This window comes from Salinibacter sp. 10B (genome assembly GCF_002954405.1).
GTDB lineage: Bacteria > Bacteroidota > Rhodothermia > Rhodothermales > Salinibacteraceae > Salinibacter.
Genome location: NZ_MQWC01000005.1, coordinates 115,344 through 170,824 on the forward strand (window position 1 = coordinate 115,344; position 55,481 = coordinate 170,824).

Consider the following 55,481-nt stretch of genomic DNA (forward strand, 5'->3'; position numbering starts at 1 on the left):
TGTATCCCTTGAGGAACGCGTACGCCACGTCGGGGTCGTCGTAAAGGTCTTCGACGGGACCGATATCCTCGTCGGTGTGGGCTGCTTCGGCGCCCTCGGTCCAGGCAGTGTAGAGTTCGGGCTCGTCGTCCTCATCGTACGGGTTATCCGGCTGTACTTCGGACATTGGGACTCGCGGATTGGGAGGGGAGCGGATGTCAGCGGTTCTGGGCCATGTCTGTAGTGCGGCTGGCCGCTAGGAGAAAAGTCCTCTTGCATTCAGGACGGACGTCCGAGACGGTCAGATTCAGGAGTGTCTGCCGACAGGGGATGAGTCGAAGGGAAGCCGAGTCCGACGGTTCCGGCTTCGAGACACCCGGGGTGCGAGACGGCAGGGGATGCAACTCGACAGGTAAAGAGAACTCTACAAAAACCCGACGGCGGGACAGACCACTGGAACCGTTCGGCGAGCACAATCTCTCTGAATCCTGTTCTCTGTTGGGTGACCCAATTTTCTGAAAACCTCTTCTGAAAACAGATCAAGCAAAAATACAAGCTCCAGAAATCGGAAAAATAAGCGGAGCTGCCCACTGCGGTGTGCCAGCCAGAGCCTCCGCTATTCCGACTTGAAATTAGCACCGATAACACGCACTTACTCAAGGAGTTTAGGTCTTGACTCTCCCGTGTCGTATCTTGATGCGTTGATGAGATGAGAGCCCCCTATCGCAAACTAGACAATGAAGGGACGCCGAATGCCGACAGGGACAAACCCTGCGGATCATGTGTAATACGTGTTGTACGCTTTCCCAGCGACGGTCTCTTCTCAATCCATGGCCCGACGAACCGTACGGATCGACGATGACCTGAAGGATCACCTCCAGACTCTGGCACGACAGGAGGGAGAAAGCTCAGGCGATGTCGTGCGCGGCCTCGTACAGCGGTACGTACAGGATCACGATCAGGGCGCGGCTCTTCGAGCCCTCTGGGACCGGATGCGAGAGAGGGCCGAAGAGGCCAGAGCCAGCCAAAAAGGCGTCGCGAACGCAATTGAGTCTGCGCGCAAGAAAAGCCGGGATGGCGCCTGCCGACGGAGGACAGGAATGAAGGAGGAGATCTGAGATCCCCATAATCGACACGAACGGTTTCGTGTCCTCGGTTTTTGGCGGCTTCCCTCGGCAGGTCATGGGGCTCTCGTTCGATCCGCCCGTGTAAAGCACATCCTCCTTGAGGCAAAGGCTTTGATCAAGGCGCGCTACTCTCTATCACTGACCACGCCGATTGCACAGAGGCCCTACTCTGGTACCCCGCTACGATTGGCTCAGAAAGGCAAATATAGGGATTCCGAAGCTCACGTCGCGGGCGCTTCTAGAACAGGTCGGAGAAGCACCAAGGGGTACTTCGGCCGAGGGCCTCTCTCTCATCTATTGTATTCCAAGACACAAAGCCCAGTCAGATGCTCGTTGCCGAAGTCACCACCACAGACCTACGGAAGACTAGATACCAGGTCCAGTCGAAGGACGACATTCAGAAAACCCGACAGGGATACAAAATCGAAACGGCCGGTGGGGAAAGCGTGCGGTTTTCAGAAGAGGAGGTCGAGTCGATCACCGTCGTGGAGGAGTAGGAGAATTCTCGTCGATTTGCCGCCGAACCACCCCGAATAGCTCTCTGGTTCAAGACTGTTTCTCAATATCTCCAACCATGTCTTCGTCTTTCGACATTGAAGAGATTGCCCGGCGATTTATACAGGCGTGGAATGCAGGTGAGCGCCACGTCGTAGACGAATACGCGTCTCCAGACCTGATAGTCTCTTACACCCACTATCCTGAGCCCTACCAAGGGCCGGCGGCATTCAAGGAGATGCTCGCGAAGACCCATCATTTCTTTCCCGATCTCAGGGTTGAGATCCGCAACGTGGTCGCCGATGGAAACAAGGCCTTCGTCCGCTGGACGTATCGAGGCACTTTCCAGAACGGAGAGATGTTTGGAGTTTCTGCCTCTGGTCAAACCGTGGAAGTCACAGGCATGACGATTTACGAAATTGAAGACGGCGTGGTGCAGCGGGAAGAGGGCGTTGTGGATAACCTTGCCCTGATGCAGCAGCTCGGCCTCTCGCCGGGACGGCCGGACTCGGAGTAGCTAACTTCAAAAGGCAATGTGATCCTTTAACAGCTCATCGATTTATCTAAATTTGAGCTCTCTTTCTTAAATAGAGTCGCTTTTCATGCCCCTGATTGATGATACCGGTGCCGTTCACCTCCCTCACCTGTAATGGTGACATCTGGGAAGAGTGGCGCCTCCCGCCGGCCGTGTCATTGTCCGTTTCGCCACCAGCCGGTTCAGGACCAGGCTATTTCACGACCGTCAGTCGGCGGGTCTGCGAGGTCTCTCCGGCCTCCAGGCGCAGGACGTAGACGCCGCTGGCCAGATCTCGGACCGAAAGCTGCCGCTTGTGCCGCCCGGCCTCCGTCGGGGCGCTCCGCACCTGCCGCCCCAATATGTCGTAGAGCTGGAGGCGCGCCTCCCCCTCGGCGGTCGTCTCCGGCACCGCAAAGCGGACAGTGACTCGACTCCGGGCCGGGTTCGGATACGTCTTCTTGAGCCGAAGCTCCGTGACCCCCCCGCGGGCCACCCGAACCGGATCGGTCACCTCGGCGCTCCCGTCGAGGTCGACCTGCCGCAATCGGTACTTGAGCGTGTCGGCCGCGTAGGGCAGGTCCTCGTCCACGAACCGGTAGGCCAGGGCCTCGCTCGCGCTTCCGCCCTCGGCCTTGCTTTCCCGGAAGCCAACCGTCTGCCACTTCGTTACAGAGGAGCCTGCTGCCTTCCGCTGCACCTCAAAGCCGGCATTGCCGCTCTCCGAGGCGGTTTGCCATCGCAGGCGCACGGCCTCCTCGGTGCCCTTCCCCGCGCGGGCGGCCTCGAAGGCGGCCATCTCCACCGGCAGAGGGCTGGTCGAGCTCCCGAGCGTCCACCGGCTGAAGGAGCTTATGCCCTGCAGGGTGGCGGTATTTGCCGTCTCATCCTGCGAGGTGATGCCCTTCTCGGCCCAGCTCGTGCCCCCATCGTCCGACTTGAAAAACACGAGGTTCGACTCGTCAGAGATAGTGCCCAGCTCCGCGTCTCGGTACTCAATTTTCAGATCGGCATTGAGACCAGAGTTCGTCCCGGAGGGGTCGATGTCGTAGTAGCGCTCGATCGACTCGTTGCCGCCGCCGGTCTGAACGGCGTGGCCGCGGGTGACGGTCACCTCCCCAAGGTCGGCCGAGGCGCTGAGGAAGGCCCCCAGGCCCGCCGGGTTGGCCGAGCTCGGGCCATTCAGGGCCCGGGTCGCGGTGAGCGTGCCGCCGGTGACGCGGGCCGAGTCGGTTTCGACGAGGGCGGCGGTCGTGTCCACGCCGCCAAGGTCCATGGTCCCACCTTGCAGGTGCCAGACGCCGCCGTTGGTGACGCGGACGGAGTCGGCCTGGCCGATCAGGACCTGCTGGGCGGGGGCCGGGAAGGCCCCGGCTCCCGCGAGGAGAAGCGAGAGAAGCGTGCTGGCAAAAAGCCGGGAGGAAAGGAAGCGCTCAGAAACGGACATGGGAAGGAGAGGGCTTTGAGCTGAAGCGAAGATCGAGGAGGGACAAGACACCGGCAGGCGCTCAGCCCTCGCGCCGCCAGAGAAGCCCGGCGCCGAAGCTGCCCCCGCCGACCAGCAAGAGCAGGAGGGCCGCCGGCCCCCACCCAGCCGGCAGCGTGGAAGAATGCTGCCGCTCCAGGGCGGCAAGGCGTTCTTTGATTTCTTTGTTTTCGGTCTTCAGATCGGCGATCTGCTCTTCCTGCCTCTGGTTTTCCCTGCGCTGCTCTTCGAGTTGATCGGCCACGGCCCCGCTACGCCCGAGTCCAACCGCCACGGAGACCTCCCCGACCGTGGAGGTCTCCTTCGCCGACCAGGCCTGCCCGGCAACCGGGCCGTGCTTTGAACGGCGATACTCGCTGGGGGCGACTGCCCGCCCGGTGCCGTCCTCTTTGCCGCTGGCGACGATCAGGTCGCCTATTTCGACAGAACCTCGCACCTTCGCCGGCACCTGTCCGACAAACGCCACCGCCACGCTGCGGGCGTCCCCCGCTCCGGGAGTGGAAGGGGCATTGCCGGTCACAATCGGCGCCGTCGAGGTGATCATCACCCGGTCGGCGTTGCCCGTGCTAAGTCGAAGTTTCCCGCTCTTTACTCCCACGAGTTCACCGGCTTCTGGCACTTCCGCGCCCTCGGCGACGGGCAGTTTCTCGGCAAAGTCTGCCCCCCCGCTATTGAGCTGGATGCCCCCGTTCCCGTCGCCTTCGAGGGCCCCCATGTCGGTATCCCCACTGCCGTAGAAGGTGATGAAGTTGGTGTTGTCCTGAATGTTGCTGGCGGTTTCCCCGGCCTGGATCGCCAGGACGTCTCCACCGTCCCCTGAATTTGTGTTTTCGACGAGGGCGACGTTGGCTGCTGGATTCCCGCGGGCGTCTGCATTTTCCGAACCCTGAATGTGAGCAGCGAATGTGCCCAAGTCGTCGTTAAGAACCCCTTCAATGCTCAGGTTGCCCTTCTTATCCAACGTCAGGGCATCGGAGCGCAAAAAACAGCTCCCGTTGGACAGGTCGATATCGCCATTTCCGACGACGAAAACGGAGTTATCACCTGACGTATTGGTGCGATTGCACTGCCCAATGGAGACGGAATAGTTGGTGGCGGCCTCGGCGGCTACTCCCAGTGCTAAGGAGGCGAGTCCCGAGGCCGTCGAGTTCCAACCGACGGCTGTGGCGTCAGCGGCATTGGCGGTCGTTCCAGTTCCCATCGCCGTGGCAGAACCGCCGCTGGCGGTCGTTCCAAGGCCCATCGCCGTGGCTTGTTGGCCGCTCGCGGCTGTGTTGAAACCCATTGCCGTAGCCTGTGCGTTGCTGGCCTTCGTACCTTCGCCAAAGGCGACCGAGCCGTCCCCGACGTTCGAGGCGTCCCATTCCGTTCCGTCGACCTGCCCGGCGCGGAAGGCGGCTTTGGCCGGGTACCACATCAGCCGCGTGCCGGCGCCGGTGGCTGGAATCGAGTCGTTTTCGGTGCCGTCGGTAACGAAGGTGCCGGGCATCAGGAGGCTGCCGTTGTGGTTAACCTCCAGGGTGGTGTCGGCACTTGAGTTGACAATCGAGGTCACCGCCGTCGGGTGCTGGGCCTGTACGGGAGAGGCAAGCAAAAGCAGAATAGCGAAAAACAGGATGGAGGCGGAGGCTCGGGGCTGCATGAGAAGCAAGAGGTCTGTGGTCGAAACGGAAGGGCGTGAGGCCGGGCTCCGTTCGTCGGACCCGTGGGGCGGCGTGTCCTAGCGGCGGCGGGCGTGAAGAAGACCTGCGCCCAGAAGCCCGCCCAGGAGGAAGGCCAGCAGCAGGCCAGCGCTTGAGCCGGTCAGGCCTGCCAGGGCAGAGGGGGAGCGCTCCGCCTCCAGGGCCGCAAGGCGCTCTTTGATTTCCTCATTCTCAGATCGGATTTGCTCGTTTTCGGCCTTGAGGTCTGCAATCTGATCTTTTTGATTCTGGACCTTCTGGGCCAGTCCCTTGACCGCCCCAAGGGCCACCCCGTCGGCGTTGATTGAGTTGATGTGGTCGTCGCTGCCGCCAAGATCGTAGGAAAGCTCCCCGTGAAAGTCTTCGGCCATCGGGCCGATGTGGCGTGTGCCCTGGCCGTTCCCGTTCTCGTCTTTGTATTCCCAAGTGTTGATTTCCATTGCCTCAACGGCCGCCAGCACAGCGGACGGATCGACCGGGCCCACATTCGTCTTGGCCGTGCGGGACGAGGTGGTCGACCAACCCGTTGATGAGCCCGGAATATAGGTCGTTCCTCCGCCTGTGATAACCCGAATACCGTTCGTGCTCTTGATGTGGAACGTTTTGCTCCCGGTGATGCCGGAACCGTTCGGGTCGTCAGCTGAGGAGAACTTGTCAGCGGAAGTATCGCTTCCGTCCGCCCACACAAAGGTATTATCGGACGCAACCTTTGCATTTTCCCCGGCTGTGAGGGAGGAGATTCCGTCTGCAACTGTCGCAGCGCCTAATGCGGTCGAGAACAGTCCCGAAGCAACCGTTTCGGTCCCCAGCGCCGTGGCCCCAGTTCCCGAAGCCGTCGTTATGTACCCCATAGCCGTGGACCGAGCCCCGCTGGCCTCGGTGTTCTTGCCGAACGCCACAGAGAGGTCTCCGACGTTCGAGGCATCCCAGGCCTCAGAATTCGGAAGCCCCACTTCCACCTGTCCAGCGCGAAAGGCAGCCTTGGCCGGGTACCACATCATGCGAGTACCTCCTCCGGTGGCGGGAATCGAGTCGTTTGGAGAGGTCGGGCCGTAGCTTCCTGGCGCGAGGAGGCTGCCGTTGTAGTTGACCTCCAGGGTGGTGTCGGCACTTGAGTTGACAATCGAGGTCACCGCCGTCGGGTGCTGGGACTGCGCGGGGCTCGGGGCGATGGCACAGGCGAGACAACCAGCCAGCGTCAGCGCCCCGACGACTCGGCAAAAAGCGTCTCGGGAAAGAATACGACAGAAGTGATGTAGCATGAAAACGGCAAGCTTTATTCGAAGAGGAGCTTTTCAATTGGTCCCGCACGCCGGACCGGGCGGGAACGGGCGGCGCGTGAGTCCTCCCGATTGACTGGACATTCGGCCACATTGCCCGTATTTAATAACACGAAAAAACGCCCGGGATCTTCTCATCGGGACGCGGGAAAGAAAGAGAGATTCTGGGACAGGCAAGAGGAATCGGGATCTTCGGGCGCTTTCAAACCCGGTTAGTACCGGGGTTCTCGGCCTGAACAATAACAACCGATAAAACAGCCATCTGAATTGAGTCTCAGCCGCACCTCTCTTTTGACAGACGAAGGCACCATTTCGGCGTTCTGTCACGCCACGCCCGGAGGGCAGCCGGGAAGGTTTGATCCGGGAGGGCCGGCGCGAGCACGTGCCTGGTCCTCAGCGGTAATTGTCTCAGAGCCTGACGATGAGTCTTCCTGCCGTTTGTTTCCGCTCGATCCGACGGTTATTCTTTTCCGTGGATCAGCGCTCCTCGAGGCCGGGATGAGTCATCTCCGGGAAGGGAATCGTCTGGTCGTCTGGAAACTGGACCGGTCGGGCACTCCCTCATGGACCTGATCGAGAAGGTCGAAGCCTTCGACGAGGAGGGCTGTGAGTTCCGATCCTTGCAAGAGGGGATTGACACGACGACCTCGGCCGGGAAGCTGGTCTTCCACATCTTCAGCGCGCTCGCCGAGTTCGCCCTGGACCTGATCCGAGAGCGAACGAAGGCCGCCTCAGGGCCGCCCGTAAGCGGGGAAAGACCGGCGCCCCCCCGCCGGCCTTTCCAAGGTGGCCAGCGTGGCCGAGGAGGTCGAAACACTCGTGAGATGCGTGCTCGGGGGTGAGGGCGTCCTCCGCGAGTGTCGAAACTGCGGAACGACGGTCTTGGAGGGGCGTCCCGAGTGCCCGGCGTGTGGTGCCGAAGAAATCGCGACCTATCGACTCACCTGATACCGACATGACCGATCTCATCAATGGCCACGTGCTCGTCCCGGTGGCCAACCCGAACGACGCGCGGACAACCGCGGCAGCTCTCGAACCGTACCACTCCGGCCGAGTGACCGTCTTCCACGTCATCGAGAAAGGAGGTGGCGTCCCGGACAAGACACCGGTGGAACAATCGGAGACGCTCGCCGCCGAGTCCTTCAAGGCGTTCCAGGAGCAGTTCCCCGACGCTGAACTGGCGACCGACTATCGGCGAAACGTGGTGGAGAGCATCGTCGAGGCAAGCGGTCGTCTGGATGTCGACGCCATCGCGTTCCATCCCCGGGGAGGGTCGCGCATTGTCCAGTTTCTCGCTGGCGATCGGTCGCTCAAGCTCATCACGGAGGCCGACCGTCCGGTTATCTCCCTACCCGATTCCGGCTCGGAAGCGCAGGGAGGGTAACTGCGAACGACGAAGAGCCCTACACAGCCCGGATTTTCGGCCGCCTGTTATAAGGACCGGTATTGCGGACCTATCAATTCTGGAGCCACGTCCGGAAGCCACCTCCGATGTACCTGAGAACATATATGACCGAAAACATCATATGGCACATCTGAGCTCTACCCATTGAATGGAGCCGAACGGACCTTCTGACCAGCACCCATGATGACTCAGGTATGAGATACATCAGAGCAAGCCTAATTCGAGTAGCACTTGTGGTCTGGCTCTCGGTCCCGGAGAGTGTCCTGTCACAGAGTGGAGCGAAGGTAGAAGGGAAAGAGCCGACAGAGACCACGTTCAAGATTGGCCCACGGATCGGGGTGCCGCTGGGTGATATGTCTGATGTGGGAACGCTCTTTTTCGGAGCGGACGCTCGCATCGGCACCGCGATACCCGTCGTTTTTAGCCCATCGATTGACCTCTATCTGGGCACCGGATCTTTGACTGTTCTCACCGTTGACTTGAATGCGTTTTACGAATTTGGCGCAGGCAATGGGAGATTCGTTCCCTACGTGGGGGGTGGAGTCGCAGTTACGCGTACATCGGGAGAGCCAGCGATCGGAAAAGAGGCGGATACAGGTATAAATCTCGTCGGGGGAGCACGGATGAGGGCCGGTCCCGTCGAACCGTTCATTCAGGTTAACACAGCAATCGATTCAGCCATCTCTGGGGACACGCGGCTCGGTCTTGCGGGGGGGTCCTCTTCAGTTTCTAATTTCTTGTTCCTTAGTCTGCCCAAAACTACGCCGCTCTCGCTTCTTCGATAGCGTTCCCGGCTGGACGCCTGTACCTGCTGAACTCTCACTTCGGCTCCGCAAGGGGGCCTCTAGACAAGGAAGGTCCGCTTTCACTCCGCGGCAGTAAAGGATGCACGTGCCGCCTTGTCCATTTTAAGCACTGCACTTGTAAACAGCAGAGTGCTCATTTGGATCGGCCAGATCTCCGATCCAAGGGGTCAACTTTATTGGTGAGACAAATACCTCCGAGTGCTCTGAAGCGGGAGAATGGAGCGGGCCGCCGATGGGCTGGAGCGTCGCCGCAAGGAGGCCCTGAGGAACGTTGCGTCAATTCCGATACTACCTGCCTTTTAACGCCGATTAGCGACCGAAAAAATATGGACCAATAATGCGAACGTACAGAACGGGATCTACCCTCGTCTGGGTGCGAAATCTTCAAAGCTGAAGTATCCTTCCTACACCGAAGTGACGTCTATCCGTGGAGCAGGTCGAGGGAGAACAATCAAAGGTTCAGGACTTATTCGCCTGCTGTAGACCAGATCTGGGCATCGAGAATGAGAGACTTCTCCCGAGACTGGAGCAGGCCGTACCGCAGAAGCAGCGGCTCACCGAACCCCGAGGGCCAGGCGTAAACTGCCCCGAGGACGCCAATGGATTCGCTCGTTGGAGGAGACACTTCTAGAATTAGTTTGGGATCAACCATGCCAGGGATGCTGAGCGTCGTATCCGGTTGCAGGCGGTCAGTCTCGCTCGGATACTCGTCAGGAGCAAGGCTATCGGGACGGGTAAACGTGTCGACTACCTGCCCTTCTGACCCTACGATCGTTCGCCGCAAGGTGTCGACCGTCCGGTAAGTGTTCTCGACATCGTACCTGACACGGTTCATTTCGCTTGGGCTTCGAAGAATTCCGGCGACGGTGACGTTGTCAGACGCCACTACCGTTCGTGACGTGTCGTCCTTGCCGTTGGTCCTGTTGGACTCAGGACCGCTTACAGTCAGAGACACCTCCACGCTTGGGCCGTCGAGCTCCCGGTTAGCACGAACAAAAAGGACCGCGTCCTCGGTTGCTGGCACTTCACGGGACCATGGGAGGTCCACGCGCTCAACGCTTTGGTCCCCATCAGGGCCCACGTGCCATACGGTCGACTTGTCAGCACCTCCGGTCACCCGATAGGTGGCTACGGGTGTTTGCTCCTCTTTAGCACTGGGGGACCGGTCGCACCCGCCTGCAAGGCCGGTTGTCAGAAGCAGAAGGACCAGACCGCAGGTCTTCCCGATGAGGGATGAGAGTCGGTTGGGTGCAATGCAAGAGAACATGTCGCGTACAGTGACGGAAGATTTGCGCGAAGATCGTGCTGTGGAATTGTCGGAGGATGAGGGCGGCAGAATGTAATTCAACCGAATGTTTTAGAAGATCGATCAGGTGGCCTGTTCTACCCTCCCTAACCTGTTGACGCCACGACCGCCCCAACAATGTGTGGCCTGCCTGCGCAGCGGGTTGGGTGACTTCGGCCGCTTGAACCGGCCTGGACGTAACGACATGGGAAAGCGCCAAGTCAAACGCAAGCCTGAAGGCCTTTCCCGACGAAAGCGCCTCCTCTACGCCTGCATCGAAGGGGCCAACAGAAATCTCATTCTGCGTCGTTCGTTGAATGAGCGTGTGACGGTTGTGGAGATCCCGAGAGTAAACATAGACTGCTTTCAGCGCATGTGCCCCCATAACTAAATGACCGACAATGCGGACTTACTCAAGGAGTTCAGGTCGTCACTCTCACGTGTCGTATCTTGATGCGCCGATGCATTGAAGACAAGCATGAGCGTTTTTTCCGATGAGTTGACTTAAAGGCGTTTGTTGATTAGATGGTCAACTGTGCCTATTTAGCCAACAATGGGAGATTCTTCAAAATGAAACCGCCGGATGAGGCCGACGCCGAAAGGCTGAGAGTGGACAGAAGAGCAGGCCTCTGTGGAACGGCAAACAGAGGTACCCTCTGGGAGGGGAGATGCCCGAATGTGGGACTTTAGGGTTCAGCTTCGCGAGGAAATCCTGGTCGGGGAATATAAGCGATCGAGCGATATCGCCACGATCACTCGGGCCATAGAGCAGCTGAGAAAAGCCCAGGGAAACGATGGAAACGTGCCGCTCCTTGTCGTTCCCTACATGGGTGAAAAAGGCGCTAGACGATGCCGAGAGGAGGAAGTCAGCTGGATTGATCTTTCGGGAAATGCCCATCTGAGTACCGACTCGTTTTTGATCCACGTCGAGGGAAAGCCCAACCAGTTCAAGCAGAAGGGACGCCCCGCCAACCCGTTTGCACCGAAAAGCTCGCGGATCTCCCGCTTCCTTCTCGCTCATCCGAACCAACACTTCAGACAAAAGGAAATCGCCACTCGGGCGGTCGTGGGGCGGGGGTGGACCAGCAAGGTCGTTCGGCGTCTGGAAGAAAAAAAACTCGTTCGCCGCGATGAAGAGGGGCGTGTCGAGGTGCCAGATCCCGCACTTCTCCTCGATGCCTGGCACGAGAAATACGACTTCTCGAAGCATCGAGTCATAAAGGGCACGGTGGCATCGAAGGACAGCCTCGACTTAACGAAGCGCTTAGCAAGAGCGTTCGAGTCAGCAAATGTCGAATACGCAGCAACGGGGCTGGCAGCGGCGTGGCTCTTGACTCGGTTTGCCCGGTTTCGAATCGCGGCGTTTTACTTCAGTAGGCAGCCAGAGGAAGACCTGAAGCGTGAAATAGGGCTTCGAGAGGAGCCCAAAGGCGCAAATGTTTGGCTTATCGTCCCAAACGACGAAGGCGTGTTCTTCGAGAACTCCATGCGAGAGGGCGTGCGGCACGTCCACCCGGTGCAGGTCTACCTGGACTTAAAAGGACATCCGGAACGCTCGGAAGAGGCGGCCGGATCGATCAGGAAAGAGTACTTAAACTGGAAAAAGAACGGCGGATGACGTTCCGCAAACTGCAGAGGACTACGGTCCCGAAGACCTCCGGCAGGTGAAGGCCGGATGCCTCGAAGTCGCAACCCGCCTTGGGGACCTGTTGGACGATCTGGTAATCGTAGGGGGACTCGTTCCGGCGCTTCTGGTCGACCTCGCTCAAGAAGAGACCTCGGACGAAACCGATCCGCTCAGCAGGCACGTCGGCACTCGGGACCTCGATCTTGGCTTTGCCATAGGGCTGGTCGATGAGGGTCGGTATACTAGAATTTCGACGCGGCTCGTCCGCTGCGGCTTTGCTCCAGACCGGAATGAAGAGGGGAATCCGACACCTCAGCGCTGGCGACACGAGACCGCAAGCGAGCTAACTGTCGACTTTCTCATTTCTCCAACCGGAGAAGAGGAGGGAGGGTCGATCAAGCACCTAGAGGGGGACCTTGCGGCCATTGTCATCCCGGGGCTTGAGGTCGCATTTGAAGACCTTCGTAGGCTGGAGCTTACAGGCACTCGGTTGAGTGGGGCCGAGGCTACTCAGGAGGTTCCGGTATGCGGACCGGGTGCGTTCGTCCTGCTCAAGGCTCTTGCCTGCGCTCGTCGAGGGAAAGACAAAGACAAGTACGACCTCTTCTACATGATCCGGAACTACGGAGAGGGACCGCCGACTGTAGCTGGGCATTTTAGGCCGTTCTTAGAGTCGGGGCGCCGTGAAGCGGAGGAGGCTCGAGAAATTCTAGGAGACCTTTTCGAGAGCCCCCTAAGCATCGGTCCAGTCGCCGTAAGCCAGTTATCCGACGACGCACTTCAAGCGGATGCAGCAGCGTTTGTCGAAGCATTTTTGAGGCAACTGGAGAGCTGAACATTTCGCGAGAGCCGCGCGAGCCTAGCAGGTCGAGTATTTGGGTAGAAAGTTTATGTAGTGAGTCTGGCCGAATTGGTAGAAAGTAAACGTGCGCTATGCCTATTCGCCGTCGACCCCCCGGTATTGATCCGTTGAGAGGGGAAAAGCCCGGGCGACGGCAGTCCGGGAATGGCCTTTGCCATCTAAATAGGGCGGAATCGAAAAGCGGAGATTTCCCGACACTTCTCACACAAAACTCCCTTCTTTGCTGCCATGACCCCGACGTGGACCCTTCTCCTTCTGGTTTTTGTGTTCTGGACGTACCCCGCTTGCGCCGCCGTGATTGCGTACCGGCTCCACGGAAGCTCGATGGAAAACGTGAAATCTGCTTTTGAGATGTCGGTGCGCGACGCGTCCAAGGCGCTGGGGCTCGACGGACTGAGCCTCAAGGTGCCGGACCTCAGTGCACTGAAGCTCCAGTTTCGGACCGAAGCGTAAGTTTTCCCTCTCGAGCCGATCGTGACGGAGTACCGGCGGGTCCTCCAAGAGATCGGCGCGGTCAATGCTGCAGACAGTCCCCCCCAGTCTGATCAGCCTCCCGCCAATGGGGTCAACCCCGACCTCCGTGCTGGCGAACAATCCATCGTTGAAAAAAGCGATCCAGCACAACGAACGTGCCGTTGTCTCGGTCGATCAAGTCCTTTTGCATTAATGCTTCGGCGGCGCGCTGCGCGCTTGAGGGGGAGCTGAGGTCATACCGGCCAACGAACGCCGACGAGAAGGGCTGCACGTCCTCCTCCTGAGCCAGTCCCAGAAGAAACCGCTGCTGATTGGTCGTGAGTCCTTCCCAAAGCGCCGTATACGCGTAACTCTCCCGGTCGAGCAGAATACCGGTGGCCTCCTGCACGTCCTCGGGGTCAACCTCGGCCCCTTCATCGCAGCGCTCCCAGAGCACGTGGCAAAGGTGCTGGACGTAAAACGGGTGCCCTTCCGTGATCTGGCAAACCTCATGGACGACCGATTCGGGAATCAACTTGCCAGCTTTCTCGAACCGATCGCGAATGAAGGGCTGCCAATCGGCCTCATCAATGGCCCGAAGCGGGTAGTGCTGAGCCGAGCGGTAGAGCGGCCGTTTCGAGTCGAGAAACATCTCTCGAATGAGGTGTCTCCGACTTCCCAGAAACAGGTACGCCACCTTCTCGTGGTGCTGGATCTCTGATCGGAGCTTTCGCTCGACGCGACCAGCCTCATAGGTGGCGATCTGCTGAAACTCGTCGAAAACGACGACCACGCGCTTCCCCGTCAGTTCGGCGGCCCGAGCCGGAGCTGCAAGGACCTCCTCGATCTCAGGGTCGGTGCCGGAGGGCCGTTCGGATCCAAACCTCAGGACGGGGGCTCCCGACTCGTCGACCGTCACGCTCGGTTGGAGACTTGAAAAGAACCTGCGGGCGTTTTCCAAAAGCGTCTCGGCTGTGGTGCTTGAGGCCTCGGCGGTCGCCTTCGCCATTGCCTTTGTGAACGAGGCCGGTCCGTCGGTCGGCCAAAGATCGACGTAGGCGGCCACGTACTCCTCGCCTGACAACTCGTCGAGGAGAACGCGCACGAGAGAAGTCTTCCCCATACGCCGCTCGGCGTAGAGAAAAAGGCGTCCTGCGTTGTCTACTGTTCGCCGCAAAACCTGTAGGTCCTCCTCGCGGTTGCAGAACGAGGAGGTGCCGACGACGCCTCCGTAGGAAAAGGGATTGGTCACGGGAGCCGAACGCGTTCTGTTTGAGAGTGATACCTATTATTACGCAAGATGAGTAACGCAGGATGCGTAATAAGGTTTAGCACCGTACTGATTCGTTTGCAAGACCCGATTTTACCGGATCAACTTTAGGAATGACAAAATGGACATCCGGAGCGAGAACGGTACCCCCAGCCCGGCCGACCCTGGGAGGGAAGGCGGTGATTCGATCCCGTTCTCAATGACCAAGGGAAACACCTTCTTTCTACCCGGGCTACGAGCAACTGTCCTTTCCATCCTAAGAGCCTTCCGAGCCCATGACGACGGCTGATCCAGACGAGCACCGCGAGGCCTCCGAGACCCCACCTGCGGGAGAATCTGCGGGCGAGACCTCTTCAAGGGGCAGCAGGACCCTCACCGGCGAAAAGCGATCGGGGCCGATCGAAGACGCAAGGTGCTTTATGGAGAGCCTTGAGAAATCTTTTCAGCTTCTGGCCAGAGAAGAAGCCTCCCGTGAGGGCGCCCCCCCAAGAATAAGACCAGCGAAGACCGGTAGTAGAGCCGGTGGACATCACTGGCTCACCAAGTCAACGAGGAACTTTGAAGCGAAGATCTGGCTCGAATCACGGGAAGTGGCTTTCAATTACGGCTTTGCCAGCCACGAATTGAACGACATTGAAGACATCATTATTGAGAACCACACACAATTGGTGGAGGCCTGGTATGAGCACTGTGGTCACCGACGAACCCGCTGACAAGACGCCCTCTCCGGAGGTATCTGAACGCATTGAGGACGTCACGGACTCGTCGATTGCATTAGAGCTGACAGACGGGCGCTCGGTGAGTGTCCCTCTTTCCTAGAGCTGGCGGCTTGAGGGCGCAACCGAAAAGGACCGTCAGAACTTCCCGATCAGCCCCAGTGGATATAGCGTCCGCTGGCCGGATGTGGACGAGGACCTGAGCGCTCGCGGCGCACTTCGAGGAACGCCGGCGCCCCGGCCCTCAACAGCACCGCCGGCGGAGACCCCAAGCGAGTGGACACCGGGGCGGATTCAGAAGCTTCGAAATCAACTCGGCATGTCTCAAGCAGCGTTCGCCGAGCGAATGGGTGTCCGGCAGGCAACCATTTCCGATTGGGAAACCGAGAAACAAGAGCCTTCACCAATGGCCCGACGACCTCTGGATCGAGTTGTGAGCGCCGCCGACGATAACGCTGTTTCATCCTGAATCGTATTTCCGCTTCCTCTCGATGGAAGATAAGGAACTAACCACCAGCGAGGCCGCGGAAGTTCTCAACGTTTCGCACCGCTACCTCCTGAATCTGTTGGAAGAAGGAGAAATTCCTTTCCATGACGAGGGCACCCGCCTTCTGATTCAGCGAGAGAAATTGCTTGAGTACAAGCGGCGGCAGCGGGCGGTGGCTGAAGAGGCAATGCAAAAACTTACCGATCAAGCCCAGAAACTCGGGCTCGGCTACTGACGAGGTCTCCGGAGGACAACCGCACCATGTCCAACTTCCAGGTTCAGGACGCCGCCTTATCCGTCCATGATCTGACGACCAACGGGTGATTTTTTCGAGCGTTTAGCGCCCCAAATAATAAGCACTGACAAGGCGAACATTGTGCAACTGGAAGACGGGGGGTGGGGCATTTAGTTCTCGTTTTTCTGGAAGGAAGGGCGCCACCGACGTACCTAGCGGTCGGGTAATCAGAGCACAACTGCAATTCCTTCCTGAAATCTATCCCCTCAGTTCAGCAGTCCATAACCTCCACGTCGTAGTTGGAGAAAGCGTCATCCGGCGTGACAACCGTGAGATTTTCCTCGAGTCCTTGCGCAATGATCATTCGGTCGAAGGGGTCTCGATGGTGCATGGGAAGTTGCCCCGCCAGGGCGGCGTGAGGAGAGGTAATGCGAACCTCTTCGAATGAGGAGCGAGCAGCCTTCACGACGCTCTCCGCCGGACGTTCGAGCTTGCCGATGGCGACCTTGATCTCAATCTCCCACACGTTGGCAGGAGTGAAGAAGACCTCGTTTTCGGAATCGGAAATCTCGCTCAGGGCCGGTTCTTTCAAGTCTGCAGGTCGAGCTAGCGCGTAGATGAGCGCGTAGGTGTCAAGAAGAAGCCGCACGCCTTGGAGGTCTTGCTAGAAGGGAACTGGAAGGGGTGATCTCCTGACGAAGAGAAACGCGGGGCTACTGCTTCTCTTCGACTTCTGCCTCGGGGCCGAGGTGCCGCACGCGCTCGATGGCGTCTAAGCAAGAGTCGGAGGTCGGGTAGGCGCCCCCCGAGTTGGCTAGGATGTGTCCTGATTCGTCTACGAAGCGCCAGCGGAAATCACCGCTTTCAATCCGGTAGATCTCGAAGTGTGCCTTGCGCTCTTCTCGAGATGAGTCCTCAAAGGTGGAACGATTTCCTGCAGGACCGTCACCCGAAGATATAGGAAGACTGCTCTCGTAGAAGTCGTCTGTCACACTAGGCTCTGGCTCAAGAAGAGTCTTGAGCTTGTCGGGACCGGGCACGTCCCACTTTTCAGCAAGTGCGCCGAGCCGCGTGGAAGAGTCGCTCATGGGGAACTCGGAGTGTTGCGAGATTGGGTGCTCTCTGTCGGTCCGCATCCGCTCGGTTCAGAAGCTTGGGGGCGGGGCCAAATATTCCTGAGTTAGCAAGTCGAGAGGCCATTGCCTGTCTGCTTACCTGGAAGAGGCGAGCAAGGTTCGTCAGAGAGCCTTGCTCGGTTAGCTCGAAGTCTCACTTCGAGATTTCCTCCTCAAGCATCCCGATCGGCATCAGGGGGGAAGCGCCAAACGCATTGACCTCAAGCGGCCTCTGAGGAGCGGTTGTCCCTGTAGAAGACGCTGCTGTACTTCTTGTCGATGAATAGCTTCGTCTAATCCCTATGCGATCAAAGCCCAGAAGTTGTATAACCGGCGTCCTGGCAGATCATCAACTTAAGGTCTCCGAAGAGCAGCTACACCACGTCCAACTTCCAGGTCCAGGATGCCGAGGTATTCGTATTTGATCCGGTGCCTGAATCCCAAAAATTCGCCCCCAAATTATAAGGACCGATAAGGCAAAGATCTGGCAAGATGGACCACTTCGCGGCGAGTGCGTCGGCCGTCAATCACACGTTGACTCGAAGAGCGTCCTGTCGCCATTCCCATCCAGGCTGTGCGGGCCGGTTGCAACTTTCGGAGACATCGCTGGACGAGAACCACTCCGATTTTTGGCGACTGAGTATAGGACCGACAAGGCGACCTTCTCACTCTCAGTTGTTCTCTCGGGAGGGCCTGTCATAGTGGGACGCCCCGACGGCCAACCCTTCGACGCGCTGGGCCAAGCAATGTAGAGAAACGTCCGAAAAAGGGGCCGCTTAGAAAGATAGATCTTGACTGCACCGGATTCCCTACTACATTTCAACATGATGGACGAGCGTGTCCCTGGCAACCCTCTCATCCTCACTGGGGAACGCTGAAAGAGACATTCCGTCAAACCTATACGTATCTTTTCAGATTCCCATACGTAGGAACTGTCATGAGCCGAAAGAAACTAACCTTGTCGGTTGAGGAGCGCCTGACTCGGCGCGCGAAAGCCATCGCCAAGAAGCGCGGCACGAGCGTTTCTCGCCTCGTCGAGACGTTGTTCTCGGCGTTGGAGCAGGAGGAAGAAGACACGGTTGAGGTCGAGCAGCTTCGCCAACGCAGAGAGGAAAAGTTCCCGGAAGGATCGGACGACTCGTCACTCGCGGACTATAAGCCGTCCGAATGGGCACGGCGGTGGCGCGGAGCTTTTGCAAAGGCAGGAGAGGTCTACCCCGACGATCCGGCGTGGGAAGAGAAGGTGCTAACGGAGGAGATCAAAAAGAAACACGCCTCTTGATGGAAAGCTCCCTAAACGAGGGCCCCTTGAAAAAGGCTCCCTGAAAGAGGCCTCCGGACCTTTTCAAATTCCGCACGTCTAGACGTCTTTCTTCATGACGGTTCTCTTCAACACGAACGTACTTTTAGATGTCCTCTTAGACCGGACCCACGCGGAGGAGGGCCTCTTTCTTCTTGACCGGTCTCGGGAGGGAGTGATTGCTGGCACGGTCACGCCGACAGTCTTGACTAACACGTTTTACGTCGGACGGAGCACTGCCGGAAGCGAGGTCGCAAGGGACTTTATCGAGTCGGCTCTGTCGTTTTTGGACGTGGCCTCGGTTTCACACGCCGGAGCGGTCCGAGCAGTCAAGCGGTACGACGATTTCGAAGACGGGATCATTGGCGAGGCGGCCGCCGAGTACGGAACTGACGTCATCTGCACGCGGAACGCCGAGGACTTCGGGCCGGCGCGCCCTCAGGTGCTTACCCCGAGGGAGCTTGCAGGTCTCCTCAAGACGTAGGCTGCCGGCCCTCCGAGCGCCGCTTTATACGCTCGTTATTTTTCCCAAATTATAAGGACCGATAATGAGGGGTTATCGGTTGTAATAGCGGAAAATCTCCCCTATATTTTCCCCCCTGAGACGCTCAGAGCATCTTCCTCAACGTACCTCTTCCCAGAACGTGCGCGGAGTCATAATTCGAACCGCATCGACCTGATCGGCTATGTCAAGGAGATCCTTGTCTCCGGTTATCAGAATTTCCGCCTCCGCTGCGATGGCTGACGCCAGAACGATCTCGTCATCCGGATCTCGGATCTCGACCGGAGGCTCCGAATCTGGAACCGGCTCGACGTGGCGCCGGCGCAGTAGGCTCTCGATCTGGTCGGCCTTATCGCCGGGCACCCCGAACTTTTCGGTCAGGACCCGACGGGTTTCTTCCAAGACCACCTCACTGGTCACAAGCTCGTGTTCTGCCAGAAGCAGCCGGACGACATCCGCGCTGAGCCCACGCGTTGCAAAACCGCTGACCAAGACATTCGTGTCGAGAAAAACTCGCATCTATTCGCTTCCGCTATTCGGCCGTGCGAGTCTCGCTTGGAGAAGGAATTGGTTTTTCCAGACACGCACGTCAGGACACGTCCTCGAAGACGTCCTCGTCGGTAAGGTACCCGCGGGCTTCAGCAAACGGCATAACCTGCTCCCTCAGCTCCTCGAAGCGAAGGACCGAAAGCTGCCGCCGGAGCGCGTCGCGGACGATCTCGCTCCGGCTCTGGCCAAGCGCCTCTGATACCTCGGAGAGTTCCCGATCGAGGTCCTCATCCAAACGGACGGTCACGGTGGACTTCATGGCGGTAGGAGCATTGGAGAGAAAATGCCGTTGTGTTACACCGTAACACGAAAGCCGAAGCGTACTCGTTCCTGCCATTCATAATGGTTTCCGGGTGTTCAGCTTATCACCCGCCTCTGATTCGAGACGGAAACGTCTACCGCACCCCGCGTTCAATACATGAGGCGTTCAAGATACCAATCACGCGCACTCGCTCTTCTGGACATCCACTCATCCGGCGCCATGAAAACCCTCACGATCCAACTCTCCGACGAGACCGCCGACCGCCTGGAGACTCTCGCCGAACAGCTCGGAATGTCTCTAGAAGAGGTCGCGCAGGTAAGCATCGACGATCAACTCAAACGATTAGACCGTGAGTATGAGGAAGCCGCCGAAGAGGTGCTGTCGAAGAACGCTGAGCTCTATCGGCGCCTTTCGTAATCGAGGGTTCGCGTTTTTGGGTGGTCCCATCAGCTCCTCTATAGTCGTCGAGTGTCGTGCGATACCTGAACGTCACCGAAGTCCTTGATCTCCATCGGCGCCTGATCGAAACGTCGGGAGGGAGCCCAGGGCTGCGGGATCGGGGCGCCCTCGTTTCAGCGGTCCGCCAACCTCAGATGCAATTCGGAGAAGAGGAGCTGTACTCCTCGACCGTAGAGAAAGCGGCCGCGCTCGGGTTTGCCCTGATCCAAAACCACCCGTTCGTAGATGGGAACAAGCGGGTGGGTCACGCCTCGATGGAAGTATTCCTGAGACTGAACGGCTGGGAGATCACTGCTTCCATTGGCGAGCAGGAACGTCTTATCCTTGACGTGGCGGCTGGCGGGGTCAGTCGGGACGAGCTGACCGAGTGGCTTTCAACTCACGTCGAACGTCTCCAGTCGACGGAATAGGTGGTCTTCCCTCCCATCCTCTTTCAGACTCCTATCCAGCACGAGTTCATTTTGGCAAATACGAGGCGCAGCGATCCCAGCTTAGAGACTGCAGTAAATCTATGACCGGTACATCGAATCCTCCAGGCGGAGACAGCCAGGCCTCACCCGAGATCGATGAATCACCCGAGAGCGAGGGGACCTCTCAAGACGATCCAGATTCGAACCAAAACCCGAGGCGTGCAGACAAGCTTGCCCCTCCGCCCCTCTCTGAGATCGGAAAAAATGAGTCCGATCCGGGGGAAGACCCAGACGACGGCTCTGACGGCGCCCCTGACGCACAGGCGCTCGAAGATCCAGAGCGTCTCCGCGAACTCCAGGAAAGCCTCGGCCGCCTAGAGGACTTTGCTGCCCAAAGCCAGGCAGAGAACACCATCCGAGCCTACGCGGCCGACCTGGAGGACTTCCGGCACTGGTGTAAAAAAAATGGATCGGAAGTGGCTTCCCGCCGAACCGAAGACGATCGGGCTCTACCTCGGGGCCCGAGCCGATGAGCTGCGCCTCGCCACGCTCGAACGCCGCCTCGCCGCAATAGCCTCCCTCCATAAAGAGGAAGGTCACGAGTCGCCGGCGTCGGTGGCCGAGGGTCCCTTGCGCGAAATCTGGAAAGGCATCGTCCGGGAGAAAACGCGGCAGCAAGATGGCGCCCCTTCTCTTATGGTCGAGGACCTCAGGTCCATCATTGAGCACCTGCCCCGTTACTCCAGCTCCGACGGCGGCCCCACTGGGCGCCTTACACTTACTGCCCTTCGCGACCGGGCCCTCCTCCTCGTCGGCTGGACCGGGGCGCTGCGCCGGAGTGAGCTGGTGGCCCTCACCACGGAGGACGTTCAGTTTATCGAGGGCGAGGGCGTGAACGTCTACGTTCGCCGCTCGAAAAGCGATCAGGAAGGCACGGGGCTCGTCAAGGGCCTTCCCTACGGGTCCAACAAAGAGACCTGCCCGGTCACCGCCCTCCGGCAGTGGCTTCAGGCGGCAGACCGACAGGTAGATGGATCTTTTGAGGGGGACATCTTCCGCCGCTTCTACCGTGGGGAGTCGGTCGGGGAGTCGGCGATGACGGCCCAGTACGTGTCTACGGTCCTCAAGCGCCACGCTGAAAGCGCCGGCCTGGATCCGGAGGAATACTCGGCTCACTCCCTCCGGGCGGGCTTCATCACGCAGGCGATCCGCGCGGGCAAAGCCGAGCGGCGCGTGAAAGAGCACTCCGGCCACGCCTCGTGGGAGACCTTCAACCAGTACGTCGAGGAGGCGGGGACCTTTCAGGACAATCCTGCGAAAGGGATTGGGCTCTAAGCTTTTGCAGCTCCTGAGGAAGGCCGGGGTTTTTGTCCGATGCAACACAGCCGTCCTGTTCTTAGTACCAAGCACTGTGTCGGCTATTACTTGACAGTCTGCGCTTCTTATGTCTTCTCCCGCGACTCAGGCTCCTCCTCGCTCTCTCGATCAGCTCGAGGCAACCGAGCTCTCTGGACTTCTGGCTTCAATTGAGGAGGGGCTTCCGGCAAGCCTGGCCAGCGAGGTCGAGGAGCGGCTCGACCTCGCGCCTGAGGAGATGGCCTCCTTCCTCGGGATCTCGCCTCGGACCCTCGAGCGCCGGCGGGAGAACGGCACCTTGAACGCCGTTGAATCAGAGCGTCTCTACCGGATCGTTCGTCTCTTTCGCAAAGCGACCGATGTCTTCGAAAGCGAAGAAGAAGCGCGACGCTGGCTGAAGCGCCCGCAGATGCGCCTGGGGGAGCAGGTGCCCCTCGAGATCGCCCGGTTAGAGCCCGGGGCCCGCGAGGCCGAGCGGCTCCTGGGCCGGATCAAGCACGGCATTCCGGCTTGACGTTGTCCCGGTTTGATGTTGTCGTTTCCGGAGCGCTTCTAGTCTCTCAGCTCCGCGTTTCTCCATGGCTGAGCTTACAATCTGGCGACTCACGCATGAGCGGTACGCCAATTCAGCATTCAGCGGCGAGGGGGCTCGCCAGTACGGGGGTCGGTTCAACAGCCCAGGAACTGCTGTCGTCTACACGTCCGAGAGCCTTGCCCTGGCACTTTTGGAGACGCTCACGGGCCTGGAGCGCTACCATCAGCTCCGCAGCTACGTCTTCTTTCAGGCGAGGCTTCCCGAGGACCTAGTATCTGAGGTTTCAGAACCCGGCTTGCCGGACGAATGGGACCAGCATCCTCCTCCTTCCCAGCCGCAGCAGATGGGTAACCGGTGGGCCTCCCGGGAAGAGTCGGTCGCGCTTCGGGTGCCGTCGGTCGTGGTGCCCTACAGCTACAACTACTTGTTGAACCCGTCCCATCCATCGTTTGAGGAGATTGAGATCGGGACGGAAGAATCCCTTCCGATCGATCGCAGACTGATTCCTGGCTAAAGCACGAAATCCACTCGCGAATAACCGCCCCGATCGGGGCACCTCCCTATGCCTGACCTCAAAGAGCCTGACCTCGAAGACAAGATCGAAGAGCTTCGAGAAGAGACCGGGCTGTCAACCGAGGAACTTTTGACCCGGCTTAAAGAGGAGCGAGAGGCCCTTGTTAGGGATCGTTACGGGGAAGCACCAACCGGTGAAGAGGGTTCTACCGGAAATGCTTCTCAGAAAAGTGCTTCTCAAAATCGGTCTGGAGCCGGTAATGAGTGACGATTCGACCTCTCGCGACAACCCCAATCCTTCCAGCAAAGATCACCTTCGGGTATACGTCGACGCGGACGTTCTTTTCGCTGGGGCGTCCTCTCCCTCCCAGCACAGCGGGAGTCAGGTACTACTGACCCTTTCAGAGATCCCCCTTGTGGATGGGATCACCTCGGAGATCGCCGTCGAAGAGTGCCGGCGCAATCTTCGGGCAAAGCTTCCGGGCGCAATCGGCGACTTCGAGCGCCTCGTTGGTCGGGCTCTTAAGGTCCGAGAGTCCCCGGGTCGAGAGGCGCTAAATCCCCACGAAGGGCGGGCCGACTGGAAGGATTTGTCTCACCTTGTGTCCGCCCTTGAGGCAAACTGCCGGTACCTGACGACGTATAACGTCGAGGATTATGAGCCGGGGCACCCTGGCGTGCAGGTGGTGCGACCTGGAGCGTTGGTTCGCCGGGTCCGGGAGAAGCTCTCGTCGCTTTAGGACCCTCTTTTCTTTAGAACACCCTTTCGTAAGAGCGCCTTCTGTAAGGCGTCTTCCATCGTTTCAAAAACCAGGGGATACTGTTGGCGAACTCCTGGCGTGGAGCATTTCAAGGTTCGGGAGTAGAAGAGGACCTTTGTCTGTTTCCTCCTGCTCCCAACGACGATGTCCCTCAAGATTAGGTCTCTTCCCTCTATTCCACTGGATACTAAGCGCGTAGCTCGAAGGGCTTTTCCCAAAGGGTGCCCTTCCATCCGCCTTCGCGATAAGCTCGGAGCGATCTTCAGCGACGAGGATTTCGCTGAGTTGTATCCGGACTGCGGCCAGCCTGCATACGCTCCCTGGCGTCTCGCCTTGGTCAAAATCCTCCAGTTCGCCGAGGGCCTCTCCGATCGGCAGGCCGCCGAGACGGTGCGGGGCAGACGGACACGTCCGTCAGACTCGACTGGAAGTATCTGCTTGCATTGGAGCTGACCGATCCGGGCTTCGACTTCAGCATCTTGAGCGAGTTTCGGTCCCGCCTGCTCGCTGGCGGCAAGGAAGAGTTGCTCCTCGGCCGTCTCCTGGAGCAGTGCCGAGCGAGAAGCCTCTTGAAGGCCCGTGGGCTTCAGCGCACCGACTCGACGCGGGTATTGGCGGCAGTTCGGGAGTTGAACCGTCTTGAACTTGTAGGAGAGACGCTCCGTGCCACGCTTAACGAACTCGCGACCGTGGCGCCTGAGTGGCTCCGATCGGTCGCTCCTATCGAGTGGTTCGACCGGTATGGCCGGCGGATTGAGGATAGCCGTCTCCCTTCGAAGAAAGCCGAGCGGACTGCCTACGCCGAGACGGTCGGCCAAGACGGCTACCGCCTGTTTCGTCTGCTGGAGGAGAAGGAGGCCCCAGCCCGGCTCACAGGCCTGCCTTGCACCGAGTTTCTCCGGAGGGTCTGGAAGCGTCATTTTCGGCTCGGAGAGGGCGAGAAGGCCGTTTTTTATTCCTGCGAAGGAGATCGATTCTGACTCTGAGATCCTGGAGTCTCCCTACGATCCGGAGGCTCGGTTCCGCACCCGATTCGATACCAGTTGGACCGGATACATGGTTCATCTGACGGAAACCTGCGACGATGAACGACCTCATCTGATTACGCACGTAGATACGATCCCGGCCACTACTCACGAAGCCCGTCGTACCGAAGCAATTCATGACGGGCTTGCGGACAAGAATTTGCTTCCCGGCCAGCACCTTGTAGATGCCGCCTACGTCGACGCTGGTATTCTCCTCAGCAGTAAAGAAAAACATGACATTCAGCTCATCGGACCGGCCCGTCCGGACCCAAGCTGGCAGGGCCCGGATCGAAGGCGGATACACCGCTGATCAGTTCGAGATTGACTGGGCGAACCGGAAGGCAACCTGCCCCGAAGGAAAAGAAAGTTCCGGATGGGGAGAGTACGCCAATGAGGATCGCGGTCCCTACGTGAAAGTGCGTTTCTCGACGGCTACCTGCCAGGCGTGTCCGAGCCAATCTCTCTGTACGCGAGCCAAGAAGAGCGGTCGCCAGCTCATCATGCAGGCGGGAAAACAGCACAAGGCCCTCTCCACAATCCGGGCCAAAATGGAAGGCGAGGACGGCAAGCGACTCTACCAGAAACGAGCGGGTGTGGAGGGAACGCTCTCACAGGCCGTTCGCGCCTTAGGACTTCGACAGACCCGGTACATCGGGCTGGCGAAGATCCATCTTCAGCACCTCGCGACCGCCGCGGCGATCAACCTGACTCGGATCAACAACTGGCTGATGGACATCCCGCTGGCCCGAACCCGAACATCCCAGTTTGCGGCACTGGGGCCCTGAAACGGGGTTCGCCAACAGTATCCCACCGTTTTGGAACAAAGATTGGAAGATGCTCCAGGGGACCACTTTGCAGTTTGAACCTGCATTCTCTGTTCGATCACGTCTCGAAGCGTTTCGGGAGACGCCTTGTCTTTTAACCCATCAACAGCCTCTCGGAGCTCGTTCGGAAGCGGCTGGAGGTCAGCCTGTGGACTTGCCTGTTCAGCCTGTTCACTTTGGCTCCCGGCCTGTGGACTTTCCGCGTCAGCTTGTTCACTCTCACCCGTAGCCTGTGCAGTTTCCTCGCTGAGCGTTGAGGATTCTTCCTCAGCTTGATTATTTTCTTTTTCCGCTTGTGTGGTGTCCGGTTCGGTTTCCTCGAACGGAATTTCCCCTTGCGCCGTCGGTTCGGCCCCAAGCAGCTTCTCAGTCGGCTCGTAGTAGGTGGCCGTGCTCCGCTCTTGTTGAGCGAGGAGACCGGCATCCCGGAGGCTCCGCAAATCCTGACTGGCCTCAAGCGTCTCCACTCCGTTATTCTCGCGGTACGTCTCAGGACAATCCCGCCGAGGACATCGGGCTATGAACGGTCTAATTCTTTGATGCAGACTGCCTCTTCAGACATGGAAGCAGAGATTGACAACTACGGCCGGATTGTCATCCCGAAAAAAAGATTCGAGGTACGCTCGGTATTGAGTCGGGCACTTCTCTTGAGATTCGCGTAGACAATGAAGAAGGGGCCATCACGCTCAGGCCCAAAGAACAAACTCCCGCGCTACAACAGAAAGGTGAGCTACTGGTCCACTCCGGAACGCTTACCGAGGAGGACTTCGACATGGTCGAGCAACTCCGCTCCGAGCAGCGCCAGCGCGCGAAAACACGCCGGGCTGGATAGATAAGCTTCCGGTCCCTGGCAAGCCTCCTTTCCGCCCGTTGTCCCCTACTCTTTCGCAACCGATTCAATGAGAGTTCTGTTGGACACCTCCGTTTTGGTTCCGGCCCTCATTCCTGCTCTTCCCCAACATGAGAAAGCAGCTTCGCACCTGGAGTCGGCCCACCGTGGAGAGACAAGTCTGATCATAAGTAGCCACGCTCTCGCTGAATGCTATTCCTCACTGACGGACCTTCCGGTCAGTCCGACAGTCACGCCCGGACAGGCCCGGCGTCTCATTGAGGAGAACGTTTCGGAAGCGGTTGAGGAAATAGTTCGACTCGGAGGCAGAGACTACCTGAAGGTTCTGCAGCGCATGGCGGATCTGGGGCTTGGGAGCGGGGCCATCTACGACGCTTTGCCCACCTGTTGCGCCGAAAAAAATCTCTGCCGACGAACTTCGGACGTTCAACGGCAAGGAGTTCCGTCGGATACCTCCAGAGGGAGCTACTGAACTAGTGGTGCTCTAACTATTCTGTTTGACCGAGCGAGAGTCAAGATCCGGCTCGGCCCAAACGAATTCCCGACCTACTCACTCTGGGTGAGTTTCACCAACGCAGGCAATCCGCGCGGGCAAGGACGCGCGCGGCGCGTCAAGAAGCAGTCCGGTTAGACCTCGTTGGTGACGTTCAACCAGTATGTCGAGGAAGCCGAGCCCTTTCAGGACAACCCCGCCGAGGATATCGGACTCTGACGAGGGCGTTTTCCCAAAGGAGCCTCCTCCACCGAGAGAACCCGAAAGAGGAACCCACCCTTTTTCAGCCGGTGTACGTCACAAACCAAATTACTTGACGTATGGGGGTTAGCCATGAAATCAAAACTCACCCTGCGCCTGGACGACGACCTGAAAGAACGGGCCAAGCAACTCGCCGAGGAGCGGGGGATCTCCGTCTCGCGACTCGTCGAAGACTACTTCCGGCTTCTCCTTCGGGAGCCGACGAGTGGAGACGGGCGCTCTTCCGAGCATTCAGAGTTGCCGGACGCCTCAGGTAAGCAGTCTGGCTTAGAAGGGACTCTCTCCCCTCGAATTCAGACCCTGAAAGAGGACCTCGGCAAGCCGGCCCCTGCGGTACAGATGGACGAAGACACTGAGCGTTGGATCGACGCCGCCGCCGAGAAGCACCGATAGTCCCCTTCACGGCCGCTCGTTATCACGGTCGCTCCTCCTTCAACTCCCCGCTAGGCCACGGTCTATGCCCTGGCCCTGCCCACTTCGGAACGGCCACCTGTACCTCCATTTCCCCTTTTGCCTGTGCGCGTTCTCTTCGATACCAACATTGTTATTGACGCAGCCGTCCCAGACCGCCCAAGCCATGAGGTCGCCTTGCGGCTTCTGTCTGAGGTAGATCGGGGACGGATCTCGGGGCTGGTTGCCCCAACCTCTCTTACGACATGTTGGTACGTGGCAACGACTCACTACGAGGTCGACCCTCGGCCTCTATTCGAGACCCTCGAAGCGGTCTTTGATTTTGCCCTCATGAACAGGGCGACTCTGCGGGTGGCACTCGACGCCGATCAAGGTGCAGACTTCGAGGATGTCTATCTCGCGGCGGCCGGCAAGGAAGCTGGAGCCGAGATCGTTGTCACTCGCAACGAGCAGGACTTCACGGGCGGGCCTCTCACGCCCTACGGTCCTGAGACGCTCATATCAATGATCGGGAGTTGACGCGGGACCGGTCGGCCTCGCCCCAGAGGCGTACTCGCCCCCCCTTCTCTGGGCCGGCTTCATCACACAGGCGATCCGGGCCCGCAAAACCGAGCGGCACATCAAGAAGCACTCCGGGCACCAGAGCTGGGAGACGTTCAACCTCCGCGCCCGAGGAAGCGGGGACCGTTCAGGACAACCCGGCCGAGGGAATTGGGCTTTAAAGGAAGTGATTTTCGCCTCTCCTTGTGCTGATACCTTGGGGGCTCTGTCTGAGGCGTCTCCCGAGACTCTCAGACGGTCGGCTTGAGTCAGGGCGCCGCCTTAATAGGAAAAAACCGAACTCGGCCGCGGAGAAAGACCCCCACCTATACCCCCTTACCGAGGTGCGGGAAGTTAAATCTCATCCCCGTGCGGGTGGTAGGCCTCAGTTCGTGGTGCCCCCCCGACCAACCAAGTCCACTTCGAACCAGGAGTACATCACGGTCTATCAGGAGGATTCGCAAACCGCGTTGTTGAATCCTCTCCGCTGGGATCGCTTTCGGTTCCGCTCTGGCCGTCAGTGTTGATTTGGACCTCGCCTAAATGGTCAAGGGGTGTAGCCGATCACTCAGCAAGCCCCTGCGAGATCCATGATTCTCCAGGCTCGACAGGCAACACTTGCCCTCTGGCGGATTCCCCATCGTCTTGTTGGATGATCCAATCCGTACTGGAATAATCAAGAACCCATTCTTGCTCGCCTGTGTCACCATCGATCTTGTGGAGTGACCCAGGAGGTGCGGCGTAAATATCACCCTTGGGGCCGACACTAACTTCCAATACTGGGTTTGAAGGAGCAGTATACGTCCATTCCTGTTCGCCCGTGGTTGGGTTAATCTTATGGACCTCATCGTTGTAGAACGCAGCGGCGTATACGTGTCCCCCAGAACTCACAGTCACATCGGTAACCATGTCCTTGTCAGCAGAATAACTCCACTCTTGCGCGCCGGTATCGGGATCGACTCTGGACACCATCCCATTGACATCTAACGAAAGGTTTGCGGTACCGACATAAACGGAGCCGTCAGGACCTGTTGCTACGCTTTGGACGAACCCGTCGTAGTTAGAAGTGGCGGTGGCCCATTCTCGCTCTCCTGTTTGGGCATCGATTTTATGCAAATCTGAATCACCGGAGGCATAAACGTGGCCGTTGGCACCGAGTGAGACTCTAGCTACACATTTCTCGTGTTCGGCATACGTCCAATCTTGCTGGCCTGTCTCGGCGCTCACTCTGTGCAATGCCGGATCGCAAGATCCTGCGTAAACGTATCCGTCGGGACCTACTGTCATCGCAACGACGGCGCTATCAGGACTTGTATAATTCCATTCGACCTCTCCGGTCTTTGTGTCGATTCTCTGAACTTCTCCCCTTTCCCACCCGGCGTAGAGATGGTCGTAGAGTTCGACCGTCCCCGCGGTTGGGTTGGAGGAAGACTCGTAAAACAGTTCTCCTCCGGCCGTTTCGGTATCTATTTTGTAAAAGCCATCTTCAGAACTGAGATAGAGCTGCGCCGTCACGGGCGACAGCCCAAAATCGGCGGTCATCGATTCCGCGAAGGGGATTGTCTTCTCGGAGGAATTGTAACCACCAGTAGACGCGGATATTGTCAGTGAGTCCGGTTTCTCATCCAGCCTGACCTCAAACGTTGTGTCAAACGCACCACTTCCGTCCGTGGAGGTTGAAAATAGCTCTTCGCCAGACGCAGCACCAGAGCCAGAGATACTGACATTCTCAAGTCCTTTCCCAGTTTCACTGTCCGTGACAGATCCAGATACGCTTGCTTCTGTTTTTCCACAGCGATCGAGCAGTTCCCTCTCTGCTATGCTGTATGTGTGCTCAAATCGCGCGAGACCGTAACTCATAAACTCTACAGATCCGCCAAAGCCCGCGTCCAAGCCAGAATAGATCCCACACTCGAAAGAGGGATTCACTTGGGTTTTTGCACGAACATACGGTCCTGCGTTCACGAAGGGACCAGGCCCACTGTAGATTTTAAAAGTGAGCTCCGGTTTGACATATCCTTTTGCTTGAGCCGAGAGATTGGTGTCCCAGTCAATACCCGATGAGCTAAGTGTAGCGTCTCGGTCCGAAACTGGTGACCACGACCCGTTCTTATAGTGAGCACCCAGCGTCAATCTGTTCGTTGATTGTATACCGGTTGATACAGTGCCACTTGCTTCTGCATTGGCCTGATACCCCGCCACAAATTCTAAAACAGGAGTGATTGTGACTGGAAATGGACCAGCATTGAACGTTATCGAACCCGCCGTGAACCTGGCAAGTGATTTGGTCGTCTCTCCTTGGACACGGCCCTCCGCTGTCGCCTTTACGTCGGTTTGGAAGCCGAGCTCGCCCTGGGCCGCCAGTCTCAGTTCCTGTAACCCACTGAGCCCCACATCAAACTGAAAGTCAACACTTGGGTCGAAACTAGCTTCTCCATTTTCAAACGTCACCGCAAAACCAGCCTCTCGAGTGAGTCTAACGTTGTTCATTTCAACACCTAGGCCGTTAGACTTCGCCTTCACTCCCTTGGCCGTTTCGACCGCTTTCCATTTCCAAGATTTCCTCTCCGCTCCAGAGAGATCGAAGTCAACGTTTAGCTTCCCGCGGTCGAGCGCCTCAACGATGGAGGCCCGTTCAGTAATCAGAGTAGCCTTATTTCCTTCTTCCGCCACGGAGGTCACCTTCCGTAGGAATCCCCCCTTATCTTTACCGACAACAATATCGTCGGCCGCTAGGTCTGGAGATGAGTTTGAGAGATTAAAAACGAGGGTATCTCCTGAAATCCTCTCAAGTGATGTGTTTTCAGGGTCTATCACTGCTGTTTCATCGGCCAGAACAACATCCTGTTCTTCATCATCGCTGTTTTCATCTTGCTCCATACCGGAGCCAGAACTGTCACAGGCAGCCAGCCCAAATATCAAGAGTGTAGTACATAAGATGTGCAAGGGGAAAACCTTACAAGAAGACCGGTACATCACGTTGGGGGTCTCTATGTATAGTGAAAAGTCGGTCTGTGAGGTGCTGCCCCAATACCTGATCCAGTGTGTATGTTAATCAGGTGATCCAATCCAGCCTGACCGACCATGAAAAAAGACTGGACACACCCCGAATCAGATTATCACGAAGCTCCGCAAGGTCGAGGCCGCTCGGACCGAAGGCCGCACCGTTGCTGACGCGGTCCGCGACATTGGCGTCACCGAGCAGATCTACTACCGGTGGAAGCGAGGTCAGCTCTTGAAGTGCTTCAGGAGAGCCTTTTTGACGCGACTGCCGCTGGCCCGGGCCGGGAAGTACCGTCTGCGGCACCGAACTTCCAACATGGTCGCACAACGCATCCAAGAAGTGCACCGTCGCGAAAAGGCGATTCGCACCTTTCCGAACAAGGCACCCGTCTGGCGCCTCGACGGGGCATTGCTGGCCGAAAAACATGAAGATGTCATTCTGGGATTGCCCTGGTCAACTGCCCCCTACCTCACCGATGGACGAGTTCTACGAGTGGCGTGAGGAGCAGATCACAGAAACCAGCTGACTAACGACAATCAGAATCCTCCAATCAGACTCTTCAACCTGCCTAATAGACAGTCCAGTTTACACAATAAAGTGGACTTGATGAAAACCCCCGATGGCCTTCCGGCCACCGGGGAAATACGAACTCGATCAAGAAAAGAAGCTTGCCTATTCAACAACGTAAGCGAGACCTTTATCCTCGTCATGGATGATCACCTCCCCTTCATGTTGGGGAACTATAACTTCCCCAGAGGAGTCAACCCGCAATTCCTCGATCGAAAACGCCTTGGGACCGACGTCCGCCGTATAGGTTTCAGATTTGTCCAACAGGGACGCTGACGATTCTGCTTGCTCCAGCTCTGTGGCATATTCGGTTTTTCCATATTTCATGACAGCTCCCGTCAAGGTGTCAATCCCCCAGAATAATACGTTCCCAAGATTTAGAACTGCCACTGTGGCAAACTCCTTCTGAAGTCGCAGTCTCTCCGCTTCGTAACCCTCCTTCTTCAGGGTTACTGTCATGTCGTTCAGGGCATCTCGACTGACGTTAACGACTGCAGGCGTCTCTGCACGTTCAACCCCGTCAATCATAATTTTCGCCCCAGATGGCTCACTCTCGAAGCGTATCTCATCAGAGGTGCCGGAAAATAGAGTGGCACACCCTGTGAGCAGGGCTGCGGTGACGAGGGCCGTGAAAAAAAGCGTGAGCGAAGAGCTTCCTACCTTTTTACTCATAATTCTAGTATGAAAGAATGAGAATTACCACTATTTGTTGTTCAGCAATACGATTTACCCCCCCCCAATATAATTGGTACTTTTCGTTTTGTATATTTGTGTTTCGTTTTAAGACTCACAATATTAAGCTTTTAATACCCTTTCATTCTTTCTATCTTTTCTTGGTATGAGATTGGTCTCTCATTTTTGTTCGCCTGTGACGGCAAAGTGCAAAAAGCTGAGCCGGAACGAACCCGATGTTGACCATCATCGTCATTCCAACGTATCCGCACAAACCATTCTCCAACGAAGTATAAATCTGAATCACGAGTCGAAATGCTAGCTCTATAAGTTTCTTCTTTATTGGTAACCGTAACCTGTGAAGTTTCTTTTACCTCCCCACCAGCTACCCACTCTACCGTTACCGAAATATTATCCGGGGAGGGTGATGACTGAAAGAGACCACTTTTGTCCTCGAACTGGCGGTCCAATTCGATTCTGGACTCCATTTCTTGCACATATTGTCCTCCATTAGGCTCGGTAATGAAACTAGCTCTCAAGGTAGTTTCTCCTTGCCCAGTGCCACAACCGAGAAATAAAAAAGTCAAAGTTACTGTCACAAGATAGGCTAAAAGTGAGCGAGTAAGTCGCATGGATAGAGGGTATTTTACTTGAGTTTAGAATAGGCTCACGATGATGTGAGTGATACTGAGACACCCTCAGGACGGTGGATCGACCGCACCTATAACATTCATTTGAGCATCAACAACCTCACAGCCTCCTTCCCCAAACCACGTAGCTTTGCAGAAGCTAGGAGAACGACGTGTAGCCATTCAGCACAGCACCTTATTCTTAGAGCCTAGTGCGATCTGAGCCTGAACCGTCCAGTTCGTGTCTGACACGTGCCACGAAGTGTAATATCTGTACCCTGTTTGGGACTTTTTCCCTCAAATCTGATTCCACAATCAATTACTCAAGCCGATGTTGGGAAAAGGCTAAAACATGTGGTAAAAACAGGACTTGATTTGCTCCGAAAGTTGAGTGTCTGCAACACCGAGAATATCGAATGTTGCAGGAGTGCACCTCTCCTTATTCCCGATTGTCGAGATAATCCCCTTCCTTTCTTACCTTTTTGAGGGACTGGGACGGACAGATCGAAACTCACATCTACGGCCTGTTCGGTGGAGGGGCAATCGGTGGATTCTAGTACCCCTTCGACTCTTCAGGCGCTTTCTGATTCACCTCTATAATGGAAAAGAGTGGCCTTGAAATACTAAGAATCAGAGGCTTGCAGGTAGAATCGCTGTCGAGTACCGCCCACAACAGACGGGTCTCGATGAGAAATCGAACTCCGTGTCCTGTTCTCCTCAAATCCTTTCATTAAAGACCCGCTCCCCAACGAAAACGTCGATGCATTTCCTTTTCTAAACCTGAACTCTGGAGTAAAAAAAGAAGTGATCCCTGTACGCTTATTGCAGACATGCAACGTCCAAAATCTTCTTCGTTGCAGACATGGAACACAGCTTTTCCAAAAATACCCTCGGTCGAATTGCCCTTATTCTTGGGTTTCAATCCCATACTCATCCATCTTCCGCCAGAGCGAAGAACGGTCAATGCCGAGTGCGTCGGCGGTGGATTGAATAGCCCCGCCGTGAGCACGGAGGGCCTGGCGGATGTAAGCGGCCTCGAACTGGTCACGAGCAGCACGAAGACCGACTTCTTCCGAGGAGAATTTCTGCTCCGGTTCGTCCAATGCCTGCTCGACGGCTCCGGCCCCAATTGAGTCCCCCTCGTTAAGCACCACGAGCCGCCGGATCGCGTTTTCCAACTCACGCACATTGCCGGGCCAGTCGTGGCTCATGAGAAGTGCAAGGGCGTCCTCCCCGAGATCCGGGGCCTCCTCCTTAGTCACCTTGGATAAAAAATGGGCGACCAGATCCGGGATGTCCTCCCGCCGCTCACGGAGGGGTGGCACCTCGATCCGAAGAACGTTGAGCCGATAATATAAGTCTTCACGGAAGTCCCCTCTTCCTTCGATAGCAGTCTCCAAGTCGGCGTTTGTCGCAGCCAGCACGCGAACGTTGACCTCGATAGGCTCCTCGCTGCCAATGGGTTGGACCCGTCCGGTCTCGATGGCGCGTAGAGTTTTTGACTGAGCGGCGAGGCTCATATCGCCAATCTCATCGAGAAAAAGGGTGCCATCCTCGGCTTGGGCGAATTTGCCTCTGTGTTCGCCTTCTGCACCTGTAAACGCCCCTTTTTCGTGTCCAAACAGCTCGCTTTCAATCAGCTCCTCGGGCAAGGCTGCACAATTGACCGTCACGAACGGAGCCCCTGCCCGTTCACTATTGTGATGGATGGCCCGAGCCACCAACTCCTTTCCTGTACCGCTCTCTCCGGTGATGAGCACGCGACAGTCCGACCCGGCCGCCTTGTCAATACGGTCGTAGACGCGCTGCATGGCGTCGCTGGTGCCTACCATGCGGTAGCGCTCCCGCACGTCTTCGAGCAGGCGGTCACGTTGGCGTTCCAGTCGGGCTCTCTCCAAGGCGTTTCTCACCGTCACGAGCAAGCGCTGGGCATTGACGGGCTTCTCGAGAAAGTCGTAGGCCCCGATCTTGGTAGCCTTCACCGCCTTCTGGATGGTACCTTTTCCGCTAACGATCACGACCGGCACGTCTGGATGCTCCTCCACCGTTTTGCGAAGCACCTCCATTCCCGACACGCGGGGCATTTTGAGATCGAGTAAAAGCAGGTCCACGATCGACTTCTCAAGTCGAGCTAGGGCCGTTTTCCCGTCGCTGGCTTCCAAGGTATCGTACTCTTCGTGCTCTAGCACGTCACAGAGGCCTTCCCGAATGGGGGGATCGTCGTCGGCGACGAGAACAGTAGGTGTTGACATGACCAAGAGGTGAGTTGAATCGATCAGTCACTCTCTGGAGACGGAGGTCCCTCCTCCGTCGGCAGGTATAGTGTGACGCTCGTCCCGACATCGGACTCGCTTTCAATTTCAATCTCCCCACCGTGATCGTCGATAATTTTCTTCACGAGGGCCATTCCGAGTCCGGTGTCGTCCCGGGAGGAAAACCCCGGCTCGAAGAGGCGCTCCTGCTCGGCGGGAGTCATGCCGACGCCCGTATCCCGCACTTCCACAATTACGTAGTCACGCTGTCTTGTACTACCTTCAAGGTACAAGTCACGTGCCAACTGTGTGGAAATTGTCAACATCCCACCTTCAGACATTGCCTCGATGGCATTGGTGACCAAGTTCTCGACGACCGAACGCATTAGGTCTTGGTCCACTGGCACCGTAGGAAGATCGTCCTCGAACTGTCGCTCCATACCGATGTCAGGAGGAAGGTTCTGCTCGATGGTCTCGCTTACCCTTTCTAAAAACGCGCTCAGGTCTGTGGGCGCCCGCCGCAGGTCTTCTTTCCCCACGAACTTGAGCACATTCGTGGTCATTCGGCGAAGCGAGGAGATGCGCTCCTCGATGCGACCGGTGTAGGTGTCGAGCGTGTCAGCCAGTTCGGGAGCTTCTTCTTGATACGCCATCTGCATGCGCTGGAGAGTGAGCAGAATGCTCGTGAGTGGATTTTTGAGGTCGTGTGCTACCCGCTGGGCCATCAGCCCCTGGGTCTGATACTCGTCAACTTCAGGGGTGACCGGATCCAGCCACACCAGCCAGTAGGGCCGTCCATTGCGCATGACCTCCAGCGGCGTGCACGTTATCGTAAACGCCTTCCCGTCGATCATCATCTCTTCGGGCTGCGGCCCTGTTCTCCTTCTTGCAAGTCGGTCAACGTAATCGGCAAGCTCGGGGGTTCTCTCCCGAAGATCCGTCCGGTCGGAGAGGCTCTCTTCGGAAAGCTCCGAAAGGACTGAAGGGGCCTCACTCATCCACTGAATTCCCGCACGGGGATGCACGAGCAAACAGGCCTGATCTGACATAGCGGCCGACTGCTCGTAAATTGCTTCTCGGAGCCGAAATCGCTGGTATTGCCGCGTGCCGACGATTCCGACCCCGATGAGCGTAAGGACGCCTATCAGGATCCCGGCCGCCGGTCCGTATCGGTGCGCCCACCACCAGACATTCTCCATGGACCGGAAGTGTGCCATCGTTCCGCCCTGGACTATCGCGACAAGCGGAGGCCGCCCAATACCAGTCTGAACGACTCTCCAGCCCCCCTCTTCTCGCGTTGAAGCAAGAACTGACAAATCTGCTCCGAGCCAAAGGGTGCCTTTTTCAGTGTGTACTACAATCTCCTCCCGGCCATTGCCATTCAGGTCGGTGTGTAGTCGGACTGATCGGATCTTAGCCTCAATTGATTGGCGATGAACAACCTCAAACTGGTGATTGAGTACCTGAAGGGTTCCGTTTGCATCGCGTACAACGATCCGGTCACGTCCCTCAGGACCCAATGCTCCGACGTGGACCGACTGTAGAATTCGATTAGAGATATGGCGCTTGATCGTCTCCCCCGTCGCAGGGTCGATCTGCCGGAGAGGACTTCTTGTCTGTCGGCCTGACCGTGGCACCCGAAGCGCCACGAATTCGGGTTGGCTGTCGCCATCGAGGTCACCGTGATCAAGCTCGACCGCCGAAAACGTCTCTCCTATCTCTCGACTCCACTCCACTCGGGGCGAAGCTCCAACCTCGATTGTCCCGAGATACGCCCGGTCGTCCCTCATCCCTCCAGCTTCTGCGCCGTTGTTCGTCGCTATTGTACCAAAAACCCACTCCAGCACTGCATCCTTATCGGCATCTCCAAAATAGAGATTATTCTGGACCAATCCGCCAATCCGTTGTTGTCCCACCTGCCGTCCCTCAGGGTACGTATGGACCCAGACGCCACGGGGCTGCCGGGCATATCCTGTCTTGAAGAAAGACACCAGCTCCGGCTTCCGATCACCTACCACGTCCGCCAGCCGAATGTAAGCCCCTCGCAAATCCCATTGAATCGTGCCCCCGGACTCCCGCCGCGGCTCTCCAGACAGCACGTGAAAACGACGAAGTTTCTCTCCGTCCGCCGCCACTACATTGTAGAAAAGCGAATCTTCCCGGACGACGGCAGCGACAATCTCTAAATTTCCGTTCTGCGTCAGGTCCAGAAACTGAAGAGAGACAATCCGCCCCGCAAAGTGCACCTGATCCATTGCCCGTCCCCTAATGGACTTGATGATCACAGACTCCTTTTGCCCGTTGGGCAGTTGACCCTTTCTAACCCGTTCGTCACGCCCATCGCCATCGAGATCAACGGGACGGTAGGTAGCCTTTTGACCGACCGGCTTCAACCGTGTTGGATGCACGTCAGAGTCGTAGGGAGAAAAACAACCACCAATGAGAAACCCGAAGACACCCAGTACGAGCCAGAGACGAAAGATTCTCACAGCAGGGTGCAGAGTGCAATTGGAGAAAGCTAACTCTCTTATGTAGAAGATCCGTTTTGTAGAAGGCGAGTTTCGATCTGCAACGGGAAATTTACCTCCTAGCAAGGAGGCTGTGTTCGGTCTTTTGCCTAAAGAGTATAGAGTGTATTCCTAAACAAACTTATATATCTAGAGGAGTCTAATCAGTCCCCACCGCTCAACCCAAAATAACCGATAAACCGCGTGGTTATCGGATGGGAAAGTTACTTACAAAGCTGTTTTGGGAGTGTCCTCGACGTTCTAACTGATCAAATTCGTTTGTAACTGAAAAGAACCGAGTTCTGAAGCCAATCAACCTCACGTGAGCAAGTGTCAAGGGCCAAAACCTGCCGCTCGCCGTTTGCTAACCGAAAGTGGTCACCTGAATTCGCCAGTTGCGTCTATTCCGAAAGCCCCTGGTAGCGGAAACGGCTGATTCGCAAACGCAGAGCTGCAAGATAGCGAATGTGGGAAAAACAGCCGGTTGGACCTTTAGTCCTCAACGGCGGCGGACGGTACCCGGTACTTTTGATTCGGACCGCTGGGAACCTGCAGCTGTGTGCGCTCCAGAGTCCCACTTTCAATCATTGGCTTCACGTGAGAAGGTATCAGGTATCGCCGTCCCCGTCCCAAATACTGGGCCAGCTCCACAGCCGAAAGGAGGCGTTACTGGCACAACTGCCTGATCACTTCTCGAAGCGTTTCGGGAGACGCCTTGTCTTTTAATCCATCGACAGCACCTCTCTGGCTCGTTCGGAAGTGGCTGGAGGGCAGCTTTTGGACTTACCTGTTCAGCCTGTTCACTTTGGCTCCCGGCTTGTGGACTCTCCGCCTCAGCTTGTTCACTCTCACCCGCAGCCTGTGCAGTTTCCTGACTGAGATTTGGAGATTCCTTCCTAGCTCGACTTTGGCCTTATGCGGTGTAGGAGAGTGCGCGATGGAGTCGTTCAAACAACTCCGCAGGGATTTTCAACATACCAGTCGGTAGTCCCGGCCCGAATAATGTTCTCGTTGCCGTTTCAACAATAGGATCCGAATGACTGCCAGCGCGTCGCTGAAGCTGGAACGTGGCTTTTCACACCAGGCGTCTCGTTGGACTTCAAGTGCGCCGGTCCGTGACAGCCGGTCCGCCATCAGCGTCACCAGGGAGAAGAGGCCCCAAGGTTTGGCACGTCCTACCACGTGCAGGGCCGCCGTGACGGTGCGGACTCGTACCGCCAGGAGGGCTCCGACGAGGAGCACCAGCGCCCACCGGACCGATTTGGGGAAAAGGGAACGAAACGGTATCATCACCGGAGCAAGTTCGGGAGGCAGCATAGTGCAATCGGTAGCATTGTTTAACGGCAAAGCTACCGGCCTACGCTGTCTCTCGTCTTGTGCTCAGATGGCCAAAGTCGAGCTAAGAAGAGGGATTGGTGGGAATCGTTGGCACTATGAGAACCGGGAGAAAGGTGTCATGAGTCTCTCCGGATCGGATAAGTAGCTTTTTGACCCCGGATCAGACGTCAAGGTCGAAGGTCGGCAGAGCCCAAACGGACCGATTTGCGATGCCTCGAATATTCCCCAAACGCCTCTCCTTCGCAGACACTGGAGACAGTCTCTGATCCACATGAGTCAACTTGAGTACCTCGTCGCTCTCATCTCTATCATCGTCGGCTTAGGCATCACCGATCTCGCCCAAAGCCTTCGAGAACTGGTTCGACCGAGCCGACCCGTCCGATGGCACTGGCTGCCTCTCCTCTGGGCCGTAAACATGGTTCTCATTGTTCTGCAGTTGTGGTGGATCTCTTTTCGTCTTCTGCAACTTGAACTGTTTGCCAACGCCTTGGCCTTCCTCCCAGTCCTGCTTCTCTTCACTGGATTGTACTTGGCCTCTGCCTTTGCGCTTCCGGATCTGAGATGGGGGCCCTCTACCTCCGTCTCCAATTCAAAACCCTCGGTCGAGGAGCAATTAAATCTGGAAGACTTCTATTTTTCAAGGGGGCACCGACGGTGGTTTTTTGGGACGCTGGTCGGGACGGTACTTATCGGACAGGCCGTGGTCGTTCCTCTGAATCTCGCTCGAGGGGAGGTTACCCCCCTTCAGGTTGTATCTTCTCTCGCACAGAACGGAGTATTGGTTGCCTTTCTGGCGTACTTGGTTTTCACGAAGAGCCGATGGGCTCACACTTGCGGGGCTCTTCTTGTATTCGGTGCGCTTGTCTTCACGCTATGGTCAGGGGTCCCCGCACTTGGCTGAGATCGGGGAATCAAGTGCACGAGCCATCTATTCAGTTAGGTCTTTCCGTGAAAGTCCTCGGGCAATCAAGGCAGGTCCTCGCTTTGCAGAAAAGAACCGGACGCCGTTGGCGAATCATGCGGGGTCTAGAGAGCCGGACACTCAAGCCCGAGTTTTTCGAGGTCGTTCCTCCAGAGACCGCTTCGGTCGCGAAGGCCGCCCTTCCACGAGGGAATCCTTATCTTCAGATCCGAGACGGACTGGGGCCGATCTACCGAGATGAGGACTTCGCCGAGCTGTATTCTCACCGCGGACCGCCAGCCTATCCGCAGGGGGCGCTTGGCTCTTGTCACGGTCTTTCAGTACATGGAGAATCTCTCCGTCCGACAAAAGGCTGTTCGCGCTCGCCTGGATTGGAAGTATGCCCTCGGGCTGGCGCTAATCGATTCGGGCTTCGAACGCACGGTCCTGTGCGAGTTTCGGCGCCGTCTGGTTCGAGCAGGAGCCGGCCCCTTTTGCTGGATCGACTGGAAATCGGAAGAGTCAAAGGAGTGGCGACAAGGAAGATTTATCGGCAAGGTTGGCATCTGCAAAGAGTGCTCAAGTAGGCGCTTCGTTTCAGGACTGCACGATGCAGCATTTTACGTGGCCACTCTCAGGCAAGGAGACTCGCGAGAGACCCTCCGACCTCAAGGCCTTGCTGAACGCGCCCAACGGAAGCCCCGAAGTTGAAGGGTATGCTGAGCCGGGAACCTACACTCTCCAAACGGCGCTCGACTGGACTGTTAACGATCGGGAGGTAGAAAAGAACCTCGAAGCTGATGTCGAGATTGTTGACCAGAAGTGAAGTTACCTAGGGTTCCGTTCTTATAGGCAGCCTCTTCCCGCCGTTCACTCGAGAAAGTCATTCGGATGAACGGCCGTTTCTGGGAGCGCCTCCAGAACTTCTCCATCATGAGTGATAAGGGGGACGTCCAGCTGCTGGGCGAGGGCCGCGTAGTGGGAGGCGTAGGCTGAACAGCCCGACTGGGTAGCCAGACGAAGCACCTCCGTTGGGGCCACATCATAGCTCCGTCCCCCGATCAGGTCCTCGGCCAGATCAATGTGTTGGATCGCCAGATCCAGGTCAAACTCTCCTTGCCGAACGTGAAGCCAGAGGACGTTCAAGAACTCCGCACGCCAGAGCAACGGTGCAGCCCACTCCGGATCCCTCTGCCGAACCTGTATCGCCTTTTCGGTAAACTCTCCTTCGATCGTGAAGTAGCTGATGAGGGTATTGTCGGCAACGATCATCGACTGTGCAGATGTGAAGTAAGAAAGCCAAAGGAAGCCCGTTACGCCCTTCCTCGCCGGAGGGCCTCCCGGCGCTTCTCTTCGGTAAGGCGAGTCGGGGTTCGGTCTCGGAGCCGTTTAGCACGCTGGAGGAGCTCTTCCTCAGGAGTAGCGCGTTCCCCAAGGGCCCGCTCCAGAAGCACCGTCACCTCCGAGGCGATCGAGCGCCGATTGGCGTGGGCCTGAGACTTGAGCTTTTCGTAGAGGGAGTCTGGTAGATCCTTGACGGTTAGGTTCGCCATAATCAGATCGGTCTATTCCGAGAGATTGAGTTTGGGCGTTCTCCCTAAACTACCTTTAATGGGGTCGCTCATGCATTATGCATGTAAAATGCATGTAGACTGATACAGTTCGAGGCTCTGGCCCGTCGACTTGGATGGCTCACTCAGCGCCTGCGCTCTCCCTCCGGCCCGACGTACCGATACAAGGTCGCCTTTGAGATCCCAAACCGCTCGCAGACGTCGGCGGTGGAGACTCCTTCGTCATTCAGGAGGGCCTGCACCTGAGGAATGTCCTCCTCATCCAGTGAGCGCGGCCTCCCTCACCCCCTTCCTCGCTCCCAAACGGCACATCAAGGAGCACTCCGGCCACGCCTCGTAGGAAACGTTCAACTTTTGTCGTGAAGAACGCGGGCTAGAACAGATATGTCGCCCGAAGGCCAACATGTGTCATCGCCTGCCCTGCGGGAGTCTGTCGGAGAAATTCCCCAGTCAGGAAGTGGCTCGCCTCGACTGCGACATTCACGTGCCGCCCTGCGTCCCAGCGGAGCAATAGCTCAGGCATTCCACCCACAAACCGCGCCTTCGCAGATGGAGAACGGCGGAGCGGAGCGCCCCAGATGGCATAAATTCCGTCCGTTGGCCGCAGGCGCCAAAAGAGATGTCCCCGCAACTGAACGTGGAGATTCGAGTGTGGTCGGACGCCGAGAAACGGGCGCAGATTGACTAAGTTGCCCGGTCCCATTCGGCTGCCGGCACCGGTGAAACGGCCCGAGGGATACGGAGCAGCGAAGGTTTCCAGGGCGTCTGTGCTGCCAGCGTCGCCACTGCTGATGTCGGTAAGTAGACCAATTTCAGGCCGGCCTGCAGCCCCCGGAACTCGATAAGCAACGCGTCCCCCAAGTGTCCAGGCCCGGATCGGTCCCTCCGCTGTGCCTCCCTGACTCTCGGGCGGTGCGTTGAGATGATAGTGCCCGAATTGAGCGGTCCCCTCCAGGTCGTACTGCAGTTGACCCACCGTCCCGTACCCACGCGCTCCAACCGTGTGTCGGGTCGCCTGCAGGCCGGGCTGTTGAGGCGACGGCGCGCGCCTCGTGCCGAAGTAATACAGAGAAATGGAGGGGCTACTCGCCCGGGTTCGACGCAGGTACGTCCCCCAGAGGGTGCGTCCCCGCATCCAGCCATTATCCAGTGCTCCGGGCAGCGATTCGGTCGGCTTGGCCGCGAATGCATCCACGCGCCAGCGGCGCCCCTCGTAGCGGGCCAGTACCGCATCAAATCCAAGACGCACGTTCGGCCCTTCACGGGCCGCAATCATCCGCCCGGCCCCGTAGTGCAGTTCCTGTCGCCCCAGGCGAAGGAGCCACTCCCGCTCCGGCGACCGTGCAAACCCAACCTCCAGGAATGCCTGGTTGACGCCCAGTCGGTCACGGGACGGCGGGTACACGGGTCCGTCCCGCCCCGCAATGAGGCCGCTTTTGAGCTGCGCGAACCCTCGCCCCCACAGCCCATTCGGCGCTCCGCCCGCTGTAAGCGAGCCGTGCAGCATGAAGCGCTGGAGCAGATAACCATCCTGGGCTGGCCCTGCGCCCCACCCTTCGTTCCTGTACCATCGTCCGTACGATCGGGCCTCCCCCCCGATCGTCAAGAACGTCTTCGAGGCATGCAAGAGAGGAATGTACTTGAGAGAGGCCAGTTCGTCTTCCTCTCCGGACAGGGCGCCCCAGGTTTCTTCCTGACGAAGAAGGCGGAAGCTCGGCCGCTCTTGCGTTGCCTTCTTTGCGTCGAGGCTGTCTCGGGCTGGGTCGGCTTGCCCCTGTCCATTGGCCGGGCCAACCAGGAAAACCATCCAGAATGCACTGCCCAGTAGAAGAATCGGTCGAAGTTGCGAGTGCATAGCGCTTGGCTGTGTCTTCTGAAAGAGACAATGATCGATGTTCGAGAAGAACCGAAAAAACGGAAGCGTCCCCGCCCCGCCCTCGGGCGGGTCGCTTCCAAAGGGGCAGGCGCCCGTGCTAACGGGAAATGTCCACGCCGTACGGATCGGGGACGCCTTTCCCTGGACCGCTACGCTCCTGCTGAAGCTGGAGCGTCCTCTTTGGCGACGGGCTCTTTGTTCGGGCCCAGGCTGAGCGGACCGGTCCCTTCCGCGATCACCATCACGAGCCCGCCAATGATCGCCACGTTCTTGAGGAAGTGGAGGAGCTGCTGCTGGTCGCCGAGATTCATGTGGAAGACGAGCGTCGCGACCGCCAGGAACCCGGTGAGCAGGAACGCAGCCCAACGCGCCCTCAGGCCGAAGAGTAGCGCCAGCCCGCCTCCGAGCTCGGTGACAATCGCGCCGAGAAGAAGCGGGCCGGTCATCGGCAATCCGTAGGCCGACATGTAAGCCTGCGTGCCAGCAGGGTCAGCGATCTTCGTCGCCGCACTGCCGAGAAAGATGACCGAGAGAAGAATGCGTCCGATGTCGAGTGTGTAGCGCTTCATAGCTGTAAAGGGATTGAGTGTAGAGAGTACGCTTCTGATGTAGAGGCCGGACTGAGCCCGTCGGCCTCGCTGTCGCCGCTTCGATAAAGAGATTCAGTTCAACAGTGAACCGTTTAACATCAAACTATTGATCTAAACAAAGATTTAGCCATTCCGCCCTTCGAGAGGCGTCCACGTCCGGCCGCTGTCGCCAGTATAGCTGCTGGCCGGACGGACCAGTCGTGCTTTTCATGAGAGCATCGATGACAAGGAGGACGGTCCCGATCCGACACCGGCGTCTAGGCGGCCGACGCTCCGGTGCCCGACCATCTCGTTGCCCTACTATATACATTTCAATGTCGAACAGTTCAATATAAAACTGTCTTTTCAAATGCACTGCATATTCTTGCTTTTGAGTACAGTGATGCCTGCCCCCTCGCCCCTATTCTTCAGTATTCTGCGTCTGTGCAGATTCTACGCGTGATTCCCCAAATGACAGCACGCGTGCACTCCCCTACGCACACGCGAGATGCATATAAAGCCATCCGGAGAAGCACACCCGCTGGATCAATTGGGACTCGTTGATGCGGGAGATTTCTCGTCTGAATTCTCCTACTCGAGAAAATTAGGCAGCCTATACACGCCCCTCCCCTTCCTCATTCCTCTGAGCACGGCTTCTGTAAACCCATCGTGAATCAATAGTTTTATATTGAACAGTTTCATGTAGAACGACATATGAAGGACTGGAAGAACGAGAGGCCGGGCGCTGGTCCTCTTTTCAGCGCCGACCGCTACTCCTTTCGAATCCTTACAATCTGCAGTCCCATGATCCTCGTAACCGGCGCAACCGGCACGATCGGACGCCGCGTTCTTCGACTCTTATCGGAGCGGGGCATTCCTACGCGAGCCCTCTCCCGCAACCCGAGTCAAGGAGAAACGCTCCCTCACGTGGAGTGGGCCGAGGCGGATCTGGGAGAGCCAGAGACACTTCCCTCGGTGTTCGACGGCGCCAACCGTCTTTTCATCCTCACGGGCAATGCCCGATCGATGACCCGCCTTCAGAAAAACGCCATCGATGCAGCCGCAAACGCAGGCGTCGAGCACGTGGTCAAGCTCTCGGCCCGAGGGGCCGATCCGGGATCGAAGTCGGCCATCGGCCAATGGCACCACGAGGTGGAAACGTACCTGAAGGCAGCCGGCCCCACCTGGACGATGCTCCGTCCCCACGTGTTTATGCAAAACCTTCTCGGTCAGGCCGAGCGCATTCGCAGTCAGGGTGAGATCCGGGCTCCCTCCGGCGAGGGACGAATTCCACTCGTCGACATCCGTGACATCGCCGACGTGGCAGCCCAAGTGCTCACCGAAGATGGGCACGGGAAAGAGACCTACATTCTGACCGGCGGAGAAGCAATAGACTACCATCAGGTTGCAGGCGCCATTGGAACGGCGACAAAGCAGGACGTCGAGTACGTCCCTGAGAGCTTCGATGAGGCGCGCGCCCGCTTTGAGGATGAAGGGCTTCCCGACTGGCTCATCGACAGCAAGTTGGCCCTGGCCTGGTATCATCGCGCTGGTGGGGCAACGGCCCGGACGACGCGAGACATCTACGACGTGACCGGACAGCCGCCCCGCACCATCGTCCAGTTTGCCTACGATTACAAGAGCGCCTTCTCCCAGCCGGCATGAGCGACTCTGAACCGAAACCGGCCACGAGCAATTCGGGCTCGATGTCTCGGGAGAAGGCACTGTTCCGGTCTTAACCCGAGGACCTCCCTCGAACCGTTTTTCGATCACCCGAAGCGAGTCCTCCCATGGCCACACAGCACGACGGATCCGAAGCCGAAAAGCGTGCCTTGAATGCCTACATTCGGTTTACCCGCGCGTTTGACAGCGTCGATCGCAAGATCGGAGAAACCTTTCGGACCCGCGACCTGACCTCCGGTCAGTTCGGCGTGCTGGAGACAATCTACCACCTGGGCCCGCTGTACCAGGGCCAGCTCGGGGAAAAGCTCCTTCAAAGCAAGGGCAACATCAGCACGATCATAAGCAACCTCGTCGATCGAGGCCTCGTTGAGCGACGCCGCGACCAGGAGGATCGCCGCTACATCAAGATTCATCTGACGAGCGACGGAGAGGAGTTGATCGAGGACCTCTTTCCTGAACACGTGGAGCGCATTCGATCCACCTTCGAGGCGCTGGAGGCGGAAGAGATCGAAGAATTCAGTCGGCTGTGCAAGAAGCTCGGGCTCGCAAACGCAGACTGACGTCCCCTACTCGACCCACTCTAACGGACCCAATATCATGATTTTCTTTTAGTTGGATAGTTTAATATCAAACGGTTTAACGTAAAACCTACAGCTACTTCTCACGCGCAACCCACGTTTTCCACTATGCAATCCGCAAACATCGTCATTCCGTTCTACTCGTCGTACGGCACCACTCACAAGCTGGCGGAAGCCGTTGAGGAGGGCGCCGCCAAGGTGCCCGGGTCCACTGTTCGGCTCCGCCGTATTCCCGAGATTTCTTCGGCCGAGGAGGCCATGTCGGGCCAGGACGCCTACGAGGCGGCTCAAGCCGACATGGCAGAGATTCCTCGGATCGAGCAGGACGATCTCCGCTGGGCCGACGGCATCATCTGGGGGACGCCCACCCGCTTCGGTAACATGGCTGCCCAAGTCAAGCAGTTCATCGATACCCTCGGCGGGATGTGGTTCGAGGGCGAACTGGAGGGCAAAGCCACCGGTGTCTTTGTCTCGACCGGCTCCATTCACGGCGGGCACGAGACCACGATTCTCACGAGCCTGGTGCCCTTAATTCATCTCGGCATGGTGTTCGTCGGGGTGCGCTACTCGACCAACGATCAGATAATGACCACCGAGGGCGTGGGCGGATCCCCGTACGGCCCCTCTACCATGCCACGCGAGGACGAAGACGTAGAAGCGCCGGTCCCCGAAGAGGTCCAGACAGCCCAGTCCTTGGGCCAACGCGTGACGCGGGTCGCCGCACGGTTGCGAGCGCCGGAGGCGGCGCCGGCGAAGTCCTCGGCGTAATGACGCCGCCGTTCCCCCACGACCACTCATACGAACGAGTGCATCAACTCGCCCTCCCCCTCATGCCCAACCGCACGCGACTGTCGGTCCTGCTTCTCATCAGCACGCTCCCAGTAATGACGGGCGCGGTGCTCTCCCCCGTTCTTCCGGATCTCCGGGCCGCCTTCGGCGGCGGGCAACGCGTGGAGGCCTGGACCCGATGGGTGCTCACGACACCGGCCCTGTTTACGGCCGTCGGTGCTCCGCTGGCCGGCGTTCTGGCTGATCGCACAGGCCGGCGCCCGGTCCTGCTCGGATCCCTCCTGCTCTTTGCTGGCAGTGGGAGCGCGGGCGCCCTGCTCGGCTCCCTTCCGGCCATCACAGTCAGCCGGGCCGTTCTGGGACTCGCGGCCGGAGGCATTGGCACGGCGGCGACCACCCTCATCGTCGACTACCACGACGACGCCCAGAGCCGGGTCTTGGGCGGACAGGCAGCGGTAATGGCCCTCTCCGCGATGATGTACACCGTTCTCGGCGGGCTCCTCACGGACATCTCCTGGCGGGCGCCGTTCGGGATCTATCTGGCCGGGCTCGCGGTCGTCTGGCCCGCTAGTGCACTCCTTCCCGAGCCGACGCCTGCTGCCGAGGCGGAGGGCACACCCCCCTCCTCCCCTAACGAGAATGTAGACGATCGTGAAATAGGCATCGGGTGGGGACGCATTGGCATCCTTTACGGGCTGGCGTTTCTGGGGCTGGCCGTGTTCAATCTCATCCGTGTCGAACTGCCGTACGCCCTGCAGGCAATGGGCCTCCAGTCGGGCGTATGGATCGCCGTCGTGCTCTCAGGCGGGACCGTGACCGGCGCCCTCGCGTCCGCTGGCTACGACCGGATCCAGGCGCGAATGGGCACGCGCGGGACGCTGGCCGTCGCGCTGGGGCTCTTCGCCACGGGCTTCGGCATCATCGCGGCAGCCGGCACGCCGGCGATGGCCACTTTCGGCGTCGCACTCGCCGGTGGGGGCATGGGGCTGCTCGTGCCGTCCCTCAGCGACGGCGTGGGGAAGGCAACCCCACAGGCAGTGCGCGGCCGCCTGATGGGCGGGCTCAGCACCCTCCGCAACCTCGGCCGCTTCGCCTCCCCCCTGCTCGCCGCCCCTGCGTTGGTTGGCACCGGCGCGGCGGCGCCCTTTATCGGCGGGGCACTCACCTCAGCCGTTCTCGCCCTGGCGTTTCTCGCCTGGATGGCTGCCTGCCGCCTTCCAGACGCCCTGCAGGGGCTCCTTCCGGCTGGCGGCGCTTCGCAACCCCCTTCGCGGAAAGAGAAGCGAGGATCCAAGCCTGAAGCTGCCCTCTGCCAGACGTAACCTCTCCACCTTCTCATCACCTCTCAAATTAGGACACAACCCATGGATAACCAGCAAGCTCATTCGACAAAATCTGCAAGCCGACCGACGAGAGAACGTGATCCTCAGGCTGCGCCTCGCATTCGACGAAGCGGGGATCGAGGCCTCCAGGACCTCGGCTGGTCGACGAACCGAATGACGTTTTCGTTCGCCGACTATCATGACCCGAACTGGATGCGCTTCGGCCCGTTGCGGGTGCTCATCGAAAGCCACATTGATCCGAACGAGGGCTTTGACAAGCACCCGCACCGCCACGCCGAGATTGTGAGCTACGTGACGGAGGGCATCCTCCACCACGAGGACAGCTTTGGTCGGGAAGCCGACATTCGCGCGGGGGAAATGCAACTCATCAGCGCAGGCAGCCGGGGCATGATTCACAGCGAGACGAACCCTCGAGGTAAACCGGAGGCCCACTACCAGCTATGGTTTATCCCTGATCGCCTAGATACGGACTTCGCTTACCACGAGCTGAAGCCCCCGACCGAGGAGCGGCAGGGGCAGTTTCGCCTCTACGTCTCCCCCGATGGGCGCGGGGATAGCATGCCGATCAATACCGACGCCTTTGTCCACGTCGGGCAGTTTTCGCCAGGGGACCGAGCGTCTCACGAGTTGCCCTCGGGACGAGGCGTATGGGTACAAGTAGTGGACGGCACAGTATCTGTGAACGGTCACACGCTTCAGGCGGGCGATGGAGCCGGGATCACGGCGCCCGATGAACTCTCCTTTTCGTTCGACGGTGAGACGGAGCTTCTTCTCATCGACGTTCGGATGGACGCAAATCGAATCTGGGAATAGCCTGTTTGCTGCTTCGGATCGGCCGACGCTTCCAAATTCAAGTGAATGCATCCTCCATGTGAGAGCTCAAGGGGTCAGGCCGAATGCTAAGCACAGTTTCGAACGAAAGGAGGTTTGCAGCGCGCGTCTTCCAGACCGTGTTTGTAGCGACTCAACATTGCTCTTCCCTACTCCGCTTCATCGCCGCTGAGGACGGATGGTGTGTGTGGGAGATGTTTTCAAAACTTTGTCTCAGGACTTGCCGGCCCGGATCCTGACATGAGAAGATCAATCCTCAATGCTGAGAATCAATAATGATTCGGTATCGGCTGTTATCGGGACAAGGATCACCTACTTCATTGCCTACTCTGACGGTAGATGAGTGGTCATCCCGAGGCGCCTTCGCTCAGCCACATGCCTTATAATAATCTCCTCAATTGGCAATGCCCATCCCGAATCTCGGACTGCTTTACATTCCAGGTGGATTCTGGGCTACCAGCTAAGTACTTCCAGACAGCTACCTAGCAACCGGATTACGGATCGCTCCATGAAAGAGAATTACCCCGGTCTCTCGCTCGGCAATGGCAAAGTAAAACGGCCGGTTCACCTTCATTTTCGGAGGAGGGCTCACATCGCGCAAGTCGAAGGACACCGCTGCAGCTTCCGTGCCCCTCTCGTTCACCTTCAGATAGATTTTCTGCTCCACCTCATTCAGGAAGAACGGGGTAGGTCGCCCCCGAAGACTGTCGGTACGAGACCCGACATTTATGATGCGTGCAAAATCCGCTTCCCGCGTGAAGGCCTGTTCGACGCCGAGCTCTTTGAGCAGCGGGATCAGGTCCAACTTCTTTCGAAGTGCAAATTTCGGCAGGCTAAGTTCGATCTCACTGTTAGTGCTGTCCATTGCGCTGGTGAGCCGATCCCAGCGCTCCGGTCTAAGCTCACGAACAAACTGGTCAAGGTCCTGCGGCACGAACACATACATCGCCATACGTCCAGTCTCTCCATAGGGAAGCCGCACCCCTTGGAGGATTAGCTCACCTCCTCGCTTCCGTTGCATGTATGGATATTTTGCCTTCCGTACCATAGTTGGCACCCAAACCGTGTCGGGCTTTTTCCCTCTCCTCGTGACGATAAAGGGCCTTTGCATGGTGTTTTCCGAATCGAACGGCGCGCTCCATTCTCCGAAGAAGTAAGTCGCATTAGCTAACACTGCTCCATCCTTTGGCCCCTTCTTTATTACTCTTCGAATCTTACCGTTGGTCTTCTCAGTGGCCCACTTGTTGACTTCCTGCGCAAGCTCCTCGCTATCGAAGTCTCGCAGATACACCTCTGCATCGAAGTTCTCTTCGAGGGTTCGCCGGTACTCTTCTCGAATTTCAAGGTCAAGGTCGAGGAGACCGGCACTCTTCATGCTCTTGGTCGGAGAAGCATCGAACCATCCGGCGTTTGCCAAGCGGGTCTCAATGGCAGAGGCGCGACCCACAAGACGCTGTAGAACATGTTGTGGCTCAGGATGCCTCAGTCGTTGTAGGATTTGACTGGGACCAGAAGCTACAGACTCCCTCAATGTATCTGGCAGGTGGAGCACCTCATAGAGCTCCTGAGCTGTTCGCCCTCTTGCTCCCTTCGCCGTCATATGCAGAGTCGTTCCCAGGCTGATTGAGGAAAGCAGCGTGTTCGTAGGGGGTTGGCCTTTAGACGCGCTGTCCGGCTGAACTGTTAGTTCCTTGAGGACATCGAACCCAGTCTGGTTATACTTGGAAGCAAGGGCACGGTCGGCCTGACGGACATCGGCGCTCCTCGATGAAACCCAAAAGCGAAATCCCCACGCTCCAGACAGAAGAACTAGGCAGGCCAGTCCTGTAGCCCCGCCGAAGACGACAAGGTCACCGGGAGAAGCGTACCGAGTTCGGGCCCGCCGATAGGCCACCCAGCCTCCTGAAAAAAAGGCAATGCTACAGACCAGCCTGACAAATGTCCAGGGAAATAGGCCCAGCCCAACCTCATACCCGCACTTCCAAAATAACAGAAAGAGGTAGTTGATTATGTAATACAAATACAACCACCAGCCTGATGCCGACTCAGGTCCCACACCTAAGTAGCGGTGCATAAACATTATTCCTCCCTCCGCTACTGTTTTGGATACGGCGTAGTAGAGCCCTCCCGCTCCGAAGGTGACACAGAGCAGCGTGAGAACCGCCCAGCCGGCGAAGACATTGCGACGCCAGGTGAGCCAACTTCTTGAGAAGGGAGCGTCCATTGGCTGAAGAAAGTGTTGAAGGAGAAGGGGATGAAGAGGAATTCCTGCTGCGGCAAAGCTCCCGGCCTAGCTGGAAAGGGGTAACTAGAGATGGATCATGATGTCTGGTCACATGATTGGTAATTAGACCAGAAGAAAGTTCCAACTTTCAGAAGTCTGCAGGCGTGTTCTCTGTGTATCATTTGTTCCACTACGATCCTGAACCATGGCCGAACAATTTTCTGCGTTCCGCCGAGCCGCGAAAAGCATAGGAGACATTTTTCTTTGGGGGGTCGTGTCGATTGTCAACGGCGTCTTTGTCGCCCTATTCAGTAGTGGCGTATTCAGGGCTTTGAAGTATCCCAATTGGGAGCCCTGGTTTTGGCTCAAAGTGTGGGGACCACCGGTCGCCGTCGGCACACTTGCCGGACTGTTATGGTGGAGACGAGGTCATGGAAGTTTTCTCTGGGCAGTCGTGCCGATTTTCACTGCCCCCCTTCTTGCCGCATTCCTTCTTGGGATTACGTCTCCCCCCTCGAATGCACTACTCACTTCTATGATACTCGTACTGGTAGCACTGCCAATTGTCACCGGCGGGTTTGCCGCAGTGCGTTGGTGGAGACGAGGCGACGACTGAACGGTGCTGCTTGCTCCACAACTTCAGACGCTGCTAACAGCGGCTTTCTACGAACACTTTCCAATTTTGGAAGGTGGGTATCCGTATTCAGTACAGGCACGTGTAACCACTTCAACGTTCACTCCGACTCGACATGTCCGAAACGCCCGATCGTCCACCGATCGCCTTGCCGGAGGACACCCGCCTTCGAGAGGAGTACCAGATCGGCCCAGTCCTTGGGACCGGCAGTTTCGGCATTACCTACCAGGCCCTAGACAAACACCTCGACACCACCGTTGCGATCAAGGAATACTACCCCCGCCAGATCGCCGGGCGCACTGCCGGAAGCAATAGCTCAACTTCGAACGAGGATTCCGAGGACAGTCTCGAAGTCCATCCCCACACGAGCCAGGACACTGAAGAATTTAAGCGCGGGCTCCAGAGGTTTATGGAAGAGGGCCGTACAATCGCACGATTCGACCACCCGAATGTCGTTGACGTCAAGTCCTACTTCGAGCAACACGGGACCGGCTACCTCGTGATGGACTACTACGAGGGCCAGTCTCTTGCCGAGGAACTAGCTGAACGCGGAGGACGCCTGCCAGAAAATGAGGCGCTCGGCTACGCGAACGATATCCTCTCAGGGCTGGAAGCGGTTCACGCCGAGGGCGTTTTGCACCGCGACATCGACCCGCAAAACATCTATCTTTCTTATGAAGAGACCTCTTCTCACAGCCCGAAAGCCGTCCTAATCGACTTCGGCGCTGCTCGAGAAGCAATTGGGCAGCAGAGCCAAGAACTGGAAGTAATCCTAAAGCCCGGCTACGCCCCGCCGGAGCAGTATCACCGGAGTGGCGACTTCGGGCCGCACACTGACATCTACGGGTGCGCTGCGACCCTATATCGGTGCCTGACGGGGCTAAAGCCACCAGAGTCGACCGAACGGACTACGTCCGACGAACTCGTCCCGCCGCGGGAGATCCGAGAAAAGCTCTCTCTCGAAACGGATCTGGCCGTCCGCAAGGGTCTGGCGCTACGTCCAGAGCAGCGGCCCGCATCAGCCCAGGAATTTGCCCATCTGCTCGGTTGTACCGAGACGACTGACCGCTCCCACCAAGCCCCAGCGTCTTCTAAAACGGAAGTCCCGTCACCCAGGAGATCATCTGACACGGATTCGCCCATTCAAGCAGCACATGACGCGTCTGACAATAGTTCCGACCCAAGGGAAAAGGCTCTCTCAGCCCCGACAGCTGGCGCAGCAACTGGTCCAACTGAATCCCGCGCTACAGACTATGACCCTCCGGTTGGCACACCCGACGGCAAAAGGAGCGCCGCCGCTGAAGAGGTTCCGGCCTGGAACCTCCTAGGGTTAGCTGCCGCACTGGCCGTGCCGGTCTTGGGAGCGCTCGCGTTTGGCAAGGCGGGACTGGGACAGGTATTTGCCTATTTCGGGACGTGGACGCTCGTCTGTGGCGGCCTTGTCGGGCTGTTCCGGCAAGGCGAGCGGCTGATGACGCCAGAAAGTCGGGCAGCAACCGCCGATTGGATCTTGCAGGAGCAGTTCAGTGAAACGGCCTCGGGCTGGCCTGGGGCGTTCACCGACCTCTTCGACGCGGTGTTCACCAAGGATCACCTCTCCTGGACTTGTTTCCAGCGGTCGGCCCTTGCCTCCTTCGCAGCGGTGTCACTGCTGGGGATGAGCTTCGTCGGGCTTGGTCTACTCGATCCGCCGCGCTCGGGAAGCGAACTACTCCCCGCCTTCCTTCTTCTTGCCTCAGTCAACGTGTTTGTCGACTACGCCTCGCTTTTTGAGACGCGCTGGATCTTGGGGCACATGGGAAACACGAATCGCACCTCCGCCCACACGGGATACCTTGCGGCCGATCTGGTGCTGACGATTCTCTGTATTGTGCTCCCGGTATCGCTCTTTCAAATTATTAGCTCCGGCGTGTTAGCGGGGAGCTCGATCCTTTCGTTCCGCTTTTGGGAGCAGTTGGTGGCCTATGTGCTGCTTTTTGGGGAGTGGTTTGTGCAACTGAGCGGGAGGCAAGGATCGGAGGCGCCGGCGGTCTTAAGTGTGATGCTGTTCTCGACGCTTTTTACGTCGGTATGGGTGTGGCTCTACGTTGGTTCAGGCCTCCTACTGCGAGCACTGCGCCCCCTGTTGGAAGGCCTCGAGTGGCTGAAGCGCGTTCTCGACGTAGAGAATAAGCCGGCTGAAGCAATGGGCTTCCTGCTGGCAACCGTCGCGTCAGTGGGCTTTGCGCTCAGCGCACCGTTTGCGCTTTAAGCAAGAGTTTCAAGACCTAAATGTCGAACACGGCTCTAAAACGACACCTTTATCAACAACTTTTGCAACGCTCAAACCGGGGCAGGTCCAATATTCCCGTTTCCGAAGCGGCTCAGCGAATCGTTTCAGAGGAACCGCTTTCGAAACAGCGGGTCCAGAGCCTTCTCCTCACGCTAACGTCTGGGGAGGCGTACCTCAAAGGTACTGCCCTCCTCATGGCCTGAACTCCAGGCCGTCACCGCTCCCCCATAGCTTTCCGCAATCGCCTCCACGATAGGCAGTCCGAGCCCTCCTCCGTCTGCGCACTGCTCCGCTGCGCCCGTGCGATAGAAGCGCTCGAAGAGCCGGTCGGCGACCTCAGGATCAAATCCAATTCCCGAGTCCAACACGCGCAGCACAACGTCGCCTTCCTCCTTCGCCACCTGCACCGTCACCTGCCCCTCGTCAGGCGTGTACTTCAGAGCATTGCCGAGAAGATGATCAACCACGAGATTGAGGTCCTCCGGAGAGACAAGGGTCTCAATTCCCGAGCCCCCCTCCCACTCGATTGAGGCTGCCTCAGGATGGGCCTCTTGGGCTCGCCGAATCCGGTCCTCAACCTGTCGGCTCACGTCAATACGGGTGGGAGACAACTGGCCGTCGCGGGCCTCAATGCGTGAGAGCGTCATCAGCTCCTCCAAAAGCGACGAGAGGGTTTCGGTATGCCGCCGCACGGTTCGAAGCGCTTCCCGATACTCATTTTCGGATCGGGGATTGCGGAGCGTCACGTCGAGCTCGCTCTGGATCGCCGTAAGCGGGGTAAACATGTTGTGGGCCGCGTCGGCACGGAAGCGTCGCTCCCGTTGAAGGGAGTCTCTGAGGCGGCCAATCAGGTCGTTGAACGTCTCGGCCAGATCAGTTAGTTCGTCCTCGACGCCGAAGTCCGTGGGCAGGCTGCCACTGGGCTGTTCTTGCATATCGTTTGCTGCAGCGGTGAGGGCAGCCACCGGGCGAAGGGCCCGCCGGGCCAACCCGTAGCCGACCAGCATCGCCATCCCGACCCCACCCACAATGCCGATCACGAGCCATCCCCGCAAGCTGTGTAGCTGACGGTGGATGGGCGACTGCAGCTTCGTCACCTCCAGCCACGCAACGGCCGGCGATTTGGTGTCGAGGGGCACGTACAGCGACTTCGCGGCGGTGCTGCCCCACGTCCGCGTGTGCAGTGTGGCCGCCGTCGATTCGGGCAGATCGACCGGCAGTGACGGACGGGCCTGGAACGACGAACTTTTCTGTACCACGCGGCCGTCGGCGCCGAGCAGGCGGATGAAGGTGCCAGGCGCGGCCTGAACGGGATGGCTCCCGGCAGCGGACTGGGGCAGCGACGCCCCGCCGTGGGCCCGGAGGT

General features: G+C 58.0%; 55 protein-coding genes and 2 pseudogenes (2 of these 57 cut by a window edge). 35 read left to right on the forward strand and 22 right to left on the reverse strand.

Going from position 1 to position 55,481, the window contains the following annotated elements; genetic code table 11:
- Window positions 1–166, reverse strand: partial view of a hypothetical protein gene (locus tag BSZ35_RS18120; RefSeq protein ID WP_105014013.1) — the 5' portion only. It extends 20 nt beyond the left edge of the window; 166 of the gene's 186 nt are visible here — the first part of the coding sequence; its start codon is at window positions 164–166; its stop codon lies beyond the left edge, outside the window.
- 643 nt (window positions 167–809) lie between these two features.
- Here BSZ35_RS18120 and BSZ35_RS18125 point away from each other — a divergent pair.
- The 3 genes from BSZ35_RS18125 to BSZ35_RS18130 all read left to right on the forward strand — a co-directional run bounded on the left by BSZ35_RS18125 (window position 810) and on the right by BSZ35_RS18130 (window position 2,118).
- Complete coding sequence (locus BSZ35_RS18125) at window positions 810–1,097, forward strand: ribbon-helix-helix protein, CopG family (protein WP_105014014.1); 288 nt, start codon at window positions 810–812, stop codon at window positions 1,095–1,097.
- A 335-nt stretch (window positions 1,098–1,432) separates the two neighbouring features.
- Entirely contained in the window at window positions 1,433–1,603 is a 171-nt protein-coding gene (locus BSZ35_RS19645) for a hypothetical protein (protein ID WP_181149453.1), read from the forward strand.
- A gap of 77 nt (window positions 1,604–1,680) precedes the next feature.
- Complete coding sequence (locus tag BSZ35_RS18130; RefSeq protein WP_105014015.1) at window positions 1,681–2,118, forward strand: ester cyclase; 438 nt, start codon at window positions 1,681–1,683, stop codon at window positions 2,116–2,118.
- Window positions 2,119–2,329: 211 nt separating this feature from the next.
- On the opposite strand, the gene BSZ35_RS18135 is transcribed toward BSZ35_RS18130, so the two are convergent.
- The 3 genes from BSZ35_RS18135 to BSZ35_RS18145 form a co-directional block, all read right to left on the reverse strand.
- Window positions 2,330–3,562 (reverse strand): T9SS type A sorting domain-containing protein, encoded by a 1,233-nt coding sequence (locus BSZ35_RS18135; RefSeq protein WP_105014016.1) that lies wholly within the window; start codon window positions 3,560–3,562, stop codon window positions 2,330–2,332.
- Between the two features lie 61 nt (window positions 3,563–3,623).
- A complete protein-coding gene (locus BSZ35_RS18140; protein WP_105014017.1) occupies window positions 3,624–5,243 on the reverse strand; it encodes a hypothetical protein in 1,620 nt (539 codons plus the stop codon).
- Window positions 5,244–5,321: 78 nt separating this feature from the next.
- Window positions 5,322–6,545, reverse strand: a complete 1,224-nt coding sequence (locus BSZ35_RS18145; protein ID WP_105014018.1) for a tail fiber domain-containing protein — start codon at window positions 6,543–6,545, stop codon at window positions 5,322–5,324.
- 581 nt (window positions 6,546–7,126) lie between these two features.
- Between BSZ35_RS18145 and BSZ35_RS18150 the strand changes: the two genes are divergently transcribed.
- From BSZ35_RS18150 to BSZ35_RS18160, 3 genes are all read left to right on the forward strand, one after another.
- Window positions 7,127–7,405, forward strand: a complete 279-nt coding sequence (locus BSZ35_RS18150) for a recombinase family protein (protein WP_258096793.1) — start codon at window positions 7,127–7,129, stop codon at window positions 7,403–7,405.
- A 113-nt stretch (window positions 7,406–7,518) separates the two neighbouring features.
- Window positions 7,519–7,947 (forward strand): universal stress protein, encoded by a 429-nt coding sequence (locus BSZ35_RS18155; RefSeq protein WP_105014019.1) that lies wholly within the window; start codon window positions 7,519–7,521, stop codon window positions 7,945–7,947.
- A 215-nt stretch (window positions 7,948–8,162) separates the two neighbouring features.
- Window positions 8,163–8,753 (forward strand): hypothetical protein, encoded by a 591-nt coding sequence (locus BSZ35_RS18160; RefSeq protein ID WP_105014020.1) that lies wholly within the window; start codon window positions 8,163–8,165, stop codon window positions 8,751–8,753.
- Window positions 8,754–9,240: 487 nt separating this feature from the next.
- On the opposite strand, the gene BSZ35_RS18165 is transcribed toward BSZ35_RS18160, so the two are convergent.
- Window positions 9,241–10,041, reverse strand: a complete 801-nt coding sequence (locus BSZ35_RS18165; protein WP_105014021.1) for a hypothetical protein — start codon at window positions 10,039–10,041, stop codon at window positions 9,241–9,243.
- A gap of 820 nt (window positions 10,042–10,861) precedes the next feature.
- Between BSZ35_RS18165 and BSZ35_RS18170 the strand changes: the two genes are divergently transcribed.
- The 3 genes from BSZ35_RS18170 (at window position 10,862) to BSZ35_RS18180 (ending at window position 13,001) form a co-directional block, all read left to right on the forward strand.
- Window positions 10,862–11,677 (forward strand): type IV toxin-antitoxin system AbiEi family antitoxin, encoded by an 816-nt coding sequence (locus tag BSZ35_RS18170; protein ID WP_219846697.1) that lies wholly within the window; start codon window positions 10,862–10,864, stop codon window positions 11,675–11,677.
- A 46-nt stretch (window positions 11,678–11,723) separates the two neighbouring features.
- Window positions 11,724–12,521, forward strand: coding sequence for a hypothetical protein (locus tag BSZ35_RS18175; RefSeq protein WP_105014023.1), 798 nt, complete (start codon window positions 11,724–11,726; stop codon window positions 12,519–12,521).
- A 255-nt stretch (window positions 12,522–12,776) separates the two neighbouring features.
- Entirely contained in the window at window positions 12,777–13,001 is a 225-nt protein-coding gene (locus BSZ35_RS18180; RefSeq protein WP_105014024.1) for a hypothetical protein, read from the forward strand.
- A gap of 112 nt (window positions 13,002–13,113) precedes the next feature.
- Here the strand turns inward: BSZ35_RS18180 and BSZ35_RS18185 are convergent, their stop codons facing one another.
- Window positions 13,114–14,253, reverse strand: coding sequence for an ATP-binding protein (locus BSZ35_RS18185; protein ID WP_105014025.1), 1,140 nt, complete (start codon window positions 14,251–14,253; stop codon window positions 13,114–13,116).
- 293 nt (window positions 14,254–14,546) lie between these two features.
- Here BSZ35_RS18185 and BSZ35_RS18190 point away from each other — a divergent pair, with 293 nt between their 5' ends.
- The 3 genes and pseudogenes from BSZ35_RS18190 to BSZ35_RS18205 all read left to right on the forward strand — a co-directional run bounded on the left by BSZ35_RS18190 (window position 14,547) and on the right by BSZ35_RS18205 (window position 15,709).
- Window positions 14,547–14,984, forward strand: a complete 438-nt coding sequence (locus tag BSZ35_RS18190) for a DUF4160 domain-containing protein (RefSeq protein WP_105014026.1) — start codon at window positions 14,547–14,549, stop codon at window positions 14,982–14,984.
- Window positions 14,985–15,108: 124 nt separating this feature from the next.
- Window positions 15,109–15,456 (forward strand): annotated as a pseudogene (locus tag BSZ35_RS20255) (helix-turn-helix domain-containing protein); the annotation flags it as partial.
- A 22-nt stretch (window positions 15,457–15,478) separates the two neighbouring features.
- On the forward strand, window positions 15,479–15,709 hold the full coding sequence (locus tag BSZ35_RS18205) for a helix-turn-helix domain-containing protein (protein ID WP_105014027.1): 231 nt from the start codon (window positions 15,479–15,481) through the stop codon (window positions 15,707–15,709).
- Between the two features lie 271 nt (window positions 15,710–15,980).
- Here BSZ35_RS18205 and BSZ35_RS18210 read toward each other — a convergent pair whose 3' ends face one another.
- Complete coding sequence (locus BSZ35_RS18210; RefSeq protein ID WP_105014028.1) at window positions 15,981–16,358, reverse strand: type II toxin-antitoxin system VapC family toxin; 378 nt, start codon at window positions 16,356–16,358, stop codon at window positions 15,981–15,983.
- A gap of 64 nt (window positions 16,359–16,422) precedes the next feature.
- Entirely contained in the window at window positions 16,423–16,797 is a 375-nt protein-coding gene (locus BSZ35_RS18215; RefSeq protein ID WP_181149457.1) for a DUF1508 domain-containing protein, read from the reverse strand.
- 964 nt (window positions 16,798–17,761) lie between these two features.
- On the opposite strand from BSZ35_RS18215, the gene BSZ35_RS18220 reads away from it, so the two are divergent.
- Complete coding sequence (locus BSZ35_RS18220; RefSeq protein WP_105014030.1) at window positions 17,762–18,106, forward strand: DUF6364 family protein; 345 nt, start codon at window positions 17,762–17,764, stop codon at window positions 18,104–18,106.
- Window positions 18,107–18,200: 94 nt separating this feature from the next.
- On the forward strand, window positions 18,201–18,608 hold the full coding sequence (locus BSZ35_RS18225; protein ID WP_105014031.1) for a PIN domain-containing protein: 408 nt from the start codon (window positions 18,201–18,203) through the stop codon (window positions 18,606–18,608).
- Between the two features lie 138 nt (window positions 18,609–18,746).
- On the opposite strand, the gene BSZ35_RS18230 is transcribed toward BSZ35_RS18225, so the two are convergent.
- Together BSZ35_RS18230 and BSZ35_RS18235 are read right to left on the reverse strand one after the other, a co-directional pair.
- Window positions 18,747–19,145: a putative toxin-antitoxin system toxin component, PIN family gene (locus BSZ35_RS18230; protein ID WP_105014032.1), complete on the reverse strand. Its 399-nt coding sequence runs from the start codon at window positions 19,143–19,145 to the stop codon at window positions 18,747–18,749.
- A gap of 70 nt (window positions 19,146–19,215) precedes the next feature.
- The gene (locus tag BSZ35_RS18235; protein ID WP_105014033.1) at window positions 19,216–19,434 is read right to left on the reverse strand and encodes a ribbon-helix-helix domain-containing protein; all 219 of its coding nucleotides are present in this window, start codon (window positions 19,432–19,434) and stop codon (window positions 19,216–19,218) included.
- Window positions 19,435–19,656: 222 nt separating this feature from the next.
- Here BSZ35_RS18235 and BSZ35_RS18240 point away from each other — a divergent pair, with 222 nt between their 5' ends.
- The 11 genes and pseudogenes from BSZ35_RS18240 (at window position 19,657) to BSZ35_RS18300 (ending at window position 27,854) form a co-directional block, all read left to right on the forward strand.
- A complete protein-coding gene (locus BSZ35_RS18240) occupies window positions 19,657–19,854 on the forward strand; it encodes a ribbon-helix-helix protein, CopG family (RefSeq protein WP_105014034.1) in 198 nt (65 codons plus the stop codon).
- A 56-nt stretch (window positions 19,855–19,910) separates the two neighbouring features.
- Entirely contained in the window at window positions 19,911–20,306 is a 396-nt protein-coding gene (locus tag BSZ35_RS18245) for a type II toxin-antitoxin system death-on-curing family toxin (RefSeq protein WP_105014035.1), read from the forward strand.
- A gap of 101 nt (window positions 20,307–20,407) precedes the next feature.
- Window positions 20,408–20,839 carry a hypothetical protein gene (locus BSZ35_RS18250; RefSeq protein ID WP_105014036.1) on the forward strand — a complete coding sequence of 144 codons (432 nt, stop codon included), beginning with the start codon at window positions 20,408–20,410 and terminating at the stop codon, window positions 20,837–20,839.
- A complete protein-coding gene (locus BSZ35_RS18255; protein ID WP_105014037.1) occupies window positions 20,772–21,641 on the forward strand; it encodes a site-specific integrase in 870 nt (289 codons plus the stop codon). Before BSZ35_RS18250 ends, BSZ35_RS18255 begins: the two co-directional genes overlap by 68 nt.
- A gap of 109 nt (window positions 21,642–21,750) precedes the next feature.
- Complete coding sequence (locus BSZ35_RS18260; protein WP_105014038.1) at window positions 21,751–22,176, forward strand: antitoxin Xre-like helix-turn-helix domain-containing protein; 426 nt, start codon at window positions 21,751–21,753, stop codon at window positions 22,174–22,176.
- A 64-nt stretch (window positions 22,177–22,240) separates the two neighbouring features.
- Window positions 22,241–22,711 (forward strand): RES family NAD+ phosphorylase, encoded by a 471-nt coding sequence (locus BSZ35_RS18265; RefSeq protein ID WP_105014039.1) that lies wholly within the window; start codon window positions 22,241–22,243, stop codon window positions 22,709–22,711.
- Between the two features lie 48 nt (window positions 22,712–22,759).
- Window positions 22,760–22,978 carry a hypothetical protein gene (locus tag BSZ35_RS18270; RefSeq protein ID WP_105014040.1) on the forward strand — a complete coding sequence of 73 codons (219 nt, stop codon included), beginning with the start codon at window positions 22,760–22,762 and terminating at the stop codon, window positions 22,976–22,978.
- Window positions 22,971–23,450: a PIN domain-containing protein gene (locus BSZ35_RS18275; protein ID WP_105014041.1), complete on the forward strand. Its 480-nt coding sequence runs from the start codon at window positions 22,971–22,973 to the stop codon at window positions 23,448–23,450. Before BSZ35_RS18270 ends, BSZ35_RS18275 begins: the two co-directional genes overlap by 8 nt.
- Window positions 23,451–23,615: 165 nt before the next feature.
- Window positions 23,616–25,281 (forward strand): annotated as a pseudogene (locus tag BSZ35_RS18280) (IS1182 family transposase).
- A 1,715-nt stretch (window positions 25,282–26,996) separates the two neighbouring features.
- Window positions 26,997–27,317 carry a DUF6364 family protein gene (locus tag BSZ35_RS18295; RefSeq protein ID WP_105014044.1) on the forward strand — a complete coding sequence of 107 codons (321 nt, stop codon included), beginning with the start codon at window positions 26,997–26,999 and terminating at the stop codon, window positions 27,315–27,317.
- 123 nt (window positions 27,318–27,440) lie between these two features.
- Window positions 27,441–27,854, forward strand: a complete 414-nt coding sequence (locus BSZ35_RS18300) for a PIN domain-containing protein (protein WP_105014045.1) — start codon at window positions 27,441–27,443, stop codon at window positions 27,852–27,854.
- 585 nt (window positions 27,855–28,439) lie between these two features.
- Here the strand turns inward: BSZ35_RS18300 and BSZ35_RS18305 are convergent.
- Window positions 28,440–30,755 carry a PQQ-binding-like beta-propeller repeat protein gene (locus tag BSZ35_RS18305; protein ID WP_181149459.1) on the reverse strand — a complete coding sequence of 772 codons (2,316 nt, stop codon included), beginning with the start codon at window positions 30,753–30,755 and terminating at the stop codon, window positions 28,440–28,442.
- A gap of 379 nt (window positions 30,756–31,134) precedes the next feature.
- Here BSZ35_RS18305 and BSZ35_RS18310 point away from each other — a divergent pair, with 379 nt between their 5' ends.
- Window positions 31,135–31,380, forward strand: coding sequence for a transposase (locus tag BSZ35_RS18310; RefSeq protein WP_258096794.1), 246 nt, complete (start codon window positions 31,135–31,137; stop codon window positions 31,378–31,380).
- A gap of 171 nt (window positions 31,381–31,551) precedes the next feature.
- On the opposite strand, the gene BSZ35_RS18315 is transcribed toward BSZ35_RS18310, so the two are convergent.
- The 5 genes from BSZ35_RS18315 to BSZ35_RS18330 all read right to left on the reverse strand — a co-directional run bounded on the left by BSZ35_RS18315 (window position 31,552) and on the right by BSZ35_RS18330 (window position 38,796).
- A complete protein-coding gene (locus BSZ35_RS18315; RefSeq protein WP_105014048.1) occupies window positions 31,552–32,118 on the reverse strand; it encodes a PEGA domain-containing protein in 567 nt (188 codons plus the stop codon).
- 131 nt (window positions 32,119–32,249) lie between these two features.
- Window positions 32,250–32,750: a hypothetical protein gene (locus BSZ35_RS19360; protein ID WP_146110170.1), complete on the reverse strand. Its 501-nt coding sequence runs from the start codon at window positions 32,748–32,750 to the stop codon at window positions 32,250–32,252.
- A 902-nt stretch (window positions 32,751–33,652) separates the two neighbouring features.
- Complete coding sequence (locus BSZ35_RS18320) at window positions 33,653–34,999, reverse strand: sigma-54 dependent transcriptional regulator (protein ID WP_105014049.1); 1,347 nt, start codon at window positions 34,997–34,999, stop codon at window positions 33,653–33,655.
- A gap of 23 nt (window positions 35,000–35,022) precedes the next feature.
- Window positions 35,023–37,284, reverse strand: coding sequence for an ATP-binding protein (locus BSZ35_RS18325; protein WP_146110171.1), 2,262 nt, complete (start codon window positions 37,282–37,284; stop codon window positions 35,023–35,025).
- 1,191 nt (window positions 37,285–38,475) lie between these two features.
- Window positions 38,476–38,796, reverse strand: a complete 321-nt coding sequence (locus BSZ35_RS18330) for a hypothetical protein (RefSeq protein WP_146110172.1) — start codon at window positions 38,794–38,796, stop codon at window positions 38,476–38,478.
- Between the two features lie 319 nt (window positions 38,797–39,115).
- On the opposite strand from BSZ35_RS18330, the gene BSZ35_RS18335 reads away from it, so the two are divergent.
- The 3 genes from BSZ35_RS18335 to BSZ35_RS19650 all read left to right on the forward strand — a co-directional run bounded on the left by BSZ35_RS18335 (window position 39,116) and on the right by BSZ35_RS19650 (window position 40,571).
- Window positions 39,116–39,745 carry a hypothetical protein gene (locus tag BSZ35_RS18335; protein WP_105014052.1) on the forward strand — a complete coding sequence of 210 codons (630 nt, stop codon included), beginning with the start codon at window positions 39,116–39,118 and terminating at the stop codon, window positions 39,743–39,745.
- 345 nt (window positions 39,746–40,090) lie between these two features.
- Window positions 40,091–40,456 (forward strand): hypothetical protein, encoded by a 366-nt coding sequence (locus tag BSZ35_RS20260; RefSeq protein WP_272483067.1) that lies wholly within the window; start codon window positions 40,091–40,093, stop codon window positions 40,454–40,456.
- Entirely contained in the window at window positions 40,356–40,571 is a 216-nt protein-coding gene (locus BSZ35_RS19650; protein WP_181149508.1) for a hypothetical protein, read from the forward strand. Before BSZ35_RS20260 ends, BSZ35_RS19650 begins: the two co-directional genes overlap by 101 nt.
- A 44-nt stretch (window positions 40,572–40,615) precedes the next feature.
- Here BSZ35_RS19650 and BSZ35_RS18345 read toward each other — a convergent pair whose 3' ends face one another.
- The 4 genes from BSZ35_RS18345 to BSZ35_RS18365 form a co-directional block, all read right to left on the reverse strand.
- Entirely contained in the window at window positions 40,616–41,017 is a 402-nt protein-coding gene (locus tag BSZ35_RS18345) for a type II toxin-antitoxin system VapC family toxin (RefSeq protein ID WP_105014054.1), read from the reverse strand.
- A gap of 41 nt (window positions 41,018–41,058) precedes the next feature.
- Window positions 41,059–41,298, reverse strand: a complete 240-nt coding sequence (locus tag BSZ35_RS18350) for a DNA-binding protein (protein WP_105014055.1) — start codon at window positions 41,296–41,298, stop codon at window positions 41,059–41,061.
- A 391-nt stretch (window positions 41,299–41,689) separates the two neighbouring features.
- Window positions 41,690–43,171, reverse strand: a complete 1,482-nt coding sequence (locus BSZ35_RS18360; protein ID WP_105014057.1) for an alginate export family protein — start codon at window positions 43,169–43,171, stop codon at window positions 41,690–41,692.
- Between the two features lie 170 nt (window positions 43,172–43,341).
- On the reverse strand, window positions 43,342–43,761 hold the full coding sequence (locus BSZ35_RS18365; protein ID WP_105014058.1) for a DoxX family protein: 420 nt from the start codon (window positions 43,759–43,761) through the stop codon (window positions 43,342–43,344).
- Window positions 43,762–44,565: 804 nt separating this feature from the next.
- Here BSZ35_RS18365 and BSZ35_RS18370 point away from each other — a divergent pair.
- The 5 genes from BSZ35_RS18370 to BSZ35_RS18390 all read left to right on the forward strand — a co-directional run bounded on the left by BSZ35_RS18370 (window position 44,566) and on the right by BSZ35_RS18390 (window position 48,967).
- Window positions 44,566–45,426, forward strand: a complete 861-nt coding sequence (locus tag BSZ35_RS18370; protein ID WP_181149466.1) for an SDR family oxidoreductase — start codon at window positions 44,566–44,568, stop codon at window positions 45,424–45,426.
- A 125-nt stretch (window positions 45,427–45,551) separates the two neighbouring features.
- The gene (locus BSZ35_RS18375; protein WP_105014060.1) at window positions 45,552–46,004 is read left to right on the forward strand and encodes a MarR family transcriptional regulator; all 453 of its coding nucleotides are present in this window, start codon (window positions 45,552–45,554) and stop codon (window positions 46,002–46,004) included.
- 126 nt (window positions 46,005–46,130) lie between these two features.
- A complete protein-coding gene (gene wrbA, locus BSZ35_RS18380; protein ID WP_105014061.1) occupies window positions 46,131–46,790 on the forward strand; it encodes an NAD(P)H:quinone oxidoreductase in 660 nt (219 codons plus the stop codon).
- A gap of 62 nt (window positions 46,791–46,852) precedes the next feature.
- On the forward strand, window positions 46,853–48,133 hold the full coding sequence (locus tag BSZ35_RS18385; protein ID WP_181149468.1) for an MFS transporter: 1,281 nt from the start codon (window positions 46,853–46,855) through the stop codon (window positions 48,131–48,133).
- A gap of 120 nt (window positions 48,134–48,253) precedes the next feature.
- The gene (locus BSZ35_RS18390) at window positions 48,254–48,967 is read left to right on the forward strand and encodes a pirin family protein (protein ID WP_258096797.1); all 714 of its coding nucleotides are present in this window, start codon (window positions 48,254–48,256) and stop codon (window positions 48,965–48,967) included.
- 496 nt (window positions 48,968–49,463) lie between these two features.
- On the opposite strand, the gene BSZ35_RS18395 is transcribed toward BSZ35_RS18390, so the two are convergent.
- Window positions 49,464–51,209: a serpin family protein gene (locus tag BSZ35_RS18395; protein ID WP_105014064.1), complete on the reverse strand. Its 1,746-nt coding sequence runs from the start codon at window positions 51,207–51,209 to the stop codon at window positions 49,464–49,466.
- A gap of 749 nt (window positions 51,210–51,958) precedes the next feature.
- On the opposite strand from BSZ35_RS18395, the gene BSZ35_RS18400 reads away from it, so the two are divergent.
- Window positions 51,959–54,094: a serine/threonine-protein kinase gene (locus BSZ35_RS18400; RefSeq protein WP_105014065.1), complete on the forward strand. Its 2,136-nt coding sequence runs from the start codon at window positions 51,959–51,961 to the stop codon at window positions 54,092–54,094.
- A gap of 173 nt (window positions 54,095–54,267) precedes the next feature.
- Here the strand turns inward: BSZ35_RS18400 and BSZ35_RS18405 are convergent, their stop codons facing one another.
- A protein-coding gene (locus BSZ35_RS18405; RefSeq protein WP_181149469.1) for a HAMP domain-containing sensor histidine kinase crosses the window boundary here: on the reverse strand, window positions 54,268–55,481 show its 3' portion. It continues 181 nt past the right edge of the window; the window shows 1,214 of its 1,395 coding nt (coding positions 182–1,395); its start codon lies off the right edge, out of view; its stop codon occupies window positions 54,268–54,270.

Coding starts and splice junctions, on each gene's coding strand:
- BSZ35_RS18135 (WP_105014016.1), bottom strand. CDS start 3,562: ATGTCCGTTTCTGAGCGCTTCCTTTCCTCCCGGCTTTTTGCCAGCACG.
- BSZ35_RS18395 (WP_105014064.1), bottom strand. CDS start 51,209: ATGGACGCTCCCTTCTCAAGAAGTTGGCTCACCTGGCGTCGCAATGTC.
- BSZ35_RS18165 (WP_105014021.1), bottom strand. CDS start 10,041: ATGTTCTCTTGCATTGCACCCAACCGACTCTCATCCCTCATCGGGAAG.
- BSZ35_RS18140 (WP_105014017.1), bottom strand. CDS start 5,243: ATGCAGCCCCGAGCCTCCGCCTCCATCCTGTTTTTCGCTATTCTGCTT.
- BSZ35_RS18180 (WP_105014024.1), top strand. CDS start 12,777: ATGACCCCGACGTGGACCCTTCTCCTTCTGGTTTTTGTGTTCTGGACG.
- BSZ35_RS18160 (WP_105014020.1), top strand. CDS start 8,163: ATGAGATACATCAGAGCAAGCCTAATTCGAGTAGCACTTGTGGTCTGG.
- BSZ35_RS18370 (WP_181149466.1), top strand. CDS start 44,566: ATGATCCTCGTAACCGGCGCAACCGGCACGATCGGACGCCGCGTTCTT.
- BSZ35_RS18275 (WP_105014041.1), top strand. CDS start 22,971: ATGAGTGACGATTCGACCTCTCGCGACAACCCCAATCCTTCCAGCAAA.
- BSZ35_RS18235 (WP_105014033.1), bottom strand. CDS start 19,434: ATGAAGTCCACCGTGACCGTCCGTTTGGATGAGGACCTCGATCGGGAA.
- BSZ35_RS18265 (WP_105014039.1), top strand. CDS start 22,241: ATGGCTGAGCTTACAATCTGGCGACTCACGCATGAGCGGTACGCCAAT.
- BSZ35_RS18385 (WP_181149468.1), top strand. CDS start 46,853: ATGCCCAACCGCACGCGACTGTCGGTCCTGCTTCTCATCAGCACGCTC.
- BSZ35_RS18230 (WP_105014032.1), bottom strand. CDS start 19,145: ATGCGAGTTTTTCTCGACACGAATGTCTTGGTCAGCGGTTTTGCAACG.
- BSZ35_RS18360 (WP_105014057.1), bottom strand. CDS start 43,171: ATGCACTCGCAACTTCGACCGATTCTTCTACTGGGCAGTGCATTCTGG.
- BSZ35_RS18205 (WP_105014027.1), top strand. CDS start 15,479: ATGGAAGATAAGGAACTAACCACCAGCGAGGCCGCGGAAGTTCTCAAC.
- BSZ35_RS18190 (WP_105014026.1), top strand. CDS start 14,547: ATGACGACGGCTGATCCAGACGAGCACCGCGAGGCCTCCGAGACCCCA.
- BSZ35_RS18315 (WP_105014048.1), bottom strand. CDS start 32,118: ATGAGTAAAAAGGTAGGAAGCTCTTCGCTCACGCTTTTTTTCACGGCC.
- BSZ35_RS18350 (WP_105014055.1), bottom strand. CDS start 41,298: ATGGCGAACCTAACCGTCAAGGATCTACCAGACTCCCTCTACGAAAAG.
- BSZ35_RS18345 (WP_105014054.1), bottom strand. CDS start 41,017: ATGATCGTTGCCGACAATACCCTCATCAGCTACTTCACGATCGAAGGA.
- BSZ35_RS18130 (WP_105014015.1), top strand. CDS start 1,681: ATGTCTTCGTCTTTCGACATTGAAGAGATTGCCCGGCGATTTATACAG.
- BSZ35_RS18400 (WP_105014065.1), top strand. CDS start 51,959: ATGTCCGAAACGCCCGATCGTCCACCGATCGCCTTGCCGGAGGACACC.
- BSZ35_RS18320 (WP_105014049.1), bottom strand. CDS start 34,999: ATGTCAACACCTACTGTTCTCGTCGCCGACGACGATCCCCCCATTCGG.
- BSZ35_RS20260 (WP_272483067.1), top strand. CDS start 40,091: ATGGAGAATCTCTCCGTCCGACAAAAGGCTGTTCGCGCTCGCCTGGAT.
- BSZ35_RS18305 (WP_181149459.1), bottom strand. CDS start 30,755: ATGGAGCAAGATGAAAACAGCGATGATGAAGAACAGGATGTTGTTCTG.
- BSZ35_RS18125 (WP_105014014.1), top strand. CDS start 810: ATGGCCCGACGAACCGTACGGATCGACGATGACCTGAAGGATCACCTC.
- BSZ35_RS18260 (WP_105014038.1), top strand. CDS start 21,751: ATGTCTTCTCCCGCGACTCAGGCTCCTCCTCGCTCTCTCGATCAGCTC.
- BSZ35_RS18220 (WP_105014030.1), top strand. CDS start 17,762: ATGAGCCGAAAGAAACTAACCTTGTCGGTTGAGGAGCGCCTGACTCGG.
- BSZ35_RS18155 (WP_105014019.1), top strand. CDS start 7,519: ATGACCGATCTCATCAATGGCCACGTGCTCGTCCCGGTGGCCAACCCG.
- BSZ35_RS18335 (WP_105014052.1), top strand. CDS start 39,116: ATGAGTCAACTTGAGTACCTCGTCGCTCTCATCTCTATCATCGTCGGC.
- BSZ35_RS18250 (WP_105014036.1), top strand. CDS start 20,408: ATGACCGGTACATCGAATCCTCCAGGCGGAGACAGCCAGGCCTCACCC.
- BSZ35_RS18150 (WP_258096793.1), top strand. CDS start 7,127: ATGGACCTGATCGAGAAGGTCGAAGCCTTCGACGAGGAGGGCTGTGAG.
- BSZ35_RS18375 (WP_105014060.1), top strand. CDS start 45,552: ATGGCCACACAGCACGACGGATCCGAAGCCGAAAAGCGTGCCTTGAAT.
- BSZ35_RS18225 (WP_105014031.1), top strand. CDS start 18,201: ATGACGGTTCTCTTCAACACGAACGTACTTTTAGATGTCCTCTTAGAC.
- BSZ35_RS18255 (WP_105014037.1), top strand. CDS start 20,772: ATGGATCGGAAGTGGCTTCCCGCCGAACCGAAGACGATCGGGCTCTAC.
- wrbA (WP_105014061.1), top strand. CDS start 46,131: ATGCAATCCGCAAACATCGTCATTCCGTTCTACTCGTCGTACGGCACC.
- BSZ35_RS18240 (WP_105014034.1), top strand. CDS start 19,657: ATGAAAACCCTCACGATCCAACTCTCCGACGAGACCGCCGACCGCCTG.
- BSZ35_RS19645 (WP_181149453.1), top strand. CDS start 1,433: ATGCTCGTTGCCGAAGTCACCACCACAGACCTACGGAAGACTAGATAC.
- BSZ35_RS18270 (WP_105014040.1), top strand. CDS start 22,760: ATGCCTGACCTCAAAGAGCCTGACCTCGAAGACAAGATCGAAGAGCTT.
- BSZ35_RS18215 (WP_181149457.1), bottom strand. CDS start 16,797: ATGAGCGACTCTTCCACGCGGCTCGGCGCACTTGCTGAAAAGTGGGAC.
- BSZ35_RS18365 (WP_105014058.1), bottom strand. CDS start 43,761: ATGAAGCGCTACACACTCGACATCGGACGCATTCTTCTCTCGGTCATC.
- BSZ35_RS19650 (WP_181149508.1), top strand. CDS start 40,356: ATGCAGCATTTTACGTGGCCACTCTCAGGCAAGGAGACTCGCGAGAGA.
- BSZ35_RS18295 (WP_105014044.1), top strand. CDS start 26,997: ATGAAATCAAAACTCACCCTGCGCCTGGACGACGACCTGAAAGAACGG.
- BSZ35_RS19360 (WP_146110170.1), bottom strand. CDS start 32,750: ATGCGACTTACTCGCTCACTTTTAGCCTATCTTGTGACAGTAACTTTG.
- BSZ35_RS18330 (WP_146110172.1), bottom strand. CDS start 38,796: ATGATACCGTTTCGTTCCCTTTTCCCCAAATCGGTCCGGTGGGCGCTG.
- BSZ35_RS18145 (WP_105014018.1), bottom strand. CDS start 6,545: ATGCTACATCACTTCTGTCGTATTCTTTCCCGAGACGCTTTTTGCCGA.